At 58.3% G+C, this 56,255-nt stretch carries 53 protein-coding genes and 2 pseudogenes (2 of these 55 running past the window's edge); 35 read left to right on the forward strand and 20 right to left on the reverse strand.

Going from position 1 to position 56,255, the window contains the following annotated elements:
* Positions 1-263, forward strand: the final stretch of a protein-coding gene (locus tag RAE19_RS09350) for an aspartate/glutamate racemase family protein (RefSeq protein ID WP_313874627.1). It extends 472 nt beyond the left edge of the window; the window shows 263 of its 735 coding nt (coding positions 473-735); its start codon lies beyond the left edge, outside the window; the stop codon is at positions 261-263.
* 121 nt (positions 264-384) lie between these two features.
* Entirely contained in the window at positions 385-930 is a 546-nt protein-coding gene (locus RAE19_RS09355) for a glycine zipper domain-containing protein (RefSeq protein WP_313874628.1), read from the forward strand.
* A 3-nt stretch (positions 931-933) separates the two neighbouring features.
* Here the strand turns inward: RAE19_RS09355 and RAE19_RS09360 are convergent, their stop codons facing one another.
* Positions 934-1,824, reverse strand: a complete 891-nt coding sequence (locus RAE19_RS09360) for a dienelactone hydrolase family protein (protein WP_313874629.1) — start codon at positions 1,822-1,824, stop codon at positions 934-936.
* Between the two features lie 88 nt (positions 1,825-1,912).
* Positions 1,913-2,848 carry a recombination-associated protein RdgC gene (locus RAE19_RS09365; RefSeq protein ID WP_313874630.1) on the reverse strand — a complete coding sequence of 312 codons (936 nt, stop codon included), beginning with the start codon at positions 2,846-2,848 and terminating at the stop codon, positions 1,913-1,915.
* A gap of 150 nt (positions 2,849-2,998) precedes the next feature.
* On the opposite strand from RAE19_RS09365, the gene RAE19_RS09370 reads away from it, so the two are divergent.
* The 3 genes from RAE19_RS09370 (at position 2,999) to RAE19_RS09380 (ending at position 4,596) form a co-directional block, all read left to right on the forward strand.
* The gene (locus RAE19_RS09370) at positions 2,999-3,484 is read left to right on the forward strand and encodes a Spy/CpxP family protein refolding chaperone (RefSeq protein WP_313874631.1); all 486 of its coding nucleotides are present in this window, start codon (positions 2,999-3,001) and stop codon (positions 3,482-3,484) included.
* 84 nt (positions 3,485-3,568) lie between these two features.
* Entirely contained in the window at positions 3,569-4,381 is an 813-nt protein-coding gene (locus tag RAE19_RS09375) for a DUF2189 domain-containing protein (RefSeq protein ID WP_313874632.1), read from the forward strand.
* The gene (locus RAE19_RS09380; protein ID WP_313874633.1) at positions 4,381-4,596 is read left to right on the forward strand and encodes a DUF2788 domain-containing protein; all 216 of its coding nucleotides are present in this window, start codon (positions 4,381-4,383) and stop codon (positions 4,594-4,596) included. Before RAE19_RS09375 ends, RAE19_RS09380 begins: the two co-directional genes overlap by 1 nt.
* Before the next feature lie 7 nt (positions 4,597-4,603).
* Here RAE19_RS09380 and RAE19_RS09385 read toward each other — a convergent pair whose 3' ends face one another.
* The gene (locus RAE19_RS09385) at positions 4,604-6,163 is read right to left on the reverse strand and encodes a sensor domain-containing diguanylate cyclase (protein WP_313874634.1); all 1,560 of its coding nucleotides are present in this window, start codon (positions 6,161-6,163) and stop codon (positions 4,604-4,606) included.
* Between the two features lie 490 nt (positions 6,164-6,653).
* Between RAE19_RS09385 and minC the strand changes: the two genes are divergently transcribed.
* From minC to minE, 3 genes are read left to right on the forward strand one after another with little or no spacing between them, the layout of a single operon-like run.
* Positions 6,654-7,418, forward strand: a complete 765-nt coding sequence (gene minC, locus RAE19_RS09390) for a septum site-determining protein MinC (RefSeq protein WP_313874635.1) — start codon at positions 6,654-6,656, stop codon at positions 7,416-7,418.
* A 31-nt stretch (positions 7,419-7,449) separates the two neighbouring features.
* Positions 7,450-8,265, forward strand: coding sequence for a septum site-determining protein MinD (minD, locus tag RAE19_RS09395; protein WP_313874636.1), 816 nt, complete (start codon positions 7,450-7,452; stop codon positions 8,263-8,265).
* Positions 8,266-8,269: 4 nt separating this feature from the next.
* A complete protein-coding gene (minE, locus tag RAE19_RS09400) occupies positions 8,270-8,530 on the forward strand; it encodes a cell division topological specificity factor MinE (RefSeq protein ID WP_313874637.1) in 261 nt (86 codons plus the stop codon).
* 5 nt (positions 8,531-8,535) lie between these two features.
* On the opposite strand, the gene RAE19_RS09405 is transcribed toward minE, so the two are convergent.
* Positions 8,536-9,018, reverse strand: coding sequence for an Lrp/AsnC family transcriptional regulator (locus RAE19_RS09405; protein WP_313874638.1), 483 nt, complete (start codon positions 9,016-9,018; stop codon positions 8,536-8,538).
* A 228-nt stretch (positions 9,019-9,246) separates the two neighbouring features.
* On the opposite strand from RAE19_RS09405, the gene RAE19_RS09410 reads away from it, so the two are divergent.
* A complete protein-coding gene (locus RAE19_RS09410; RefSeq protein ID WP_313874639.1) occupies positions 9,247-9,732 on the forward strand; it encodes a HugZ family protein in 486 nt (161 codons plus the stop codon).
* On the opposite strand, the gene RAE19_RS09415 is transcribed toward RAE19_RS09410, so the two are convergent.
* The gene (locus RAE19_RS09415) at positions 9,729-10,517 is read right to left on the reverse strand and encodes a glutamine amidotransferase-related protein (RefSeq protein ID WP_313874640.1); all 789 of its coding nucleotides are present in this window, start codon (positions 10,515-10,517) and stop codon (positions 9,729-9,731) included. The genes RAE19_RS09410 and RAE19_RS09415 overlap by 4 nt on opposite strands.
* 455 nt (positions 10,518-10,972) lie before the next feature.
* On the opposite strand from RAE19_RS09415, the gene infA reads away from it, so the two are divergent.
* Positions 10,973-11,221: a translation initiation factor IF-1 gene (infA, locus tag RAE19_RS09420; protein ID WP_087495722.1), complete on the forward strand. Its 249-nt coding sequence runs from the start codon at positions 10,973-10,975 to the stop codon at positions 11,219-11,221.
* Positions 11,222-11,484: 263 nt separating this feature from the next.
* On the opposite strand, the pseudogene RAE19_RS09425 reads toward infA, so the two are convergent.
* From RAE19_RS09425 to RAE19_RS09430, 3 genes and pseudogenes are all read right to left on the reverse strand, one after another.
* Positions 11,485-12,405: pseudogene (locus RAE19_RS09425) on the reverse strand (methyl-accepting chemotaxis protein); the annotation flags it as partial.
* Positions 12,406-12,471: 66 nt separating this feature from the next.
* A pseudogene (locus tag RAE19_RS19435) lies at positions 12,472-12,882 on the reverse strand (MCP four helix bundle domain-containing protein); the annotation flags it as partial.
* A 100-nt stretch (positions 12,883-12,982) separates the two neighbouring features.
* Positions 12,983-14,707 (reverse strand): IlvD/Edd family dehydratase, encoded by a 1,725-nt coding sequence (locus RAE19_RS09430; RefSeq protein WP_313874641.1) that lies wholly within the window; start codon positions 14,705-14,707, stop codon positions 12,983-12,985.
* Positions 14,708-14,842: 135 nt separating this feature from the next.
* On the opposite strand from RAE19_RS09430, the gene RAE19_RS09435 reads away from it, so the two are divergent.
* Complete coding sequence (locus tag RAE19_RS09435; RefSeq protein WP_313874642.1) at positions 14,843-15,619, forward strand: SDR family NAD(P)-dependent oxidoreductase; 777 nt, start codon at positions 14,843-14,845, stop codon at positions 15,617-15,619.
* 12 nt (positions 15,620-15,631) lie between these two features.
* Here the strand turns inward: RAE19_RS09435 and RAE19_RS09440 are convergent, their stop codons facing one another.
* On the reverse strand, positions 15,632-16,606 hold the full coding sequence (locus RAE19_RS09440) for a LysR family transcriptional regulator (protein WP_313874643.1): 975 nt from the start codon (positions 16,604-16,606) through the stop codon (positions 15,632-15,634).
* Positions 16,607-16,800: 194 nt separating this feature from the next.
* Between RAE19_RS09440 and chvE (RAE19_RS09445) the strand changes: the two genes are divergently transcribed.
* The 10 genes from chvE (RAE19_RS09445) to cynS all read left to right on the forward strand — a co-directional run bounded on the left by chvE (RAE19_RS09445) (position 16,801) and on the right by cynS (position 27,614).
* Positions 16,801-17,829 (forward strand): multiple monosaccharide ABC transporter substrate-binding protein, encoded by a 1,029-nt coding sequence (chvE, locus tag RAE19_RS09445; protein WP_313876211.1) that lies wholly within the window; start codon positions 16,801-16,803, stop codon positions 17,827-17,829.
* 87 nt (positions 17,830-17,916) lie between these two features.
* Positions 17,917-19,449: a multiple monosaccharide ABC transporter ATP-binding protein gene (mmsA, locus tag RAE19_RS09450; RefSeq protein WP_313874644.1), complete on the forward strand. Its 1,533-nt coding sequence runs from the start codon at positions 17,917-17,919 to the stop codon at positions 19,447-19,449.
* Position 19,450: 1 nt separating this feature from the next.
* Positions 19,451-20,644, forward strand: a complete 1,194-nt coding sequence (mmsB, locus tag RAE19_RS09455) for a multiple monosaccharide ABC transporter permease (RefSeq protein ID WP_313874645.1) — start codon at positions 19,451-19,453, stop codon at positions 20,642-20,644.
* Between the two features lie 9 nt (positions 20,645-20,653).
* Positions 20,654-21,583, forward strand: coding sequence for a dihydrodipicolinate synthase family protein (locus RAE19_RS09460; protein ID WP_313874646.1), 930 nt, complete (start codon positions 20,654-20,656; stop codon positions 21,581-21,583).
* A gap of 32 nt (positions 21,584-21,615) precedes the next feature.
* Complete coding sequence (locus tag RAE19_RS09465; protein ID WP_313874647.1) at positions 21,616-22,776, forward strand: Gfo/Idh/MocA family protein; 1,161 nt, start codon at positions 21,616-21,618, stop codon at positions 22,774-22,776.
* Between the two features lie 16 nt (positions 22,777-22,792).
* Positions 22,793-24,232, forward strand: a complete 1,440-nt coding sequence (locus RAE19_RS09470; protein ID WP_313874648.1) for an aldehyde dehydrogenase family protein — start codon at positions 22,793-22,795, stop codon at positions 24,230-24,232.
* 17 nt (positions 24,233-24,249) lie between these two features.
* On the forward strand, positions 24,250-25,314 hold the full coding sequence (gene chvE, locus RAE19_RS09475; protein ID WP_313874649.1) for a multiple monosaccharide ABC transporter substrate-binding protein: 1,065 nt from the start codon (positions 24,250-24,252) through the stop codon (positions 25,312-25,314).
* A gap of 126 nt (positions 25,315-25,440) precedes the next feature.
* Positions 25,441-26,199 (forward strand): TIGR00266 family protein, encoded by a 759-nt coding sequence (locus RAE19_RS09480; protein ID WP_313874650.1) that lies wholly within the window; start codon positions 25,441-25,443, stop codon positions 26,197-26,199.
* 83 nt (positions 26,200-26,282) lie between these two features.
* On the forward strand, positions 26,283-27,080 hold the full coding sequence (locus RAE19_RS09485; protein ID WP_313874651.1) for a FliA/WhiG family RNA polymerase sigma factor: 798 nt from the start codon (positions 26,283-26,285) through the stop codon (positions 27,078-27,080).
* Positions 27,081-27,170: 90 nt separating this feature from the next.
* On the forward strand, positions 27,171-27,614 hold the full coding sequence (cynS, locus tag RAE19_RS09490) for a cyanase (protein ID WP_313874652.1): 444 nt from the start codon (positions 27,171-27,173) through the stop codon (positions 27,612-27,614).
* 6 nt (positions 27,615-27,620) lie between these two features.
* Here cynS and RAE19_RS09495 read toward each other — a convergent pair whose 3' ends face one another.
* Positions 27,621-28,715 (reverse strand): 3-deoxy-7-phosphoheptulonate synthase, encoded by a 1,095-nt coding sequence (locus RAE19_RS09495; RefSeq protein WP_313874653.1) that lies wholly within the window; start codon positions 28,713-28,715, stop codon positions 27,621-27,623.
* A gap of 160 nt (positions 28,716-28,875) precedes the next feature.
* Here RAE19_RS09495 and dcm point away from each other — a divergent pair, with 160 nt between their 5' ends.
* From dcm to RAE19_RS09510, 3 genes are all read left to right on the forward strand, one after another.
* Complete coding sequence (gene dcm, locus RAE19_RS09500; RefSeq protein ID WP_313874654.1) at positions 28,876-30,132, forward strand: DNA (cytosine-5-)-methyltransferase; 1,257 nt, start codon at positions 28,876-28,878, stop codon at positions 30,130-30,132.
* A gap of 24 nt (positions 30,133-30,156) precedes the next feature.
* A complete protein-coding gene (locus RAE19_RS09505) occupies positions 30,157-30,432 on the forward strand; it encodes a hypothetical protein (protein ID WP_313874655.1) in 276 nt (91 codons plus the stop codon).
* A gap of 114 nt (positions 30,433-30,546) precedes the next feature.
* Complete coding sequence (locus tag RAE19_RS09510) at positions 30,547-31,746, forward strand: type II restriction endonuclease (protein ID WP_313874656.1); 1,200 nt, start codon at positions 30,547-30,549, stop codon at positions 31,744-31,746.
* Positions 31,747-31,869: 123 nt separating this feature from the next.
* Here RAE19_RS09510 and RAE19_RS09515 read toward each other — a convergent pair whose 3' ends face one another.
* Positions 31,870-32,373 carry a DNA-deoxyinosine glycosylase gene (locus tag RAE19_RS09515; protein WP_313874657.1) on the reverse strand — a complete coding sequence of 168 codons (504 nt, stop codon included), beginning with the start codon at positions 32,371-32,373 and terminating at the stop codon, positions 31,870-31,872.
* A gap of 70 nt (positions 32,374-32,443) precedes the next feature.
* Between RAE19_RS09515 and RAE19_RS09520 the strand changes: the two genes are divergently transcribed.
* Positions 32,444-33,448, forward strand: coding sequence for a DUF1176 domain-containing protein (locus RAE19_RS09520; RefSeq protein WP_313874658.1), 1,005 nt, complete (start codon positions 32,444-32,446; stop codon positions 33,446-33,448).
* A gap of 24 nt (positions 33,449-33,472) precedes the next feature.
* Here RAE19_RS09520 and RAE19_RS09525 read toward each other — a convergent pair whose 3' ends face one another.
* From RAE19_RS09525 to RAE19_RS09555, 7 genes are read right to left on the reverse strand one after another with little or no spacing between them, the layout of a single operon-like run.
* Entirely contained in the window at positions 33,473-33,799 is a 327-nt protein-coding gene (locus tag RAE19_RS09525; protein WP_313874659.1) for a rhodanese-like domain-containing protein, read from the reverse strand.
* A 60-nt stretch (positions 33,800-33,859) separates the two neighbouring features.
* Positions 33,860-36,034, reverse strand: coding sequence for an alpha-galactosidase (locus RAE19_RS09530; protein WP_313874660.1), 2,175 nt, complete (start codon positions 36,032-36,034; stop codon positions 33,860-33,862).
* Positions 36,031-37,131, reverse strand: a complete 1,101-nt coding sequence (locus RAE19_RS09535; protein ID WP_313874661.1) for an ABC transporter ATP-binding protein — start codon at positions 37,129-37,131, stop codon at positions 36,031-36,033. The genes RAE19_RS09530 and RAE19_RS09535 overlap by 4 nt, the downstream gene beginning before the upstream one ends.
* 26 nt (positions 37,132-37,157) lie before the next feature.
* Positions 37,158-39,404, reverse strand: coding sequence for a glycoside hydrolase family 2 protein (locus RAE19_RS09540; RefSeq protein WP_313874662.1), 2,247 nt, complete (start codon positions 39,402-39,404; stop codon positions 37,158-37,160).
* A 10-nt stretch (positions 39,405-39,414) separates the two neighbouring features.
* Positions 39,415-40,233 (reverse strand): carbohydrate ABC transporter permease, encoded by an 819-nt coding sequence (locus RAE19_RS09545; protein ID WP_313874663.1) that lies wholly within the window; start codon positions 40,231-40,233, stop codon positions 39,415-39,417.
* A 1-nt stretch (position 40,234) separates the two neighbouring features.
* Entirely contained in the window at positions 40,235-41,131 is an 897-nt protein-coding gene (locus tag RAE19_RS09550; RefSeq protein ID WP_313874664.1) for a carbohydrate ABC transporter permease, read from the reverse strand.
* Positions 41,132-41,161: 30 nt separating this feature from the next.
* Complete coding sequence (locus RAE19_RS09555; RefSeq protein WP_313874665.1) at positions 41,162-42,448, reverse strand: ABC transporter substrate-binding protein; 1,287 nt, start codon at positions 42,446-42,448, stop codon at positions 41,162-41,164.
* 419 nt (positions 42,449-42,867) lie between these two features.
* On the opposite strand from RAE19_RS09555, the gene RAE19_RS09560 reads away from it, so the two are divergent.
* The gene (locus RAE19_RS09560) at positions 42,868-43,218 is read left to right on the forward strand and encodes a LacI family DNA-binding transcriptional regulator (RefSeq protein WP_313874666.1); all 351 of its coding nucleotides are present in this window, start codon (positions 42,868-42,870) and stop codon (positions 43,216-43,218) included.
* The gene (locus RAE19_RS09565) at positions 43,211-43,888 is read left to right on the forward strand and encodes a LacI family DNA-binding transcriptional regulator (RefSeq protein WP_313874667.1); all 678 of its coding nucleotides are present in this window, start codon (positions 43,211-43,213) and stop codon (positions 43,886-43,888) included. The genes RAE19_RS09560 and RAE19_RS09565 overlap by 8 nt, the downstream gene beginning before the upstream one ends.
* A 2-nt stretch (positions 43,889-43,890) precedes the next feature.
* On the opposite strand, the gene RAE19_RS09570 is transcribed toward RAE19_RS09565, so the two are convergent.
* A complete protein-coding gene (locus RAE19_RS09570) occupies positions 43,891-45,360 on the reverse strand; it encodes a pyridoxal phosphate-dependent decarboxylase family protein (RefSeq protein WP_313874668.1) in 1,470 nt (489 codons plus the stop codon).
* A 4-nt stretch (positions 45,361-45,364) separates the two neighbouring features.
* Positions 45,365-45,718, reverse strand: a complete 354-nt coding sequence (locus RAE19_RS09575; protein ID WP_313874669.1) for a RidA family protein — start codon at positions 45,716-45,718, stop codon at positions 45,365-45,367.
* Positions 45,719-45,860: 142 nt separating this feature from the next.
* On the opposite strand from RAE19_RS09575, the gene hsdR reads away from it, so the two are divergent.
* The 8 genes from hsdR to RAE19_RS09615 form a co-directional block, all read left to right on the forward strand.
* Positions 45,861-48,374, forward strand: coding sequence for an EcoAI/FtnUII family type I restriction enzme subunit R (hsdR, locus tag RAE19_RS09580; protein ID WP_313874670.1), 2,514 nt, complete (start codon positions 45,861-45,863; stop codon positions 48,372-48,374).
* A gap of 79 nt (positions 48,375-48,453) precedes the next feature.
* A complete protein-coding gene (locus tag RAE19_RS09585; protein WP_313874671.1) occupies positions 48,454-49,632 on the forward strand; it encodes an AAA family ATPase in 1,179 nt (392 codons plus the stop codon).
* Positions 49,633-49,839: 207 nt separating this feature from the next.
* Entirely contained in the window at positions 49,840-51,219 is a 1,380-nt protein-coding gene (locus RAE19_RS09590; protein ID WP_313874672.1) for an AAA family ATPase, read from the forward strand.
* Positions 51,216-51,674, forward strand: a complete 459-nt coding sequence (locus RAE19_RS09595; protein ID WP_313874673.1) for a hypothetical protein — start codon at positions 51,216-51,218, stop codon at positions 51,672-51,674. Before RAE19_RS09590 ends, RAE19_RS09595 begins: the two co-directional genes overlap by 4 nt.
* Before the next feature lie 204 nt (positions 51,675-51,878).
* On the forward strand, positions 51,879-53,348 hold the full coding sequence (locus tag RAE19_RS09600; protein WP_313874674.1) for a type I restriction-modification system subunit M: 1,470 nt from the start codon (positions 51,879-51,881) through the stop codon (positions 53,346-53,348).
* An 8-nt stretch (positions 53,349-53,356) separates the two neighbouring features.
* Positions 53,357-54,970, forward strand: a complete 1,614-nt coding sequence (locus tag RAE19_RS09605; RefSeq protein ID WP_313874675.1) for a restriction endonuclease subunit S — start codon at positions 53,357-53,359, stop codon at positions 54,968-54,970.
* Between the two features lie 2 nt (positions 54,971-54,972).
* Positions 54,973-55,785: a hypothetical protein gene (locus RAE19_RS09610; protein WP_313874676.1), complete on the forward strand. Its 813-nt coding sequence runs from the start codon at positions 54,973-54,975 to the stop codon at positions 55,783-55,785.
* Positions 55,786-55,838: 53 nt separating this feature from the next.
* On the forward strand, positions 55,839-56,255 hold the beginning of the coding sequence (locus tag RAE19_RS09615) for an XRE family transcriptional regulator (RefSeq protein WP_313874677.1). It continues 705 nt past the right edge of the window; 417 of the gene's 1,122 nt are visible here — the first part of the coding sequence; its start codon is at positions 55,839-55,841; its stop codon lies off the right edge, out of view.

The following is a 56,255-nucleotide window of genomic DNA, read 5'->3' on the forward strand; positions in this document are numbered from 1 at the left end:
CGGAGTCTGCAATTACGCTGCTGGCACACGCCTGCCAAGAGGCTGCCAAAGACACCTCGGTAAAAACGGTCGTGTTGGGCGGCGCGGGTCTGGCGGGCATGGCTGCGCAAGTGCAGCCCTACGTGTCGCTGCCCGTCATCGACAGTGTGATAGCGGGTACCGAATACGCACTCTTCATGCCAACGCCCTCAGCCAGTGGCAACCGGTTCGCAGTGCAATGGCGCCATGTATCCGCAGAGTTAAGCGCCCTCGGCCAGACGTAAGCAAGTGGCCGCAGGTGTAAAGACCTGTAATCGGCGTCATCCGGGCAGACATCCACACGTTGAAAGTGCATAAACCGTTACTTTTAACGGTACGGGCCTAGCCCCTTGTTGCATGTTGAACTTGTCTACCCTCCGTCGTGCCTTGACACATTCCCGTTGGATGGCGGCACCCCTGATGGCTGCTGCTTTATGCGCCGCACCACTATCGCACGCCAATGAGTGGACGCCCATTCTGGGTGGTGGTGCCGGTGCAGCGGCTGGCGCTGTGCTGGGGCAAAGCGTCGGTGGCAAAAACGGCGCAGTGATTGGTGGTGCTATCGGCGGCGCAACAGGTGCGGCCGTGACCTCGCCCGGGCGCAACCAGAGCAGCGCCATGATTGGCGGTGCGATAGGTGGTGCTGCCGGTGCAGCGGTGGGCCAATCGGTCGGCGGCAGTTCAGGCGCCGTGGTGGGGGCCGGTATTGGCGGCGCTGCGGGCACGGGTATCGCACGCGGCATGAATGATCATTCACGAGCAGACCGTTATGCACACGGTGGCCCTCGCCACCCGGGTTACCAAACCGGCTATCGTGATGATCACCATGGCTACCGCAAAGGCTTTGGCCATCACAAGCCGCACCATGGCCACCGCGGCAAAGGCCGCGGCCATGACCGGTTCCGCGACTAAGCCTTAGCTTTTCAAAGTCTGGCTGAAGAATGCCAAGGTGCGTTCCCACGCCAGCTTTGCAGCAGTCGCGTCAAAGCGGGGCGTGGTGTCGTTGTTAAAGCCGTGTTGGGTTCCGGCGTATTGGTGCGCGGTGTAACGTGCGCCAGCTGCCTTCAGGGCGGCTTCATACGCGGGCCAAGCGGCATTGATGCGCTCGTCTACCCCGGCAAAGTGAATCAACAAAGGCGCTTTGACTTTGACCGCATCCTCTGCCGCCGGGTGGTTGCCATAAAACGGCACGGCCGCTGACAGGCCAGGCAAGCGCACAGACAGCGCGTGTGCCACACCGCCGCCGTAACAAAAACCCACGGTGCCGAGCTTGCCTGTGGAGTCGGGATGGGCTTGCAGCCACTGGGCAGCGGCCACAAAATCTTCGGCTGTTTTCTTTTGGTCCAAGGTCGCAAACAGGTTGCGGGCTTTGTCTTCATCACCGGGGTAGCCACCAAGCGGTGCCAGAGCATCAGGCGCCAGTACCAAATACCCTTCTAGAGCGACGCGGCGTGCAACGTCTTCGATGTGCGGGTTCAAGCCCCGGTTTTCGTGCACCACCAATACAACTGGCAATTTGCCGGTCACGCCTGCAGGCCGCACCAGATATCCCTTGACCGTGCCGTAACCGGCGGCCGATGGCAGCTCCACCATGCTGGTCAGCAGGCGTTTGTCATCTTTCGGTACCTGCTGTGCCGCTGCAAAGTTGGGGCTGAGCGCCGCTAACAAGCCTGCTGCCGTCAAACCACCTACCGCAAATTTCTGCGCTTTTTCCAGAAAGCCCCGCCGGTCCACGATGCCATGCACATAGGCATCAAACAGAATGAGCAGTTCCTGGTCAAAGTCTTGGGCAGTTTTGCGTGACATGCGGTCTCCCGTGAAAAAGCGACAGCGTAGCCGAGCCCGGCAGTACCCGAGCTGCCGTCAGTCGGAAGCCCCTGCCTGCGTCGCGCCTTTATGGAGCAACGGGCATGCCGGGCATGGAGCCCAAGGGGACTTCGCCGCCCAGTGCTTCCATCAAATCCGGAATCAGCTGCGATAGCTCTCCGGTAGAAATCACAACGTCAGCATCAAAGTTGTCTTCTTTGCGATCACCCGCGGCTTTGGGCGAGTCTTCAAACACTGTATCCAGAAAGGTCACTTTCTTTAACTGCAGTGCCTCGGTCAACACGAAAGAGACCCGATCGTTCCATGTCATGGCCAAGCGGGTCGGCATCTTTCCGAGTGCGATGTGTTGGCTCACCTCTTCGGTATCCAATGGGTGGCGGGTGTAGCGGACCACGGCCTTGGATTCATCAGACGCTTTGAGTTCACATTCGCGGTCTACCGAAAAGTCAGAGGGAGACTCGCGGGTCGACAACCACACCGCCATCGCAGCGGCGGGTGAAACCTGGGTGTTCACCAATTGCACCGCGAAGCCGGGAATCGCCTTGATCAGCGCAGTCATGACCTCATCCGCCTTGCTCTGGCTGCCTGCATCCAAAACGAGCAAGCCGTCTTTGGGATCAATCCAGACACCCACGCTGCCCTGCTTAGTAAATGCCATAGGGAGCAAGGTCAAACGGGCTTCATCCCGCAGTTCACGCACCTCTTTTTTGCCGGGCTTGCGGCCTGTGCTTACCTCGATCTGTGCGACTTGTTCTTCTACCTTGCGCTTGACTACCGAGCCGGGGACCGACTTCACTTCCATCATGAGTTTGAGTACCCATTGGCCGCCGACCACTTCCACCAGCGGGCCATGGGCTTGTCCACGTGGCTCCACCCAGCCTACGGACTTTTCTTGACTGGCACCGCACTCGACAAAGCGGTCCGGTTGCAAAGCGTCTTCTAAATCAGCCTGGGTGACAGACCAGGGCGACGCCAAGCGGTACACGATCACGTTTTTAAACACACAACACCTATCGATTTGTTAATGGAGCATTTTCACGCATCTTTACAAAGCACCATGCTTCCTGCACATCGCAGTTACATGGCCGGACCACACTTGCTCTCAACCTGAACGCGATTCCCGCTGCCAGGTGCACCCCTAAAGGACAAACCTATGAAACCCGCATTCAAAACTTTGGTAGTTGCAGGCTTGTTGGCAACGGCTGGCTTTTCAGTGATGGCACAAAAGCACGGAAATCCTGATGAAGCCATGGGCGGTCGCCCGGGCATGCACCGGATGGATCCCGCAAAAATGGAAGAAATGCACGCCAAGCGCAGCGCTGAACTGAAAGACAAACTCAAGATCACTGCCGCCCAAGAGGCCAACTGGACCACGTTCTCCAATGCCATGAAACCTGCCGCGCGCGCGGACAAACCCAAAATGGACCGCGCTGAATTGGCCAAGTTATCGACCCCCGAACGCTTGGACAAGATGAAAGCCATGCGCACAGAGATGACCAGTGAACACAATAGCCGCATGGAACAACGCGACCAAGCCGTAAAGACCTTTTACTCCACCCTGACACCTGAGCAAAAGAAGATTTTTGACACTGAATCATCCAAGCACAAGGGCGGACACGGCGGGAAGTCCAAGCACTGATCTTCCGAAAGCCTCCGCTTTCAACCATTGAATTGATTTTCGTCAATCGATGAGGGGGAGGGGTGCCATAGACTGGTTTGCACTATGGCCCCAACCCCCATTTCTCGCATCACCATTCGCCAAGTGGGTTTCTTTCAACCCTTGGCCTGGCTTGCTATGGGATGGCGGGACCTGCACAGGGCGGGAATTGTCAGCCTGACCCATGGACTGGTACTGACGTTTATCGGAGCCGCGATTGTGGCCTTTGCCCGCCACCAATTTTGGCTTCTGGCAGGGGCACTGAGTGGGTTTCTCGTTGTTGCACCGGTTCTCGCCACCAGCTTGTACGCACTGAGTCGCGCCCTCGAGCGGGATGAGCCCGCAGATTGGGGCGTGATTTCGCAAACTTGGCTGAATTGGCAAGACCAACGGCTGAACCGTTGGGGCGAAGACTACTGGCGCATGCTGCGCTTCGGCATCTTGCTGGCCGGTGCCGCCACTACCTGGGTATTGACGTCGGCCGCACTCATTACCTTGTTTGCACCTTCGCCTGTTCACTCGCCGATCGACTTTGTTCACTTTGTCATCTTGGCCAAAAATGGCTGGCTTTTTGAAGTCTGGCTAGCCTTGGGCGCGGTGCTGGCTGCCCCGATGTTTGCATCGACAGTGGTCGCAATGCCTTTGCTGCTGGACCAACAAGTCACACTCAAAACCGCCATATTGACCAGTTGGCGGGTCGTCCTGGAAAACCCGGCAGTCATGGCGTGGTGGGCCGCCCTGATCATGGGCTTCACCTTGCTGGGATTGGCCTCCTTGCTGCTCGGCTTGATTCTGGTGATCCCCATGTTGGGCCATGCCAGTTGGCATGCCTACCGGGATTTGGTGCGGATCGAGCCCTTGTCTGACGAGGCGCCTTGATGCTGGGTTTTTCTGAAGAACAAATCGCCACTTTTGGACTCACGTTCGGAGTCGGCGCCTTTATTCTCTACATGCTGTTCATCATTGCTCAGCTGGCTTGGGAGTCAAAAGCCGGAAAGTTTGGCACCTTTGTCCTGTTCTTGGGGCTTGCCTTCGGCATGGTGGGTTTTATCGCCAAATTCCTGATTCAGTGGTTTCTTACTTCCGCACTGTGAAGCCGCCTCAGGCGCCGAGTACCCGATTTTTACCCGCTCTTTTGGCAAGGTACATCGCCTGATCCGCACGGCGTATCGCCTCAGCCGGTGTTTCACTTTCGGTCATTTGGGCGACCCCGGCACTGAAGGTGATCAACACCTTCTCGGTACCGGCCAGAAAGAACCGTTTGGTCAATTCACGCTGTAGACGGGTCATGGCCTCGATTCCCTTGTCGAGCACCGTATCGGGCAGCAAGATCACAAACTCTTCACCACCGTAGCGGGCCAGAGTGTCTTGCGGTCGCATGCATTCACGTGCGACCGTGGCCAAATGGGTGAGCGCGATATCACCTGTAGCGTGGCCCATCGTGTCGTTGAGCTTTTTGAAGTTATCAATGTCCAACAGTGCCACACTCAACACACTGGCATTCCGCTTGGTGGTTGACACCTCACGAATAAGCGCTTCGTCGAGGCCCTTCCGGTTCAAAGCCCCTGTTAACGCATCATGGCGGGCTTGCAGACTCACACGGTCCAACTCTTTGTGCAGCTTGGCCAACTCCACTTCGGTTTGCTTGGCACGCTCTTGCATGGCCCCCAGCTGTTCGCGCGACATCTGACTCTCTTGTGCCATACCGCGGGTGGTACCCACCACATCTTTCAAAACAGGCGCAATGTCTGACAAGTTCTTGGCTTGCTCAATCAAGCGTGCACTTTCTTCCAATTTGCCCTGAAAACTACCAGTGGATTGAGTCATCTGGGCCAAGCGCTCAATAAAGGTCGCCAGCATGGTGCGCATTTCGTCCTGCGCTTCTAGCATTTTGAATTTGGCATCTTTTTGCTTGAAGATCACATCGTTGAGCAAGCGCTCCAGCTCGTCGATCCGGCGCAAGCTCAAAGGTGACGTCGACACGCTGATCAAGGCATCCATCTGGCCTTTGAGCCATTGCTCATCAATGCTGAGTTCGCCGATATTGACGAACACCAAGTGCAAAAGTTTGAGCAAGCCATTGCGGATTTCCGCCTGGTCCTCGGCTGCAAAAGACAAACGATGGCTGTACGCCGACAGCAAGTTCTTGAGGGTCAACGCCTCTGCCTTGGGATCGCGCATGGCTTGCAGCAGCTGCTGTGTTTGCTCGCGGAATCGGGCATCGTCAGTGTCAAGCGCAGGTTGTGCGTATTCGATCAAACGCGCTATCTGTACAAAAAACTCGCTGGTCAGCGCTGCCGGATTGGGGGTCGCGGCTCCAGTTGCAATCTCTGCACCCGCCAGTGGAGCACTGCCTGGCGAATCTGTTGCCACCGTCGACACAAAACCGCCATAGCCCACCAAGGCTGTTTTCACACCATCCCAACTCAAGCGATCAATCGCGTAGTCCAGCAAGGCCTTTTGCTTTTGCTGTCCGGGCGTTTTGAGTGGCAAGGACTGCGACAGATCCCGAAGGAAATCCGCCGGGAACGGTTGTATGGACGGTATGCCAGCGATCTCGTTGTAGACCGACTGGTAATTCGCAGGCGTAGGTACCAGCTTTCTGGCGGTGAGTTGCTTCAGCGTTTCTCTGGCAATTTCAAAAGAACGTTTTTCGACCATGCGCAATTCTCTCTTTAGCTCACGCCTGTACCAAGCGGAGCTTCATTGTCGTTCGAATGGATGGAGAGACTTCTCTCCGCTTCGCCATTGTCACTCAGACCGCGAACCTTCGATGAGAATAACTCTGTGCATAAACTTCACAACAACTCAGAGTTATCCACAAAATTTTTGAAAAACTCAAAGTTATTCAAGCTTTGGGTACAACTCAAAAGCAGAGTCACGCACAAGAGTGAGAAGACCGTAAGTTATTGATTCATATAGTGAAAATTTACTTATCCACAGAAGGGGGCAATCCTTATCTACTACTACTATTTTGAATTTAAAGAATTAAGACAATAGCAAGGAACTTTTTTTCCACTTTTTTGAGCTCGTTTTTTTTTACGGAAAAAACTTGTGTACATCTGAAATTTCGTGACCGAATCCGCTCAAACCGCACCATCGATCAAGTAAGATTTGCGTATTCGAATCCGTTCAGTACCTACAACCCTCCATGCCAGCTACTCCTGCAGCGCAAACGCGTCAGACGTTTGAAATCAAAAGCGCTCAAATGAATCTGGTCGCTTTGCTGGTGAAGTCCGCAAACTTGGAAGCGTTGTCAGAAGAACTCGCGAAAGCTTTTGGACCTGCAGGTGAAACACCTGATTTTTTTGACAACGATGCGTTAGTCATTGATTTCTCACAGGTTCCCGACAATGAGCAGCCACGGGATCTTGTGAAATTCACTGCATTTCTCAAAAGCTGTCGTTTGACGCCTGTTGCTGTCCGTGGAGGTCACCCTGCATGGAAAGAGTTCGGCCTGAAAGCCGGTTTAGCAGAAGCTGAACAAGACGTGCAAGTGAGCAAACAAGTTACCAGACCGGTCGCAGCCAAAGAAACCGTTATTCAAGAAGTCATCCGGGAAGTACCCGGGCCTTCAACGATGGTGGTCGACAAGCCTTTGCGATCTGGACAAAAAGTCTATGCAAGAGGCTGCGATCTTGTGGTGTTGGCCATCGTCAACCAAGGCGCTGAAGTGGTCGCTGACGGTAACATTCATGTGTATGCACCCTTGCGTGGCAAAGCCATGGCAGGTGCGCGTGGAAACACCAAAGCGAGAATCTTTGCTTTGCAATTGGAACCTGAACTGGTGTCTATCGCCGGGGTGTACCGCACCAGCGAAAATCCTTTACCCAAAGACATCCACGGGAAAACCGCCCAGATTCGCTTGAGCGAAGATGGACAAGAAAAATTACTGATTGAAGCCCTCAAGGCTTAACGTTCCACACCTTTTGAAAGATTAGCTTTTCATGACCAAGATCATTGTTGTCACATCAGGTAAAGGGGGCGTTGGAAAGACAACGACCAGCGCAAGTTTTGCAACAGGTCTGGCGATGAGGGGCGCAAAAACAGCGGTTATCGACTTTGACGTGGGTTTACGGAATCTGGATCTGATCATGGGTTGCGAACGCCGCGTGGTGTACGACCTGATCAATGTGATTCAGGGAGAAGCCAACCTGAACCAGGCGCTCATCAAAGACAAGCAGTGCGACAACCTTTACATCCTGGCAGCTTCGCAAACCCGGGACAAAGATGCACTGACCCAGGAAGGCGTAGAAAAAGTCCTGAAGGATTTATCCGCTTTGGATTTCGAATTCATCGTGTGCGATTCACCCGCCGGTATTGAAACCGGTGCACTCATGGCGATGCATTTTGCCGATGAAGCCTTGGTGGTTACCAATCCTGAAGTGTCTTCTGTCCGGGATTCCGATCGTATTTTGGGAATGCTGTCGAGCAAGACCAAACGCGCCATGGAAGGCGGAACGCCCATCAAAGAGCATTTGCTGATTACCCGCTACAACCCTGCGCGAGTCGATCAAGGACAAATGTTGTCCTTGGACGATATCCAGGACATCTTGCGTATTCCTTTGATCGGCGTTATCCCCGAGAGCGAGTCTGTTTTGCAGGCATCGAACCAGGGTGTTCCTGCCGTTCACATGCAAGGCAGTGATGTGTCAGAGGCTTACAAAGACGTGATTGACCGTTTCTTGGGCACTGACAAGCCGATGCGTTTTACAGAAGCACCCAAACAAAGTCTGCTGAAACGCTTGTTTGGAGGCAAGTAAGGCCATGTCACTTCTTTCCTTTTTGCTTGGTGAAAAGAAAAAAACTGCAAGTGTTGCCAAAGAGCGTTTGCAAATTATTCTTGCCCACGAACGCAGCGGCCGCAATGCCGCCGAACCGGATTACCTGCCTGCGTTACAACGTGACTTGGTCGCCGTTATCAGCAAATACATCCATATCAATCCGGATGACATCAAAGTGCATCTGGAGCGCCAGGACAATCTTGAGGTTTTGGAAGTCAAGATCGAACTGCCTGACGCTCGTTAAGCGATTCAAGTCACCGGCAGAGCGGTTCTGTCGATGACGCGGCGCAAGACAAAACTGGAGTGCACACCGGTAACGCCGTCGATACGGGTGAGCTTGTTGAGCAGCAAGGCTTGGTAATGGTCCATGTCCTTGACGGCGACTTTGATCTGGTAATCCGCATCCTGTCCGGTGATCAACAGGCACTCCAACACTTCCGGCAGGACTGCAACACTGGCCTCGAAGTTGGCAAAACGCTCCGGTGTGTGCCGATCCATGGAAATGTGTACGAGCGCTATCAGTGATAGGCCCAGCTTTTTGGCGTCCAGCATCGCCCTGTACCCCAGAATCAAACCAGACTCTTCCAAAGCGCGGACGCGGCGCAAACACGGTGATGGAGACAAACCAATGCGGTCCGCAAGGTCTTGATTGGCAATACGGCCATCTACTTGGAGAATTTCCAAAATTTGCTGGTCATAGCGATCTATATTCATTGGATTCCAATTTTTCATTGATTATTGAAATATTGTGCCATTAGTACACGAAATCTCTGCAATTACGCTATAACCTGACTCACCCTCAGTTTTACACTTTAGCCATGGATTGAACAACGATCCTGTTGAACAAAGTGATCCGATCAAGATCGCTTTTTCGGGAAATTTGCAAACCGGATGACCCATAAAAAATCCCCTGACCTCCACCCGGAGTCAGGGCATTTTTTTTGCCGCTAGGATGTCAGCATGACTGAACAAGCTCCTTACCAGACAGTTTTGCAAAATCTACTGTTTCAGCAACGGGTTGCTGCCTTGGGGACCGTGGACGAACACGCGGGTCCACAGGTATCGATGGTGCCGTTTGCCCTGGATCGCGAAACGGGTCATTTGGTTATCCATGTAAGTACCTTGTCCACGCATACAGCCAACTTGAGAAAACAAGCATCAGCTGGCTTGATGGTCATGCAGCCAGAACAAGCCGGCACAGGCGTTCATGCGCTGCCTCGCGTCTCACTGCAAGTGGAGGCTAGTTTTGTGGACCATGATGCGGCACTCTATGGGCAAACGAAAGAAATCTATACCAACCGGTTTCCGGACATGGCATTCATGACCGATTTCACTGATTTTTCACTGGTACGTCTGGTTCCACGATCCGTACGCCTGATTTCAGGCTTTGGGGCAGCCCGAAAAATTGAACTTTCGCAATGGATGGGCGCTGTTGTCCCAGATTAGGCTTGTTCAATAAACTTGACCATCACTCTGGCAAAGTCCTGGCCTTCATGTCCGTGCTCTAAGCTCTCCATACTCTCTGCGTAATGGGCTTCGCCCAAGACGTGTTTGCGTTTATTCAGCAGATAGGCGCTGTAATCTTCCACAAACTCCGGATGCGGCTGTATGCACAGCACCTCATCCCCTTTCGCGTACGCCGCAATCGGGCAGCGGTCACTGCTGGCTAGTAGGCGAGCACCTTCCGGCAACTCCAGAACTTGATCTTGATGGCTTGCCAACAAGGCAAACTGCTCCCGGCCACTAGCTGCGAAATCTGCGTCATGCCACTGGTAGGTGTTGCGACCAGTCACCCAGCCTTGAGGAGCCCTTGCCACCTTGGCTCCAAGACAATAAGCAATTAATTGATGGCCAAAACAGATACCCAGCAATTTGGTGTCGGTTTTCAGGAGTTCGGTAAGCCGACGACGCAGCTCGACGACCCAAGCTTCATCAGAAAATGAATCGGCTTTGCTGCCAGTTAACAAGACAGCGTCGTAATCGTCAAAAGAGGCAGGGTATTGCTGGAGGGGCGTGCTGAAATGATCCATCGCCCAGTCTGTTGCGCCCGCTTGACGCAAAACCTTTTCCAGCATCGCGCCGTAGCTACGATAGGTTGGAACCAGTGCTTCGTCGATTGTGTCGTTGTCCAGAATACAAATTTTCATCATCTCGCCTGTCGCTGTTTCACTAAGAAAACCACACCCAATCGGCCGGGAATCGCCGCCGAATATCGCTTTTGAGCGCTCCATGCTACATTAGCGAGTCGCCAAAAAGCGATTGGCAGTGTGAATGCGTGATGCAAAAACACAATTCTCCCGGCTGTGGAGAGTCCAATCCGGCTCCAATAAAGCCACTTGCAGCGATAGATTCCACGAACCGGCAGCTTTTCTCCTCGTGAGCACTTTGCCTCTGCTGTGGCCAGCGTGTTTGTATTTTATTGATTCAGAACCGAAATTAGATTGACGATTTGCATCCAGTCATCACCGGCAAACACCGCATTGTTGCCCGCATCCAGTCACATTGTGTTGGAAGGCAGCTGCACAAGTACCGATCGTGAGCGTTAACGCATCAACCGATCGAATCATGCGCAATCACGACAAATTTTTCACGCTGGATGCAGCTGCAGTCGCTGCAATCGCATCAAGCAATCTTGGGGTTCTGGCCTTGTCGGTCCCCGGTAATACATAAGTTCAGAGGACGTTATATGGCTAAAGAAGATCTGATTGAAATGATGGGCGTAGTGAACGAAGTTCTGCCCGATACGCGTTTTCGCGTGACTCTGGATAACGGTCACCAGCTGATCGCTTATTCGGCGGGCAAGATGCGCAAGAACCACATCCGCATTTTGGCGGGTGACCGTGTGTCCCTGGAATTGTCTCCTTACGACTTGAGCAAGGGTCGTATCAACTTCCGCCACATCGAAGGCCGCGGCCCGATGACCCCACGTCGCTGATCAGCGCAAAAGGAACCGGCCGCAAAGCGCTTTTTGGAGCGTTCAGGCCGGTACTTCAGTTCTTTTGTGTCTCTGTCCATTTTGATTGGTGGAGGAGCGCAAAAGCATGAATTCGTATGGGCCCTCACCCATACTCGACCGGGTGCAATGCCCTGGTCTACGGATTCAAGGCTATGTTCACCGTAGAATCCCCTTTCCAATTTGCTCCTGATTTGATAGCATTTCGCGCAGATTTCATGAGAGCTAGGACCTGATTTGGCTCATAACTTGAAGGTTGCCACCACCTGTACTAGGTCATTGGCCTGACTTTTCAGGCTGCTGGCTGCGGCCGCCATTTCCTCCGCCAAAGCGGCGTTCTGTTGGGTAGCCTGGTCCATCTGGGTAACCGCTTCTCCGACTTGGGAGACACCGGCACTCTGTTCAGAGCTCGCCGCGCTGATGGCTCCCATGATGTCGGTCACCCGCCGGATGCTGCTGACGACTTCGGTTATGGTCTCGCCGGCCTTGTCCACCAGGCTGCTGCCCTGCTCTACCCGCTCCACACTGGCGTTGATCAGACTCTTGATTTCTTTGGCGGCTTCGGCGCTGCGGCCGGCGAGTAAACGGACTTCGGAAGCTACCACCGCAAAGCCTCTTCCCTGCTCACCGGCCCTGGCCGCTTCGACCGCGGCATTCAGGGCCAGAATGTTGGTCTGGAAAGCGATGCCGTCAATCACGCTGATGATGTCTGCAATTCTGCGGCTGGACTCGTTGATGCCTTTCATCGTCTCCACCACTTCTCCACCTTGAATAGCCACGGTAGGCGCATTCATGGCCAACTGATTGGCTTGGCGGGCAGAGTCGGCGTTTTGTTTGACGGTGGAGTCGAGTTCTTCCATAGAAGCTGCGGTTTCTTCCAAGGCGCTGGCTTGTTTTTCGGTGCGGGTACTCAGATCATGGTTGCCTTGGGCAATCTCAGAACTGGCGGTGGCGACGGATTCGGAGCCTGAGCGCACTTGGTAGACGACGCTGGCCAGTTTGGCTTGCATTCGCTGTAACGCAGCCAGCAGTTGACCTGTCTCGTTCATCGAATCCACGGTGATGGTCTTAGACAAATCACCGTCTGCGATGTTGTCAGCCAAATCGATCACCGTCGATATGGGCCTGGTCACCGACTTTGTGACCCACAAGGTGGCGAAAACTGCAGCGATCGCACCCACCAGCAAGGCCGTGAGCATAGAGACACGCGCGGTATGGAAGCTTTTCTCGGTTTTGCTGCTGGCCGTCGTCGCACCGGTTTGGTTGTATTCCGAGATCTTTTTGATTGTGAAAATGATCTTGTCAAACAAGACTTTGCTGTCTCCCTCCAGCAGTTCGCGGGCCGGAAACTTTTCGCGTTTGGTGGACATGTCTATCAACTGCGCATGAAGTGCCTCATACGCTTTCCAATCTGTTTCCAAATCAGCGAACAGGGCTTTTTCGTCAGGTTCGTTCACCAGCTTGCCGTATTCCTGGCGTGTGGCCTCGACGGTCGCTACTGCTTGCGAAGCCAACTTGTCGATGCGCTCTATGGCACCTTCATCGGTGTTGAGCACGTGCTGGCTTTCCCATGCCCGCAAATCCGCCAAGCCCGCTTTGACATCTCCCATCAGGCCGATAGTGGGTAGCCAATTGGTAGTGATAGCAGGGCCAAATTAGCAAGCGTCGCAACGACGAAAAAGGCCCATAACAACGGTGATTCCGTCGCTATGGGCCTTCAAGGCTTCAAACAGTAGGCAATTTTTAGTGGGAATCGCGCGGAACAGCCGCTCCACTTCCGCCCACCAAAAAGTCTAGGTCAGCACCCAAGTGCGCTTGCTGTACGGTCTCGACATAGAGCTTGTACCAACCGCGTTTCGGCTTTTCAGGCGATTTCCACAGGGCCAAGCGGCGCGCGAGTTCTTCGTCCGAAATTTCGAGATGCAGTTTGCGCTCCGGTACATTGAGTTCAATCATGTCGCCGTTTTGCACGACGGCCAACGGGCCGCCAGCTGCCGCTTCCGGAGAGGTGTGCAAAACCGTCGTGCCGTAAGCGGTACCACTCATGCGCGCATCGGAAATGCGGACCATATCGGTAATGCCCTTTTTGAGCACCTTGGGTGGCAGGGGCATATTGCCCACTTCCGCCATGCCGGGGTAACCGCGCGGGCCACAGTTCTTCAACACCATGACACTGTTTTCATCGATGTCCAAGTCCGGGTCATCAATCTTGGCGTGGAATTCTTCAATCGATTCAAACACCACGGCGGGCCCACGGTGTTGCAGCAAATGTTTGGACGCTGCAGATGGTTTGATCACGGCGCCATTAGGGGCCAAATTGCCACGGACCACCGCAATGCCGGCTGCCGGCATGAAAGGATCGTCGACGGTTTTGATCACGTCCCGGTTGTAGCAAGGGGCGTTGGCTACGTTTTCGCGGATGGTTTTTCCGTTTACTGTGAGCGCATCCCCGTGCAGCATCGGCAGAATTTCGCGCATCACGGCGGGCAAGCCGCCGGCGTAGCAAAAATCTTCCATCAGGTACTTGCCCGACGGTTGCAGGTTCAGGATGTTGTTGACTTCGGAGCCCAGCTTGTCGAAGTCCTCGAGCTTCAGATCGACGCCGATGCGTCCGGCAATTGCCAACAAGTGAATGACTGCGTTGGTGGAGCCCCCAATAGCCGCATTGGTGCGGATCGCATTCTCAAACGCCTGTCGCGTCAGGATCTGCGACATCTTGATGTCTTGCTTGACCATTTCTACGATGCGGCGGCCTGTCAATTGGGCCAGGCGTTTGCGGCGTGTATCCGCGGCAGGAATGGCTGCATTTTCAGGCAGTGCCATGCCCAGCGCTTCAACCATGCTGGCCATGGTGGACGCAGTTCCCATCGTCATGCAGGTGCCGCTAGAACGGTGCATGTCGCTCTCGCAAGACGAAAACTCCGCCATCGTCATCTCACCGGCGCGCACCATTTCCGACATTTGCCAGACACCTGTGCCGGAGCCCACATCTTTCCCACGGAACTTGCCGTTAAGCATGGGGCCGCCCGACAAACCGATGGTCGGCAGGTCACAGCTGGCTGCACCCATCATCAAAGAGGGGGTTGTCTTGTCGCAACCCATGAGCAGCACTACGCCGTCAATCGGGTTGCCACGGATACTTTCTTCAACATCCATCGATGCCAGATTGCGGAACAACATGGCCGTGGGGCGCAGTTGGGTTTCACCGAGAGACATCACTGGAAACTCGAGCGGGAAACCGCCGGCCTCATACACTCCGCGCTTGACGAATTCCGCCAACTCACGGAAGTGGCCATTGCAAGGAGTTAACTCGCTCCAGGTGTTGCAAATGCCGATGATCGGACGGCCATCCAGCAAGTCGTGGGGGTAGCCTTGGTTCTTGATCCAGCTACGGTGCACAAAACCATCGCGGTCCTGGCGGCCGAACCATGCTTGGCTGCGGCGAAATGGGGGTTTTTCGGAATCCATGGTTTGCCTCTTTATAGGTGGAGGCAGTGCCTCCGGTTCTTGACAGCAGGCATGGTAACAATGCACAGTGATAATAGAAAATGAATTTAGAGACAGTTCATATATCTATATTGCAATCAAATTTGAGAAAAAATGATGTCAGACCCCACAAAACTCGCCCGTTATCTCAGTCTGGAAGGTAAAAACGTTTTCATTACCGGTGGTGGCACCGGTATCGGCGCTGCCATCGTCGCCGCCTTTGTGGAGCAAGGTGCCCATGTGGCCTTTGTGGACGTAGCCGAGGCGGAAAGCCGCGCACTAGCGGCGAAGCTGGCAAATGGCAGCAAGGCAAAAATCTGGTGGCGCACCTGTGACGTGCGCGATGTGGCGGCGCTCCAGGCTGCAACCCACGATGCCGCCCGCGAACTGGGTGACTTTTCGGTATTGGTGAACAATGTGGCGCGTGACGATCGCCATACGTTGGAATCGGTGACCCCCGAATATTGGGATGAGCGCATGTCGGTCAATCAGCGCCCGGCATTTTTTGCGATTCAGTCTCTGGTGCCCGGTATGAAGCGGCTCGGTGGCGGCTCCATCATCAATCTCGGCTCCACCGGCTGGCAAACCAAAGGGAGCGGCTACCCCTGCTACGCGATTGCCAAATCGTCTGTGAACGGCTTGACCCGGGGTTTGGCAGATAGCCTGGGCGCTGATCGCATCCGCATCAATACCGTGTCGCCCGGCTGGGTGATGACAGAGCGCCAGATCAGCATGTGGCTCAATGCCGAAGGCGAAGCCGACATCCAGCGCAATCAGTGTTTGCCGGACAAGCTTCAACCATCTGATGTTGCGCGCATGGTCCTGTTCCTCGCGTCGGACGACGGCGCCATGTGCACCGCCCAGGAATTCAAAGTCGACGCAGGCTGGAACTAAGCCCCGCAGGGCTCAGACCGCTGCGCTGGGCTCCACGCTGAAAGCTTTGCCGTAGACCGTCATGGCAGAGGCTTTCAGCGCTCGCAAAACCACCTCGCCGGCGGGCGACAAAAGCCGGTCCCGTCGGGTGATGAACCCGAAGGGCTCCATCTCACAAGGCATAGCAACCGGCAAAATCGACATCAGTCCGTGGTTGGCGTAGTACCGGGCGACGTCTACCGCCATCACGCTCACCATGTCGCTCTGCTGCATCATTTTGCTGATGAACAGCAGCGCGCTGGTCTCTACGCTGTTCGATGGTTGCTCCAGCCCGAGCTCCTGAATCATCAGGTCAAACCGGTGGCGCAACATGCTGCCCGCCGGGGGCAAGATCCAGCCAAACTTGAAGACATCATCCAGGCTTGGTTTGATGGCGGTCAGCAAAGGGTGCCCGGGGCGGGCCACTGCACAAATGGGTTCTTCGGCCACCATTTCGTACCGCAAAGCCGCCTTGTCGTGCTCGGGTGACAAGCGGCCGACCACGATATCGAGGGTGCCACGGTTCAGTTTTTCGATCAGCACATTGCTGGGTTCGATCTGGATGGTGATCTGCAGGTTCGGGTGGGCTTGTTTGACTGCTGCCACTGTCGGTGGCAAAAGCGCCAATCCGGGTGCGGTGATGGAGCCAATGTTTACTTGCCCGAACTGTCCGTTTTTGGCGGCCTGCAATTCCTCGTGGGCCTGATTCAGGCTCGCAAGGGCAGCACGTGCGTGGCGAATCATGGTGTCGCCGTACCAGGTCGGGCGCATGCCGCGGGGCAACCGCTCAAACAGCGACACTCCCAGCACGTCCTCCAAATCTTTCAGTAATTTAGACGCAGCGGGCTGCGTCATGTTCAGCACTTGCGCCGCCCGGTGGATGTTGCCCTCCTCTGCCAATGCGACCAATAGCAAAAGCTGCCTAGTTTTGAGCCTTGCACGTAAGAACCAATGGGTGTAATTCGTCATTTAGGGTTAGCACCAATCTGCGTTTACATATCAAATAAGCCTCAAACTATATTGGAAATAAATCAATGTGGTCAGTAAGATTTGCCGCCTGAGCCGAAAAGGCGAAGACGTATCTGACAGAAGCAATCAAACACAGGAGACATTCCATGACAGCACGTAGAACCACCCTCAAGGTACTTGCAGCAAGCCTTGCAATGGGTCTGGCCTTTGGCACCACCGCAGTGCAAGCACAAGACAAAGGCCTGGTCGGCGTAGCCATGCCTACCAAGAGCTCTACCCGCTGGATCAGCGACGGCAACAGCATGGTTGCCGCTTTGGCTGCCAAAGGCTACAAGGCCGATCTGCAATACGCAGAGGACGACATCCCCAACCAGTTGGCCCAGATCGAAAACATGATTACCAAGGGTGCCAAGGTGTTGGTGATTGCCGCGATCGACGGCACCACCCTGACCAACGTGCTGCAAAAAGCCGCTGACAAGGGCATCAAGATCATTTCTTATGACCGCCTGATCGTCGGTTCTAAAAACGTCGATTACTACGCCACATTCGACAACTTCCAAGTGGGCGTGCTGCAAGCACAGTCTCTGGAAAAGGCATTGGGTCTGAAAGAGGGCAAAGGGCCTTTCAACATCGAATTGTTCGGTGGCTCTGCTGACGACAACAATGCGTTCTTCTTCTATGACGGCGCTATGTCCGTGTTGGACCCGTACATCAAGTCCGGCAAGTTGGTGGTTCGCTCCAAGCAAACCGGCATGCAAAAAGTGGCAACCCTGCGTTGGGACGGCCAAGTGGCCCAGTCCCGCATGGAAAACCTGTTGAGCGCTTTCTACGGCAAGGACAAAGTCCACGCAGTACTGTCGCCCTATGATGGCCTCTCGATCGGCATCATCTCCGCACTCAAAGGCGTCGGTTACGGCACTGCGGCCCAACCTATGCCCTTCGTGAGCGGCCAAGACGCGGAAGTACCTTCTGTGAAGTCCATCCTTCGCAAGGAACAGTACTCCACTATCTTCAAGGACACCCGCGAGTTGGCCAAGGTAACTGCCAACATGGTGGACGCAGTCATGTCCGGCAAGCAGCCTGAAATCAATGACACCAAGACCTATAACAACAAGGTCAAGGTGGTGCCTTCCTACTTGCTCAAGCCTGTGGCTGTGGACTTGTCCAACTACAAGCAAGTATTGGTAGGTAGCGGTTACATCAAAGAAGAGCAGCTGAAGTAATCTTTAGCGGCGGTAAAGAGGCCCTGTGCCCCACAGCACAGGGCTTTTTACATTCTTCTGGTTCAAGAGAACGATCGTTGAGGCACCATGGCTGAACCCATTTTAGAAATGCGTGGAATGCGCAAGACATTCCACGGCGTGACCGCCCTAAGCAATGTGAACCTCACAGTGCAAGAAGGCCAGATCCACGCCGTCGTCGGCGAAAACGGCGCCGGCAAATCCACCCTGATGAAAGTGTTGAGCGGTGTCTACCCCCACGGCGACTACGAAGGCACCATCCGCTACCAGGGCGAAGAATGCCGCTTCCGCGGCATACACGACAGTGAAGAAAAAGGCATCATCATCATTCACCAGGAGCTGGCCCTGGTGCCCCTGCTGTCGATTACGGAAAACATCTTCCTCGGCAATGAACAGGCCAAAGGTGGCGTGATTGACTGGAACGCGTCTTACGTCAAAACCCAGGCTTTGCTGAAAAAAGTCGGCTTGAAAGAGTCCCCCGACACCCTGATTACTAATTTGGGTGTAGGTAAACAGCAGCTCATCGAGATTGCCAAAGCGCTGTCCAAAGAGGTCAAACTTCTGATCCTCGATGAGCCTACCGCCAGTCTGAATGAGACCGACAGCGATGCGCTGCTGGAGCTGCTGCTCGAGCTCAAGCGCCAGGGCATTTCCTGCATCTTGATTTCGCACAAGCTCAACGAGATCTCCAAGGTCGCAGACGCCATTACGGTGCTACGAGACGGTGCAACCGTGGCTTCACTGGATTGCCGCGCGGAACCCGTCAGTGAAGACCTCATCATCCGCCACATGGTCGGGCGTGAAATGGCAGATCGCTACCCCAAGCGCACACCCCATGTGGGTGACACGGTGTTTGAAGTGCGCGACTGGGTGGTGCACCACGCGATTCACCCCGAGCGCAAAGTCATCAAGGGCGTGAACCTGCACGTGAAACGCGGCGAAATTGTCGGTATTGCCGGTCTCATGGGCGCAGGCCGTACCGAACTGGCCATGAGTATTTTCGGCCGTACCTATGGCCAGAACATCAGCGGCAAAGTGCTGCTCAATGGCAAAGAAGTCGACACCAGCACGGTGCAAAAAGCGATTGACCACGGCATCGCCTATGTCACCGAAGACCGCAAGGGCTACGGACTGGTGCTGGACGAAACCATTGCCTGGAACACCACGCTCGCCAACCTGCCCGCCGTGGCAAAGAGGACGGTGGTCGACGAAGGTCGCGAGTTCAACGTGGCCCAGGACTTCCGCAAAAAGCTCAACATCCGCAGCCCCAATGTATTTGCCCGCACGGTTAACTTGTCGGGTGGCAATCAGCAAAAAGTGGTGCTGAGCAAGTGGCTGTTTTCGGAGCCCGAAGTGCTCATCCTCGATGAGCCAACCCGCGGCATCGACGTGGGTGCCAAGTATGAGATCTACACCATCATCGCGCAGCTCGCCGCCGAGGGGAAATGCGTGCTGATGATCTCCAGCGAGATGCCCGAGTTGCTGGGCATGTGCGACCGGATCTGTGTATTGAATGAAGGCGCCTTTGTAGCGGAATTCCCGGCTGCAGAGGCAACACAAGAAAAAATTATGCGTTCCATCGTGACGTCAGGAGTGAACTGAAATGACAAGCACAACCCCGGAAACAAACGCCCCCGCTACCGGCGGCGGCATGGCTTTCCTGAAAAGCAATCTGCGTGAATACGGCCTGCTGATTTCTCTGGTCATCATCATGGTGTTCTTCCAGGTGCAGACCGATGGCACCTTGTTTCAGCCCCTGAATCTGACCAACCTGATCCTGCAAAACAGCTACATCATTGTGATGGCGCTGGGCATGCTGCTGGTCATCGTGGCCGGTCACATTGATCTGTCGGTGGGCTCAGTGTGCGGCTTCGTTGGAGCAGTGGCGGCGGTGCTGATGGTGAACTACAACTGGCACTATGTGCCTGCCACCATCGTCTGCCTGATTTTGGGTGGATTGATTGGGGCCGCTCAAGGCTATTGGGTCGCGTTTTACAAAATCCCTTCTTTCATTGTCACTCTGGCCGGCATGTTGGTTTTCAAGGGACTGGCCCTCGCAGTGCTGGAGGGCGCGTCAGTGGGCCCCTTCCCACCGGAGTTCCAATTGCTCAGCACGGGCTTCATTCCGGATCCATTTGCGGGCGAGACCTTGCGCGTTGCCACACTGGTAGTCGGCCTAGTGATCGCCTTGATGATGCTGGTGAGCAAAGTGCGTGGTCGTGCAAATCGTGCAGCGCATGGCATGGAAAACGAACCCGTTCTGTTGTTCGGAATCACCAACCTGATCTTCATCGGCATGATCGTGGCCTTCAGCTACCAGCTGGCGTCTTACAAAGGTCTGCCCAACGTGCTGGTCGTCATGCTGCTGTTGATGCTGGTGTATGACTTTGTGGCGTCCCGCACCACCATCGGTCGCCGCATTTACGCACTGGGCGGTAACGAAAAAGCCGCCAAATTGTCAGGTATCCGTACAGAGCGCCTCACGTTCTACACCTTCATCAATATGGGCGTCTTGGCCGCTCTTGCCGGACTCATCTTTGCAGCCCGTTTGAATACCGCTACGCCCAAAGCGGGTCTGGGCTTTGAGCTCGACGTGATTGCCGCCTGCTTTATCGGTGGCGCCTCCGCCTCCGGCGGCGTGGGCAAAGTGTTGGGCGCAGTGATCGGCGCTTTCATCATGGGCGTCATGAACAACGGCATGTCCATCATGGGCATCGGCATTGATTGGCAACAGGTCATCAAAGGCCTGGTCTTGTTGGCAGCCGTCTGCTTCGACGTCTACAACAAAAACAAATAAGGACTCACTATGTATTCCGCTTCAAACGCCCGCTACAAGGGTGTGTTCCCTGTCGTTCCTACGACCTTCAATGACGCCGGCGAGCTGGACCTTGAAAGCCAGAAACGTTGCGTTGACTTCATGATCGAGGCCGGCTCCACCGGCCTGTGCATCCTGGCCAACTTCTCCGAGCAGTTTGTGCTGGCCGATGCCGAGCGCGAAGTGCTCACCAAAACCATCCTCGCGCATGTGAACGGCCGGGTGCCCGTCATCGTAACCACCACCCATTTCAGCACCCAGGTCACCATTGCGCGCAGTGTGCAGGCCCAGCAGCTGGGAGCCTCCATGGTCATGGTCATGCCACCGTACCACGGTGCCACTATTCGTGTACCCGAAGGCCAGATTTACGAATACTTCGCCCGCCTGTCGGATGCGATTGATATTCCCATCATGATCCAGGACGCACCGGTAAGCGGCACGCCCCTGTCGGTGCCTTTCCTGGCCCGCATGGCGCAAGAGATCAAGCAGGTGTCGTATTTCAAGATTGAAACTGCAGGTGCTGCCTCCAAGCTGCGCGAGCTCATCCGCGTGGGCGGTGCGGCCATTGAAGGCCCGTGGGATGGTGAAGAGGCCATCACCCTCATGCCCGATCTGGACGCCGGTGCCACCGGCGCCATGACCGGCGGTGCCTACCCCGACGGCATCCGCAAGATTGTGGACGCCTATGCCGCCGGCCGTCGTGACGAGGCCGCCGCCCACTACCAGCAGTGGCTGCCACTCATCAATTTTGAAAACCGCCAGGGCGGCATACTCACTGCCAAGGCCCTGATGAAAGAAGGTGGTGTGATCTCTAGCGAAGCCGGCCGCCATCCTTTTCCCGCCATGCACCCCGACACCCGTGCCGGTCTGATGGATACGGCCAAGCGTCTGGACCCCATGGTGTTGCGCTGGGGCCGGTAAACCCGCTTACTACCATGCAAGGACCCCGCCCCATGTCAGAAAACACCGTCTTCCAACTCCTGGGTCGCCGCTTGCGGCTGGCCGTGATCGGTGGGGGCCCCGGTTCCTTCATAGGCGCCATGCACCGCCAAGCCGCGCGGCTGGATGACCGGTATGAGCTGGTGGCCGCAGCGCTGTCATCAGACCCCGAGCGATCCAAAGCCGGCGGCCAAAGCATCGGTGTTCCAGCAGACCGCTGTTACGCCGATGGCACCGCTTTGATCGAGGCCGAAGCTCGTCGCGCCGATGGTGCCGAGGTCGTGGCCATCATGACGCCCAATGACAGCCATTTCCGCTTTTCTATGCTCGCGCTGGAACACGGCATGGATGTCATTTGCGACAAGCCCATGACTAACACCCTGCAAGAAGCCGAGGCGCTCCACGCCAAAGTGCAGAGCAGCGGACGCGTGTTTTGCCTGACCCACAACTACACCGGCTACCCCATGGTGCGCCAAGCCAAGGCCATGGTGATGGACGGCTTACTGGGCGATATCCGCCTGGTGCAAGTGGAATACGTGCAGGGTGGTCGGGCCAAAGGCGGCCCTGGCCGCAAGGCCTGGAAAGAAGACCCGGCCCGTGGCGGCCCCTCGCTCGTCATGGGCGATATCGGCACCCACGCGCACAACCTGCTGCGCTTTATCACCGGGCTCGAAGTCGCCGAGGTGGCTGCCGATGTAGGCACCATCGTGCCCGACCGCATCACCCACGACTACGCCGGCGCCATGCTGCGTATGAGCAATGGTGCGCGCGGCAGCTTCTGGGTCACACAGGCTGCAGCCGGTGTGGAAAACGGCTTGCGCATCCGCGTGAGCGGCTCGCTCGGCAGTGTGGAGTGGCACCAGGAGCACCCGCAGGTGCTGCAATTCAAACCGCTGGATGCACCCGCCCAAGTGCGCACGCCCAACGGCCCCGGCACTTTGCCCCTGGCGGCCCGCGCCTCGCGCATCGTGGCGGGTCACCCAGAAGGCTTTCACGAAGCGTTTGCCAACCTATACACCAATGCGGCAGACACCATTGCCGCGCAGCGCAGTGGCAACACGCCAGACCCGCTAAACCTGTTTTTCCCGAATGCGACCGACGGCTTGCAAGGCATCCGCTTTGTGGCCGCCGCCATCGAGTCCAGCCGCCACAACGGCGCCTGGACCACCGTTTAACTAACCTCATCACACCATGACCACCCAACACAACAACCTGATCAATGGCGAATGGCTCGCCGGCACTGGCTACTCGGCCAACATCAATCCCTCCAACCTCGCTGATGTGGTGGGTGAGTACGCCCAAGCCGACGTGGCCCAACTCAACGCCGCGGTGGCCGCCGCCCAAAAGGCTTTCCCCGCCTGGTCTACCGGTGGTATTCAGGCCCGCGCTGACGCGCTGGACAAAATTGGGACCGAAATCCTCGCCCGCAAAGAAGAGCTGGGCACCCTGCTCTCCCGCGAAGAGGGCAAGACCCGCGCTGAAGGCATTGGCGAAGCGGCCCGTGCCGGCAACATCTTCAAGTTCTTTGCCGGTGAGTGCCTGCGCCTGGCCGGTGAAACATTGCCCTCGGTGCGCCCCGGTATCGGCGTGGAAGTCACCCGCGAGCCCTTGGGCGTGATCGGCCTGATCACTCCCTGGAACTTTCCCATTGCTATTCCCGCTTGGAAGATTGCACCTGCATTGGCCTATGGCAACTGCGTAGTCTTGAAGCCTGCAGACCTGGTGCCCGGCTGTGCCTGGGCGCTGGCCGACATCATCTATCGCAGCGGCATCCCCGCCGGTGTGTTCAACCTCGTCATGGGCTCGGGCCGCGTGATTGGTGATGCCTTGGTCAACCACCCCGGCATCACTGCGGTGAGCTTCACTGGCTCGGTAGGCGTGGGCCAGCGCATTGCCGCCGCCTGTGCCGGTCACATGAAAAAAGTGCAGTTGGAAATGGGTGGAAAAAACCCGCAAGTGGTGCTGGACGATGCCGACCTCAACGTGGCGGTCGAGCTCAGTGTGCAAAGCGCCTTCTACTCCACCGGCCAGCGCTGCACCGCGTCCAGCCGCCTGATCGTGACCGACAAAATTTACCCCGCTTTCATCGCAGCCATGCAAAAACGCATGGCCGCCATCAAAGTGGGCGACGCGCTTGCTGCGGGCACCGACATTGGCCCCGTGGTGTCCCAAGCCCAGTTGGAACAAGATTTGTCGTATGTGGAAATCGGCAAAGCCGAAGGAGCTACGCTGCTCGCGGGTGGAGAACGCCTCACGCGCGAGACCGAGGGCTTCTACATGGCCCCGGCCCTGCTGGTGGACAGTACCCCGTCCATGCGCATCAACCGCGAAGAAATCTTCGGCCCGGTGGCTAGCGTGATCCGCGTCAAAGACTACGAAGAGGCCTTGGCCGTAGCCAACGACACGCCTTTCGGCCTGTCTGCCGGCATTGCCACCACCAGCCTCAAATACGCCACCCACTTCAAACGCCACAGCCAGGCGGGCATGGTGATGGTCAACCTGCCCACTGCGGGTGTGGACTACCACGTGCCCTTTGGCGGGCGCAAAGGCAGCAGCTACGGCTCGCGCGAGCAGGGCAAATACGCGGCCGAATTCTTCACCACGGTGAAGACGGCTTACACACTGGCATAAGCAGCAAGGCCCCCCGCATGCGCACCCTTCGACGGATCTTTTTGAGCAGTTTGTTGTTGGTGTCCATGCCGTGGGCCCAGGCGCAGAACAGCAAGGGCGGTGTGGGCATCCTGATGCCCACCGTCACCTCCCAGCGCTGGGTGGTAGACGGCCTGGCCATGGTGCGTGCCATGGACAAGTTGGGCTACCGCCCTGACCTCAAATACGCCAACGACGATGTCGCCACCCAGATCGCCCAAACCGAGGAGATGCTTAAAAGCTCCGACATGAAGGTGCTGGTCATCGGCGCCATCGACGGCAGCAAGCTCGCCCCCGTGTTGAAGAAAGCGGCTGACCGGCAAATCAAGGTCATTGCGTATGACCGCCTGATCCGCGACACCCCCTATGTGGACTACTACGCCACCTTTGACAACTTTCAGGTGGGCGTGTTGCAGGGGAGTTACATCATTGAGCACCTTGGCGTCGACAAAGGCAAAGGCCCGTTCACCATCGAACTGTTTGGTGGTTCGTCCGACGACAACAACGCCTTCTTTTTTTATGACGGCGCCATGTCGGTGCTCAAACCGTATATCGACAAAGGTCGCCTGGTGGTGGGCTCCGGCCAAATGGGCATGGAGAAGGTGGCCACCCAGCGCTGGAGCGGCTCGGTAGCCCGTGCCCGCCTGGTGCAGATCCTGGACAAGCACTACACCAAGCAGCGCCTGGACGCGCTGCTCTCGCCCTACGACGGCATCAGCATGGAGCTGATCACCGCCATGAAAAAAGCCAACTACGGCCAAGCCGGTCAGCCCCTGCCGGTAGTCACCGGGCAGGACGCCGAGATGCCCTCGGTGCGTTCCATCATCCGGGGCGAGCAAACGTCTACGGTGTTCAAAGACAACCGCGAATTGGCCCAGGTCGTCACCACCATGGTGGACGCTATTTTTTCGGGCAAAAAACCCACGATCAACGACGAAAAAACCTACAACAACGGCCAAAAAATCGTGCCCGCGTTTCTGCTCAAGCCTGCGGTGGTCGATGTCAACAACTGGCGCGCCACGCTGGTGAACTCGGGCTACTACAAGCCCGACCAGTTCCGCTAAGCCCGCTCCTTGCCGGCCCCCGCATAGCCCCCTCGTGCAGGGGGCTTTTTTACGCGCGTGCCACGCGGTGCTGCTAAGGTTCGGCATCAGGCCCCGGTCGCGGGCCGCGCATACAGGGGAACCCACATGACCATGGACGTGATTGATTACCAAATCTTCGGCGCTGAAATGCAATACGTCGAGATCGAGCTCGACCCCGGCGAGGCCGCCATCGGCGAAGCCGGCGTGATGATGTACATGGAAAACGGCATTACCATGGACACCATCTTCGGCGATGGCTCACAGCAAGGCGGCTTTTTCGGCAAGCTCATGGGCGTGGGCAAACGCCTGCTCACCGGTGAAGGTTTGTTCACCACCGTGTTTCAAAACGACGGCAATGCCAAACAACGCGTGGCGTTTGCCGCGCCCTACCCCGGCAAAATTGTGCCTATCGACCTGCGCCAACTGGGCGGCACCCTGATCTGCCAGAAAGATTCTTTTTTGTGCGCTGCCAAGGGTGTGGCGTTGGGCATTGCCTTGCAGAGAAGGCTGGGCGCAGGCTTGTTTGGCGGAGAGGGCTTCATCATGCAAAAGCTCGAGGGCGACGGCATGGCGTTTGTCCACGCCGGCGGCACCTTGATGGAGCGCACCTTGGCCCCGGGCGAGACCTTGCGGGTCGACACCGGCTGCGTGGTGGCCTTCCAGCCCTCGGTGGACTTTGATATCCAGTTTGTCGGGAAAGTGAAGTCCGCCATCTTCGGCGGTGAAGGCTTGTTTTTCGCGACCTTGCAGGGTCCGGGCAAGGTGTGGCTGCAAAGCCTGCCGCTCTCACGCCTGGCCAACCGCATCATGCTGTCGGCCCCTGCAACCCACAGCCTGGTCGGGGGTGGCGGTAACGACGACTAAGCCCCGCGCAGTGGTGCCAAGCGGCCTGTCATCAGCGCATCAGGCCATTGGCGCACAATGTTATGCACTACCTACCGCGCCTTATGGCCACAACCCCCCGATCCAAACGCCCGCAACTCAGCGATGAGATCCGCAAACTGGTGGAAACCCACCAGCCTGTGGTGCACTCGGTGGCGCGCCACGTAGCCAAACGCCTGCCCCCCAATGTAGACCGGGCGGACCTGGTGCAAGATGGCATGCTCGGCCTGATGGAGGCGCTGCTGCGCTGGACCAAAGAGTCCTCGGGCTCGCACTTTGAGAACTACATTGCCCTGCGGGCCCAGGGCGCCATGATCGACGGCCTGCGCGCCGCTGACCCGATGAGCCGTAGCCTGCGCGAGCAGATGCGCAAGGTCGAAAAGTCCCTCCAGCTACTCAGCCACCAGCTCGGGCGTGCGCCCACTGAGGGCGAGCTGGCCGAGCACCTGGAAATGCCGCTGGCCGACTACCAACGCCTTTTGCAAGACGCACAGGGCTATGTGCTGCTCTCTTTGCAAGACCTGAGTGGCGACAACGTCGACCACTACCTGCAGCGCTGCATGGACGAGCACGAAGACCCCTTCGCAGTGCTGGAGCGCGCCAGCTTGCGCAAAGCGCTGGCCGAGTCGATTGAGTTGCTGCCCCGCAAGAGCCAGATACTGCTGACCCTGTACTACGAGCACGAGATGCGCATGCACGAGATCGCCCGGCACTTGGGCCTGTCAGAGGCGCGCATCTCGCAAATGCACACCCAGTCCATTGCCCAGCTGCGGGCCTCGCTGGCCATGCGAGACGTCCAGAGCCTGCTGACGCCCCGCAAGCGGCCGCGCAACCAGCCGGATACCGTGTTTCAGAGCGTTTAACGCTGCTGCCCTGCTGCCGGCCCGCATAGCCTGCGCAGGCATGATGCTTGCTCGGTTGCTCCTGCCATTCAACACCCGCAGGAGCACCCCATGAACCGCAACGACATCACTGAAAAAATCATCACCGTCAAAGTCAGCAAAGGCATCACCTGGGAATCGGTGGCCAAGAAAGTGGGCTTGAGCAAAGAGTGGACAACCGCCGCCTGCCTGGGCCAAATGACGTTAGACGACAAGCAAGCCAAAATCGTGGGCAAAATCTTCGGCCTGACGGTAGAAGAGCAAAAGTGGCTGCAAGTGGTGCCCTACAAAGGCTCGCTGCCCACCCCCGTGCCTACCGACCCGCTGATCTACCGCTGGTATGAAATCGTCAGCGTGTACGGTACCACCATCAAAGAACTCATCCACGAAGAGTTCGGCGACGGCATCATGAGCGCTATCGACTTCTCCATGGACATCGTGCGCCAGCCCGACCCCAAGGGCGACCGCGTGAATGTGGTGCTGTCGGGCAAGTTCCTGCCCTACAAGACTTACTGATCGGGCTCAGGCCTTCTGGCGGCGCTCGCGCACAGCGGCCGCCAATGTTTCGAGCACCGGCACGGTTTGCGCCCAGCTGATGCAAGCGTCTGTCACGCTCACGCCGTGCTGCAGTGGCTTGCCGTCCACGATGTCCTGGCGGCCCTCGTTGAGGTGGCTCTCGATCATCAGGCCGGTAATGCGCGCATCGCCTGCTGCTATTTGCGCCGCCACGTCCTGGGCCACCACGATCTGGCGGGCGTGCTGCTTGCTGCTGTTGGCGTGGCTCACGTCAATCATCACCTGCTCGCGCAAGCCGGCGGCTTTGAGCAGCGCGCAAGCCGCGTCTACATCGGCGGCGGAGTAGTTAGGCGCCTTGCCGCCGCGCAAGATCACGTGGCAATCGTTGTTGCCGCGTGTCTCGAAGATGGCGGCCTGGCCCATCTTGGTCATGCCCATGAAAGCGTGCGCGCCTTGGGCGGCCTGAATCGCGTCGGTCGCTACCTTGATGCCGCCATCGGTGCCGTTTTTGAAGCCCACGGGGCAGCTCAGGCCGCTGGCCAGCTGGCGGTGGCTCTGGCTCTCGGTGGTGCGCGCGCCAATGGCGCCCCAGCTCACCAACTCGCTGATGAACTGCGGCGAGAGCAAATCCAAAAACTCGGTGGCCGCAGGCAAGCCGGTGTCCAGCACATCCAGCAACAAGCGGCGCGCCATCTCCAGCCCTTGGTTGATGGCAAAGCTGCCGTCCAGGTGCGGGTCGTTGATATAGCCCTTCCAGCCCACGGTGGTGCGCGGCTTTTCAAAGTACACGCGCATTACCACCAGCAGGTCGGCACTCAGCGCATCGGCCTGCGCCTTGAGCAGGCGGGCGTATTCCATGGCCTGGCTGTGGTCGTGGATGGAGCAGGGCCCCACCACCACCACCAGTCGGTCGTCCTGCCCTTGCAAGATGCGCGAGATGGCCGCGCGGCTGCTCTCCACCAGCGCCTCGGCAGCGGCCGGCACCGGCAGCTTTTCTTCCAGCAGCGCGGGGGTGATGAGCGGGCGCACCGCACCGATGCGCACATCGTCAATACGGGTGGTGTCGTGGGTAGTCAGGGCGGCGATGGTGGAGGTGGTCATACTATGAAATTGATAGCTGCTCGCGCAGGTAATACGAGCGCTAGAGGGTGATTTGGCTTGTATTTTAGACGGTGCCTAGTAAGGGGCGTATGAAATAAATTACTGTATAAATCCACAAAGGGACAAAAACCGGACAAATGTCCGGTAGTATTCCCGCCGTATGACAAGCCCAATCACCACCGAAGACAACTCCGCCGCCCTCCAATACTTGCAGGCGGCGCGCAAATCCCACTCACAAGCCGACCTCGCCAAGCACCTGAAATTTGGTGAACGGCAGGTACGGCGCTGGGAAAAGGGTGAACAACCAATACCAGCCCATGTAGTCGAAGAGCTTCAGCGTCTTCTCGACTTTGGGATTGACTCCAAGCCAACCAGCGACTTCACCTTTATCGATCTCTTTGCCGGTATCGGCGGAATCAGGCTGGCCTTTGAAGCGATTGGTGGCGAATGCGTCTTCACCAGCGAGTGGGACAGCTATGCGCAGAAGACTTACGCCACCAACTTCCCCAGTTCGCATGCGATCAACGGCGACATCACCCAAATTGATGCAGAGGACATTCCTGACCATGACGTGCTGCTGGGCGGCTTCCCCTGCCAGCCTTTTTCCATCGCGGGTGTGTCGAAGAAGAATGCGCTTGGCCGCGCTCACGGCTTCGCTGATGAAACCCAAGGAACACTTTTCTTTGATGTGGCACGCATCATTGCGAAGAAGCGGCCCAAGGCGTTCATGCTCGAGAACGTCAAGAACCTGCAATCGCATGACAAAGGCCGTACCTTTGACGTGATTCACCGGACGCTTCGTGATGACCTTGGTTACAACGTTTTCTTCAAGGTTATCGATGGCGCCCACTTTGTGCCACAGCATCGCGAGCGGATCATCATTGTCGGGTTCAGGGACGAGGTGGACTTTGATTGGGACAAAGTGAAATTGCCCGGAAAAGGTAACGTCACTCTTGGCGAGATTCTTCACAAACCCAAGCTCGAAGCAGCGGCGAAAGTCGATGGCAGCAATTACTTTGACTATGAGAACAAGAAGCTGCTGAGCAAGTACACGCTGACAGACAACTTGTGGACGTACCTGCAGAACTACAAGAAGAAACACCAAGCCGCTGGCAATGGATTTGGCTTTGGGATGGTCAACGAAGGAAGCGTCACTCGCACACTGTCGGCACGCTATTACAAGGATGGCTCAGAGATTCTTGTAGATCAGGGTGATGACAAAAACCCGCGTCGCTTGACACCAAGAGAGTGCGCCCGATTGATGGGATTTCCGGACACTTTCAAGATTCCCGTGTCAGATACCCGCGCCTACAAGCAATTCGGAAATTCCGTGGTTGTCCCTGTCATGGAAGCTGTTGCTAAAGCCATGCGACCACACATTTGCAGCGCAACCTTAGAAACTAAGCCAAAGAAATAGCAGCAACTTTTTTAGGAGCCAAAAATGCAAACAACATCACGCATTCCGTCATTGCCAAACAAGTCTTTCTTTGCGATGAATCGCTGGTTCTACAAAATGCAGCAAGCAGGATTGCTATATCACCCTGACGAACGCGCCGAAGACATTGTTGACATAGAAACTGGTGCACCAACATTTGACCCAGTTGAATGCGAGCTGCTTGATGCCATGATCGACCAAATGTTTGAGGTCCATGGAGATAAGGTTTACGACGTTTGCATAAAGCACGTTCACAAGGCCATGGGCATTAAGCCGGAGTGATCGATTTTGTCGTGTCAGCTACCCGCAGTCGGATGATGGTGGGTAGTCTCCAGCCAACAACGCGGTAAAACCGGGCGGCGTAACAGCTACTCATTCATCTGAATTAGTCAACGAATGACCTCACTCAGCAAGTACTTCACGGGAACTGCCAGCAAATATCTAAGCAAGGTGGATGCAACAGCAAAGTCAAACCAGCATGAGATTGGCTCTAACAAATTCACCGCTATTCTGGGAGACCCCGGAAGCGAGAAGCGCAGATTCAACGCAACTTTTTTGTACTTCAATCCGTCGACAGAACAGCTGGATGTGTGCACTGGCGAAGTTACTTACTACGACACTCGACTGAACCAACCACACAGAGCTGCGGAATATCGCCTTTACTATCGAGACAACGCAGTTACTGAGCAAATGCAAGAGGGTGATTTTTGCCTCGTAGGCGCTAGGACCACTGGTGACTTGTTGATTGCTGTAGCTCCACCCGGCAGTGAACACGAGCGCAGATTGCGTTACCTTTTTGATGTCAAAGATGCAAAAGGGCTCTGGGCAGTAGGCGATGAAGTGAGCACAGCGGAACTGGACCTTGCCTCACGGGGTATCTTGGAAGCCCTTGGTATCGAAATTGAAGATACAGCAGATGAGTTGCTAGACCGCCTCATCGCAGCGTTTGGCATGTCCTTCCCTCCAACAAAAGAGTTCTCTGCTTTTGCCCGGAAATCATTGGGTGTCAATGTTTCAGCAGACGTAGACCCAGACCTAGCCCTCGAAGAGTGGATGAAACAAGAGGAGCGACTCTTTCGCTCGTTAGAGAAGGCGATTGTGGAGGTGCGACTTGAAAAGGGCTTCACTGAGGTTGATGAGTTTGTGAGCTTTTCTTTGTCGGTCCAAAACAGACGAAAGTCACGTGTTGGTCACGCATTGGAAAATCACTTGGAAGCAGTTTTCAAGGCGCATCTCGTGCCATACGAGAGGGGTGCCAAGACAGAAGGAAACTCGAAGCCTGACTTTCTTTTCCCGAGCTCAGCAGCTTATCGTGATCCTGCAAGCGTATCCCCGCCCTTGCAGATGTTGGCAGCAAAGTCCACTTGTAAAGATCGTTGGAGGCAAGTGCTTGCAGAAGCCGCAAAAATCCCGCGCAAACACTTGTTTACCCTTGAGACAGCGATTTCTGAGAATCAGACAGACGAAATGAATGCACATTCGATTCAACTAGTTGTTCCTCCGTCTGTGGCGAGGACATACACATCGAATCAGCAGGCCACATTGATGAATTTGCGGCAGTTTTTAGTAGTTGCGAATCCAGGCAAAAGTAAATAGATCAATACGTTGCGAGAAGACCCGAGGAAAGCGCGAGATCGACAGTTTTTCCTAGGCTGCTAGTGCTCTACTTTTGATAGCTACTCGCGCAATATTTACAAGCGCTAGAGCCCTATTCGGCTCTCAAACCAACCCATGCCGCTCCATCACCTCCCGCCAAGCCGCCAGCTTGCGCTCAAAGCTCCAGCTGGCGTTGGCGGGGCTGGTGCTGGGGAGCTGGTAGACGGGCACTCCCAGGGTGCGGGTGTGGCGGGCGTGTTTGAAGCTTTCGCCACCGTTGTGGGCGATAGCCTGTAGCTGCGGCAGGTGCAGTGCGGCGATGTCGTTGGGCACCGCGTTGCGGATGGCACTGTCCAGGCTGCCTTCGCGCTCGCAGCTGGCGTACACATCCCACACGCCCAGGCCGCGCTTCAACAGCCAGTTGCTACGAATTTCATAGCTATTCGCGCAAATTCCATGAGCGCTAGAGGGCCAAATGGCTTGCAATATCTTCCAGAACTGGTTTTGCGGGTGGCCGTAATACTCTTGCGCTTGCAGCGAGCGCACACCGGGAAAGCTGCCCAGTATCAGCACCTTGGTGGCGGGTGACACCAGCGGCGGCAGGCCGGTGAGCATGGTGGTCGTCATGGGGAGATCCTCAAGGGCATTGCTGCAGTATTCTCGTCAATCTATGGTCCGGCTTCCTCCTCATCTCACCATGCCTGTCTTGAAAACATGGGCTGCATGGTCTGCACTCGCTCTCTCTGGCGTGGCGCACGCCCAAGTCTTTGCCTTCAAAGACTGGGCAGTGGCCTGCGACAACACGCGCCACTGTGAAGCCGTCGCTTACCAAAGCGAGGAATCGGACTCCGCGCCTGTGGTGCTTTGGTTGTCGCGCGACGCGGGCCCGGATACGCCAGTGCGCGTGCAGGTGGACATGGATGAGAGCGAAGACCCCAAGCAGCTGACCCTACGCCTCGGCACGACCACCTTGAAGGGCATCTCCCGCGGGCAAGACTTGAGCCCGGCCCAGACCCGGCAGTTGCTGGCGCATGTGCTGGCCGGGCAAACACTCACGCTTGCAGATGGCGCCAAACGGTGGGAGTTGTCCTTGGCGGGCAGCCATGCGGCACTGCTCAAGATGGACGATGTGCAGGGCCGTGTGGGCACACCGGGTGCGCTGGTTCGCAAAGGCAAGAAGCCTGAGGCCACCGTGTTGCCCGCAGTATCCGCGCCAAAGGTGCAGGCCGCCACTTTGCCCAAAACCAGCAAGGCAGACGAAGCGCTGTTGCAGCCCATTCTGAAATCCATCACGCCGCGGGACTGTTGGGACGACTTGCCCGACGACAGTGGCCCTGACACCTCGCTCGTGCGTGTCTCGAGCACGCAGGTGCTGGTGATGCGCGAATGCGGGCGGGGGGCGTACCAAGGCGGGAGCGGCGTTTGGCTGGCCAACAGTAAGCCGCCCTATGCGGCCAAGCGCTTGGAGTTGCCTTTGCCACAGGGCAAGACCAGCGACTATGTGATGAACCTCAGCGTTACCGATGGCCGCTTTGCCTCGTATGAAAAAGGCCGTGGTGTGAATGACTGCGGTGCCGGTTACGACTGGGCTTGGACTGCCAAGGGTTTCGCGCTCACCGGCGCCTGGAGCGCGCCGCTGTGCCGGGGAATGCCGGGCGGCGGCTACAGCTTGCGAACCTTCACCGCAGACATCGCGCCCTGAGCAGGGCTTAGACGAAGCGCAGCCTTACTTTTTGGCCAGGGTTTTGCGGGCCTGCTCGATGCCGCCCACGTTCTCGGCCTTGCTAAAGCCCAGGCCCTTGAGCGTGTCCAGCGCGATGCTGCTGCGCCGGCCACTCTGGCAGTACAGCAGCACGGTGTCGTCTTTGCCCACACCGGCTTTGGCAATCTCTTGGGCGATGTTGCCGTGTTCGATGTTGATAGCGCCTTCCACATGCCCGGCGGCAAACTCTTGCGGGCTGCGCACATCGATGATGACGTCTTTGGCCTGGGCCGAGAGGGCCCCCAAGGACATGGTGAGGGCGAGTGTGATGTTGGCGACGAGTGTTTTCATACGGGGGCCTCAGGAGGTGGTGGGTTCCTGCGGATTGTCGCTGCCTCGCGCCAAGCCGGTCTATTGCGGGATGAACCGCAACCGGTAGATCAGCGCGCTCTCCGCGTACATCCGTGGCAGCGGCAAGCCCACTGCGGCCAGCCACGCGCCGTGGGCGGTGGGCGGAAGGGCGGCTTGGGCACCGGCGGCCAGCGCGGCATCGTTGAGCGGGCTGCTGGTCCACTCGGGCGGGGTGGGGTCCAGCCGCTCGATGGTGTAGTGCGCCGCCGGGCGCAGCATGGGCAGGCGCAAGGGCGGCGTGTTGCGGTGGGTGGTGGGCGTGGTGCGGTACACCAGCAGCAGAATTTCGCTGGCACCGGCATCGCCATGCGCTTGCCAGACCACGCCGTCGCCCACCTCGCCCAGCCACACCTGGCCGGTGTGCAGGCGGTTGCGCAGCTGCTTGTACATGCCCACCCAGCGGCCCAGGGCCATGCGGTCCTCATCGCTCATGTGGCGCACGTCGGCCTCTATGCCAAGGTGCCCGCTCAACGCCACACCGGCACGGAAGTTCAGGCTCTGGCTGCGGCCGGTGGTGTGTGCGGGCGCGGGGCCGATGTGGGCGCCCAGAATCTCGGGCGGCAAAAACTGCAGCGCGCCACGCTGGATGGCCACGCGCGAGAGTGCGTCGTTGCAGTCGCTGGTCCAGACGCGGTGGGTGTGGGCGAGCACGCCCATGTCCAGCCGGGCGCCGCCAGAGGCGCAGCTTTCAATCTCCAGCTGCGGGTGGGCGGCGCGCACCCGGTCCACTAGCGCATACAGCGCGTGCACAAACCGGCGGTAGGCGGGGCGGCCCAGCGCGTCGCCAGCGGTGGTGAGGTCGCGGTTCATGTCCCACTTGAGGTAGGCAATCGGCACGTTGCTCAAGAGCGCGTGCAGTTTGGCAAACAGGTAGTCGGCCACCTCGGGGCGGGCTACGTCCAGCACCAGCTGGTTGCGCATGGTGAGCAGAGGGCGGCTTTCCAGCTGCAGCGCCCAGTCAGGGTGGGTGAGGAAGAGCTGGCTGTCGGGGTTGACCATTTCCGGCTCGACCCACAGGCCGAACTCCATGCCCAGCTGGTTCACATGGCGGGCCAGGGGTTGCAGGCCGTCGGGGTATTTGGCGGGGTCGGGCCACCAGTCGCCCAGGGCGGCGCGGTCGCTGTGGCGGCCCTGAAACCAGCCGTCGTCCAGTACAAAGCGCTCCACGCCCACGCTGGCGGCGGCTTCGGCCAGTGCGCGGATGTCGTCGGTGCGGTGGTCAAAGTACACCGCTTCCCAGGTGTTGAGGTGCACCGGGCGCGGGCGCATGCGGCCACCGGGCCAAGGCAGGCGGCTGCGCACGCTGGCGTGAAAGTTGGCGGCCAGGCCGTTCAGGCCCTGCACCGAGCAGCTGGCAAACAGGGTGGGCGTTTGCAGGCGCTCGCCTGCGCCCAAGCGCACTTCGCCGGGGGCCAGCCACTCGCCCATTTGCCATTGGTATTGCCCGTCGTGCAGCCATTCGATGGCCTGGCGGTGGTTGCCTGACCACGCCAGGTGCGCGCCATACACCGTACCCACGTGTTCGGTGCTGCCGGGCGTGGTGACTACGGCACCGGGAAAGCTGTCGTGCGAGGTGCGGCCGCGCCGGTTCTCGCGCTGCCAGGTGCTGCGCGAGAGGGAATCCACCTGCAACTGAAATTCGTTGGCCCATTGGCCGGTGTAAGAGCGCACTGCCTGGGCGTTGCCGGGCAGCGGCACGGTGCCTGCGGTCAGCCAGTGCACGTCCAGTACATCGGGCCCGTCGTTCGCCAGGGTGCTGCTGAGCTGCAGCACATCGTGCGCGTCCAGCGCCATGTGCAGCGTGAGGCGCAGTTGCGCCACGCTATCAGTGAGGTGGATGGCAATGCGCTTGCCGGTGAGCAGGGTCTCCACCTCGCAATGGGTGAACTGTTGCGCAAACTGCTGGCCGCTACGGTGGGCCAGCAAGGCGCTTTGCATGTACCAGCCCACGCCGAAAGTGGGGGCCACGGTCAGCGGCTGGTCGAACTCCATGCTGCTGGGCGGGATGGCCCTGCCATCGCGCAGCGGAGCCAGGGGCACACAGTTGTCCGGCAGGCGTGGGCCCCAGTAGCGCCACAGCGGCGCCTCACCCGGGCGCACCTCCAGCACCACGCTGGTGTGGGTGCCATGCAGGGTGGTGAAGTTGGCAGAAGCCTCGGGTGCGTGGGTGCTCATGAGCCGTAAATGCGGGCGCCGCTCTTGTCGAACAACAAGGCCTTTGTAGCATCAAAGCGGGCTTCCATGGCCTGGCCGGAGCGCAGTTCGCGGCCGTTTTTGCTCTCGATAACCACCATCACGCCGCCGCTGGAGCGGGCGTAGGTAAAGGTCTCGCCGCCCAGGTGTTCCAGCATGTCGATGGTGACGGGCAGGACGGTATCGCCCTGCTCCTGGAAGTGCTCGGGCCGCACACCTACCGACACCTCGCTGCCTACGGCCGGCAAGGAGCCGCCCAGGGGCAGCTGGATGGTGGTGTTGTCAAAACCGTTGAGGCTGATCTGGCAGCCATTGCCGCCGTTCACGGAGGCGTGGCCGGTGACCTTGCCTTCAAAGAAGTTCATGCGCGGCGAGCCGATGAAGCCGGCCACAAAGGTGTTGGCCGGGTTGTCATACAGCTCCAGCGGCGCGCCCACTTGCTCGACCACACCGGCGCGCAACACCACGATTTTGTCGGCCAGGGTCATGGCCTCTACCTGATCGTGCGTCACGTAGATGATGGTGCTGCCGAGCTCGCGGTGCAGGCGCGCAATCTCTATGCGCATGTGTACGCGCAGCTCGGCGTCGAGGTTGGAAAGAGGCTCATCAAACAAGAACACTTGCGGGTCGCGCACGATGGCGCGGCCGATGGCCACGCGCTGGCGCTGCCCGCCCGACAGGGCCTTGGGCTTGCGGTCCATCAGCGGCTCCAGGCCCAGAATCTTGGCGGCGGCGTCCACCTTGCTCTTGACCACGTCTTTGGCCACACCAGCATGCTTGAGGGCAAAGCCCATGTTTTCGCGCACTGTCATGTGCGGGTAGAGCGCGTAGCTCTGGAACACCATGGCAATGCCGCGCTTGGACGGGTCCACATGGTTCATCACCTGGTCGCCGATGCGCAGCTCGCCGCTGGTGATGTCTTCCAGGCCCGAGATGGCGCGCAACAGCGTGGACTTGCCGCAGCCCGAGGGGCCCACGAACACCACGAATTCGCCGTGTTTGATGTCGAGGTCCACGCCCCGGATGATGTCGATCTCGCCGAATGATTTGCGGACCTGGGTGAGTTTGACGTCTGCCATGTTCTATTCCTCGTCGACTCAGTAATTTACGCGGCGTGCAGCGTCACGCGCTGCTCGCCCATGCGGCGGGTAGACACGCGCAGGGTGATGTCGCTCACCGCGCCAGTGGTTTCCAGCCAGAAGCCGGTGGTGCCGCCTTTGAGTGTGAGCAAGTCGGGGCCCAGCAGCTTGGCAGCACCGCTTACTTCGACATGCACCACGTCGTCCATAAACGGCAGCAGGCGGCCTGCCTGGTCCAGCGCGCGCACGATGACGCGGGTGGCGTCTTTCTCATGGGCGTGCAATTGCGTGTCGTCCACTTCCACTTGCAGGGTGGTGGGCACCGGGTTGCCCGAGAGCTTGACGGTAGACACGGCTTTGCCGTTGATATAGCCGGTGACGGTGGCATCGCGCCACAGCATGCCCCAGGCGCCCAGGTCGTTCATGTTGACGTGGCGGCTGTCAAAGATGACCGGCGCGTGCGGCAGGTACGGGTACAGCGCGCGGTCAGGCTCGGCGCGTTTGGGTGCAAAGTCGCCCACTTGCAGTTCCACGTAGTCGCAGTTGGTCAGCACGATCAGGGGCAGTACTTCGCAGCGGTCTTTCTCGCCACGGGCCCAATAGGTCACGGGTTGCAGCACCACTTGCTCGGCAGGGCTGCATTGGCTGGTGTAGCCCCAGGCGGCGAACTTGGGTTCGCGGAAGATGTCCATCACGCCGTGGTGGCAGATGCGGTCGCCCGCGCCGAAGTCTTTGTGGGTGTTGTAGTCAAACATGCACCAGCCGATGGCGCCGCTGATGACCGGGTTTTCATACGCCTTGTTCAGCACATCCAGATGCCGGCGCACATGCTCGGCCTGGCGGTCTTCGGGGTCGATGCGCTTGGTAGGGTACATGTGGCCGTTGAACTCGGTCACCAGGTAGGGCACCTCGTGGGCCAGGCCGGTCACCTGGCGGGGCTGGCGCAGCGGCGTGGGGGCAATGCCCTTCATCCACTCTGGGGGGGCCACGTGGCAGAAGTCGTTCACGGTGTACACGTCTTCCAGCAGCTCGCTGTTTTCGATGTAGCGCACGCCACCGGTCTGGCGGGTGGTGTCCAGGCTGCGGGCCATCGCGTTGGTGCGGGTGTAGAAGTCGTGGTTGTCCTGCGACTCGTTGATGCGCACGCCCCAGATGATGATGGAGGGGTGGTTCCAGTCGCGCTCGACCATGCGGCGCACGTTCTCCACCGACTCGTCCTGCCAGGCCTGGCCGCCGATGTGCTGCCAGCCCGGGATTTCTTCAAACACCAGCAGGCCGATTTCGTCGCAGCGGTCCAGAAAGTAGGTGGACTGCGGGTAGTGCGAGGTGCGCACCAGGTTGCACTTGAGCACGTCTTTCATGACGTCGGCGTCTTTGGCCTGGGCGCGCTGGCCCATGGCGTAGCCCACGTAGGGGTAGCTCTGGTGGCGGTTGAGGCCACGGATTTTGATCGGCTTGCCGTTGAGGAAAAAGCCCTCGGTGGTGAAGCGCGCGGTGCGGAAGCCAAAGCGGGTGCTGTGCTGGTCGCTGCCGGCGCTGGTGCTCAGCGTGACGCGGGCCATGTACAACACAGGGCTGTCCAGCTCCCACAGTGCGAGGCCGGCCAGTGATTCAAACGAAGCGCTGAACTCCGCGCCCGCCACGTCCACGGTTTGCTGGTGCAGCACGGCGCCATCCACACTGCACAGCTCCACCAGTGCGGTGCCGGTGAAGGCCGCTTGCGTGGGGTTGGCCAGAAAGCCTTTAACGGTGACGCCCTTGGCGTCGCTCAGTTCGTTGGCGGTTTCGACCTTAATGTTCGCAATCGACACTGCGTCGGTCACTTGCAGCCACACATCGCGGTAAATGCCGGCGTAGGTCAGGTAGTCGATCTGGCCGCCGAAGGGGGGAATCTCGGGGTTTTCGCTGCCGTCCACCTTCACGGTGATGAGGTTGTCGCCCTCTTTCAGCAAGCCAGTCAGGCGGGCGCTGAAAGGTGTGTAGCCATCTTTGTGCGCAGCCACTTGCTGGCCGTTGACCCAAACCACGCTGTTGGCCATGGCTCCGTCAAAGCGCAGGGCCACTTCGCGGCCGGCGAATGCAGGTTGCCAAGCCAGGGTGTACTGGTAGGCAAATTCCTTTTGAAAGCAGCGTTCGTCGAAGTAGGTCATGTCCATGTCGACGGCGTTGTGCGGCAGGCGCACAGCCTCGCCGGCAGCAGTTCCAGCGATCAGTTCAGACGAAAAAGAGGTGTGAAAGGTCCAGCCCGAGACGAGCTTGGTAACGGTACGCATGTGAAAAACCTTATTTGACGGAGCCCAGCATGCCCTGTACGAACTGCCGTTGCATTGCGAAGAAGACGACCAGGGTGGGCAAGGTGGCCAGCATGGCCGCCAGCATGATCACGCCGAAGTCAGGAAAGTAGGCCGAGCCCAGCGAGGACAACACCAAAGTAATGGTTTTGAGCTCGGGGGACTGCAGCACGATGAGTGGCCAGAGGAAGTTGTTCCACGCCGCCATGAACACGATGATGAAGGCCGCCGCGTAGGTAGAGCGCATCACCGGCACATACACAAACAGGAAGATTTGCCACTCTTTGAGGCCGTCCAGACGCGCGGCTTCGCGTAGTTCGGGCGGGAAGGCTTTGGTGCTTTGGCGGAAGTAAAAGATGATGTAAGCCGAGGCCAGCGCCGGCAGGATGACGGCGAGGTGCGTGTCCAGCAAGTCAAACTGCGCCATCAGGATGAACAGCGGAATCATCAGCGCGGCGAACGGCACCATCAGCGTGAGCAGCATGCCGTTGTACAGGCGTTCGCGGGCCTTGGAGCTGAACACTTCAAAGCCGTAGCCCGCCAGGGACGAAATGAGCAGCGTGAAGAAGCCGCCGATGATGGCGATCTTTCCGGAGTTCCAGAAGACCTGGGCCACGTCAAAACTCTTGTTGAGTTTTTCGAAGTTCTCCAGCAGCGCGCTGCCGAAAGTGAACTTGCCCTTGGTGACATCCACCGACGCGTTGGTGGAGCTGATGACCATCCAGGCAAAGGGGAACAAGGAGACAAAGGCCATGACCCCCAGAAAGAGGTAGACGCCGGCCATGCGGAATTTTTCAGCCCAGTTGGTCATGTCAGTTGCGCTCCCGGGCGGCATAAAACTGGATGGCGGCCAGTGCGGCAACCAGCAACACGATGACGTAAGACACCGTGGCGGCATAGCCGAAGTTGGGCACAAACTTGAACGACAGGTTGTAGATGTACATGGACAGCGTGAGCGTGTTGTCGGAGAACACGGTGCCCACGGTGGTGATGTTCATGGGTTCATCAAACAACTGCAGGGTGCCGATGGTGGAGGTCACCGTGGTGAACAGAATCACCGGCTTCAGATTGGGGATGGTGATGGACACAAACCGGCGGTAGGCCGAGATGCCATCAATACGGGCAGCCTCGTAGATCGACTTGTCGATGTTCTGCATGGCCGCGAGATAGAAGATCATGTTGTAGCCGGTCCAGCGCCAAGTGATGGCGATGATGATGACCACCTTGGACCAGAACGGGTCGTTGAGCCAGGGAATAGGCTCACCGATGAGGCCCAGCCACGCCAGCGCGTGGTTGACCAGGCCGTCATACGAAAACATGCTCTTGAACACCACCGAGTACGCCACCAGCGAGGTTACGCAGGGCAGAAAGACTGCCGTGCGCAACAGCCCGCGAAAGCGCAGGTTCGGCATGTTGAGGCAACTGGCCATGACCAGTGCCAGCAACAGCATGATGGGTACCTGAATCACCAGAAAGATGCAGGTGTTTTGCAGCGCCTTGAGAAAGACCGGATCACTGGCCAGGCGCACCACGTTGCCCATGCCTACGAACTCGACGACCGTCCCCTGCCCCGCGTGCAGGGACATCCACAGCGAGCGCACGATCGGGTAGGCCATGAAGACCCCGATCAGCCCGAGGGCGACGGAAACAAATAGCCAACCGTTGACGTCGTAGAAACGCCGGTAGCTGGTCGTGGGCTTGGGCGCCATGGTGCTCCTTGGGTGCAGTGTTGCCGGGTCTTACTTGATTTGCGAGGCGAGTTGGTTGTGGATGTTTTCCAAAGCCTTCTCGACAGGCATGCCTTGTGCCAGGCCTGGCAGTTGGGCTGCCACGGCAGCGTCACCTTCGGCGGTGTAGATGCCGTAGTTCACGCTAGGCACCTTGCTCATCCAGTCGCTGTATTTCTGCCATACCTTGTCGCCACCGAAGAAGGGGTCGGCTTCAGAGTAAGCCTTGCCATTGCGTGAGGCCAACAAGGAGCCCACCGCACCGCGGGATTGCAGAATGGTCTGGTAGAAGTCCACATCCTTGGCGTAGATCTGGTTCAGGAAGTCGGCAGCCGCCGCTTTTTCTTTGCCAGCGGCCAGCACATACCAGCTGGATCCGCCCAGGTTGGATGCGTTGGTGGAGCCAGGCACATTCAGGCGGGGTGTGGCAGCCACAGCCCATTTGCCGGACTGGCTGGCTTCCGCCTTCACGGAGCCGGTGATCCACACGCCGGTGATCACGGAGGCCACGTCACCCTTGTTCAGCGCGCCGACCCACTCGCCCCAGCCGGAGGTGGGCTTGTAAACGCCGGTCTTCATGAACTTGACCTGGGTTTCCAGCGCGGCCTTCAGGGCGGGGTTGTTCTTGATGTCGAGCTTGCCGTCTTTGTCAAAGTACCAGCGGCCTGCGGACTGCATCATGATGCGGATGCTGGCGATGTCTTGCGGGTCCATGGCGAACATCTTCTTGCCGGTCTTGGCTTCGACTTGCTTGCCGATTTCCAGGTAACGGTCCCAGGTGATGTTCTGCATGTCCTTGTCGGTGAAGCCCGCCTGCTTGATCAGGTCGCTGCGGTAGTACATGCCGGTGGTGCCAGTGTCAAAAGGCAGGCCGTAGACCTTGCCGCCCATGGTCATCAGGTTGACCTTGTAGTTGGCAAACGCCTTGTGGTCCACCTTGCCGGACAGGGATTCAAACGCGCCGGGGAAAGAGCGCAGGTACTTGGGGGCGTTGTAGTCTTCGACCAGCACGATGTCGGGCAGGTTCTTGGTCACGCCGGAGGCCAGAGTGGTTTGCAGTTTTTGCTCCACATCGGCTTTGGCCATGTCCACGATCTTGAAGGTCACGCCGGGGTTCTTGGCGGTGTAACGCTTGGCCGCCTCTTGCATGATGGCGATGTTGAAGTTCGGGTCCCACGCCCAGATGGTGACTTCGCCGGCATTGGCGGCGTGGCTGGTCATCAGGCCGGTGGTGCCCAGGGCCAGGCCCATCATGGCTGCTGCAGTGCTGCGGATCGTGAAGCGTTTGGCGAAATTCATAGTCTGTCTTCCTGTTGATATGGGGTCAGGCGCGTGGTGCACGGGGTGCACCGTAGCACGCGTTTCTGTTGTCTCCAGAGTCCTGAGCCTGCCTTTTGAAAGGGGCGGGCCTGGCTCTGCCTTTGTGAATGAAACCAGAGTGTGTGGCGTTTAATCCTTGTACCGGCTGGCGTCCTTTCGTAAATTTAAGCGGTTAAATTTCTGACTGAAACACATGCCGATATTCGCACCGCCACCGGTCCGGCAGGGCTTGCAGACCCGCCGGGGAGACATCCGTTAAATAGAAATTTAAGCGGTTAAATCCGACAATTTTTGTAGTATACCTATGGGTATTGCAGAAAAAACACTGGACTAGGGTATGTCCTAGGATTCAAAAAAACGTATCGAACGATGCCAATTCACATGAAAACCTTGCCTTTATGGCCACATTGAGCGAAGTCGCCCGTCTGGCCGGGGTCACCACGGCCACCGTGTCCAATGTGCTGCGCAACACCCAGAAGGTGAAGCCCGCCACGGTGCAAAAAGTGCAAGACGCAATTGCTGCGACCGGTTACCGCCCCAATCTCATGGCGCGGGCGCTGGCCGAGGGCAAGTCGTCGATGGTGGCGCTGGTGCTGCCCGATATCAACAACCCCTTCTACCCCGAGTTCGTGCGGGTGGCCGAGCGGGTGGCGCGCAACCGCAACTACTTTTTGATGGTGTGTAACACCGACGAACGGCCCGACATCGGCCGCGCCTATCTGCACCAGATCGCCGGGCACTTTGGCTGACGGCGTGCTGGTGCTGCACACCGGTATCAGTGCGGACGACATCAATGAGCTCAAAACCCGCCGCTCGCCCATCGTGCTGGCGTCGGAAGAGCATGTGGACCTGGCCGACCGTATTCCGCACGTGGTGGTGAACTTTCACCGCGCGGGTGAAATTGCCGGCCAGCACCTCCTGGCGTTGGGTCACACGCGGATTGGCGCCATTGTGGGTTGCGGCCTCGAGGGTATGCAGCTCGGGCGCCTGAATGGGTTCAAGGGCGCACTGGCTTCTGCCGGCATCACCGTGGACGATGCGCTGGTGCGCAACGTCAGCGATACCGTGGCCGGGGGCCATGAGGCTACCGACTCACTGCTGGAGCAGCACCCCGACCTGACCGCCATTTTTTGCACCAACGACCTGATGGCCTATGGCGCCAGCCAGGCGCTGGCAGACCGCAACATCCGGATTCCGCAAGACATCTCGCTGATCGGCATTACCGACATCCAACTCGCACGCGACATGCGCCCCGCCCTCACCACGGTGGCGCTGGGCATCGAGCAGGTGGCGACCATGTCCATCAACCTGTTGCTGGACCTGATTGAAAACCCGCAGCACGAACCGACCATCATGCATGTGCCCGACCCGGTGCTGGTGGTGCGCGCTTCGACCGGACCGGTACGCAGCGCGCCTTAAAGCTAAGCGCTGGCTAGTCGCTGCTGGGCTGCCGCTAGCACAGCGTCCAGCAGCATCTGCAGATCTTCCTGCCGGGTGCGGTGGTTCACCAGTGCCACGCGGATGGCGAGCACCCCACCAATGCGCGTGGTAGATGACACCGCGACGCCGGACTCCTGCACATCGGCCACGATGTCGGCGTTCAGCGCGTCCAGGTCCACCCCTGGCGCTTTCACCCGAAAACACACCACATTGAGTGTCACGGGTGCCAGCCGTTCTAACTGCGGCTCAGCGTCCACACAGCGGGCCAGGTGCTGCGCCAGGCTGCAATTGTGGGCCACCACCTGCCCCAGTTTGGCTGCGCCATAGGTTTTGAGTGTCATCCAGACTTTGAGCGCACGGAACCCGCGCGACAGGTCGGGCCCGAAGTCGGTGGGCCACGGCTGGTTGCCCGCCATCCCGCGCACGCTGCGTTGCAGATAGGCCGGTTGGCTGGCAAAGGTGGCAGCGTGCAGCGCGGCATCGCGCACCACAATGCAGCCCGCGTCGTAAGGCACTTGCGCCCATTTATGAAAATCAAAGGCCACCGAGTCCGCCTCGCTCAGGCCTTGCACCAGCGGGCGCTGCGCGGGCGAAAGCATGGCTAGCGCACCGTAGGCGGCGTCTACATGAAACCACAGGCCTTGTGTGCGCGCCAGTGCCGCCAGGGCCGACAAGTCGTCTACCGCGCCGGTATCTACCGTGCCCGCGCAGCCCACCACCATAAAGGGGTGCAGGCCGGCGGCCGTGTCTTGCGCAATGGCGGCTTGCAGGGCGTGCAGGTCGATGCGGTGCTGTGCGTCTACACCGATCAGGCGCAGTGCATCGCTGCCCAGGCCGGCCATGTCCATGGCGCGGGCCACACAGTTGTGGGCTTCGACCGAGGTGTAGGCTACCAGCCGGCGGCCCTGCAGCCCGGTCCGTCGCACGTCGGTGCCTAGCGCCCGCGTGCGCGCCACCAGCACGGCAATCAGATTGGCCATGGAGGTGCCGGTGACCAGCACACCACTGGCATCCTGCGGGAAACCCAGCATCTCAGCCGCCCAGCGGATCACTTGGCGCTCCACCTCAATCGGTGCGTGGTCGCGCCCGCCCAAGTTGGGGTTGGTAGCGGCGGCCAGTAGTTCGGCCAACATGCCCACCGGGTTGCCCCCGCCCTGCACCCAGCCCATGAAGCGGGGGTGGCTGTTGCCGCTGCCGTAGGGCTGCACCAGAGTTTGAAAGTCCTGGTACACCGCATCCAGGTCGCCGGGCTCAGTAGGTAGGGCACCGCCCCGCAGAGCTTGGCGCGCCGCTGGTGGCATGGGCTGCCACACGGGTGCTTCGCGCAGGCCGGCCAACATGTCAACCATGTCATCGAGCATCCGGTGGCCCATCTGCCGCACCGAATTCCAGTCGGTCGGGTCCAGGCTATCGGCGGAGGTTTGGAACGGGGGCTGCGTTGTCGCCGTCACGAGCTCAGACCACCGCGGCGGTGAAGGCAATTTCCAGCAGGTAATCCGGGCTGGCCATTTCGGCGCTCACGCACACACGGGCGGGTGCGCAGCCTTCGGGCAACCAGGCTTGCCACGCAGCATTAAAGGCGGCGCGGTCAGCCATGTGTTTGAGGTAAATGGTGGAAAATAGCAAGCGGCTTGTGTTGCTGCCGGCCAGCGCTAGCGTGCGCTCAGCTTGGGCAAACACCGCCTGCGATTGGCTGGTGATGTCGGTGCCGCTCTCAGGCACTTCTACAAAATACGCGGTGCCGTTGTGCACCACGGCGTCCGACCATTGGGCGGCGGGGTTGATGCGTTGGATCGGGGAGCTGTTCATGGTGTGTATCTGCGCTGGTGAAATTGGGTGCGGCGGATACTACTAGAACCCCGTCGCAACCACGCCCAATGGCAGAATGCGCCGTAGCCCCCGCAACGCAGATTGCGCGGTACCAAAAGCAAGGCAGGGAGCCCGCAAAAGCATGGATAAACACGCGCTATCCGAGAGCGACATCAGCGACAAATACGTCCGCCCCGCCATGGTGCAAGCCGGCTGGCACACACTGGACCAGATTTACGCCCAGTTCCCCCTGCGCGCAGGCCGGGTGGTGGTGCGGGGCAACAAGTCCCACCGCGACAAAGACACCGTTCTCAAAGCCGACTTCGTGCTCTTCCTCAAGCCCAACATTCCGCTGGCGGTGGTCGAAGTTAAAAAGGCACGCCTTTCGCCCCAAGCAGGCATGCAGCAAGCCCTGAACTACGCCACGCTTTTGGATGTGCCTTTCAGCTTTGCCAGCAATGGCGACAGCTTTGTCTTCCGCGACGCCACGCTGGCCACCGGCGTGCTGGAGCAAACCCTCACGCTCGACCAGTTCCCAACCCCGCATGAGCTGTGGGCGCGCTACTGCGCCTGGAAAGGCTGGAGCGCTGAAGTGCAAAGCGTGGCGGCCTACGACTACGCGCCGGACCCCAGTGGCAAAAAAGTGCCACGCTACTACCAGCTCAATGCCATCAACCGCACGGTAGAAGCCATTGCCGCCGGGCAAAACCGCGTGCTGCTCGTCATGGCCACCGGCACCGGCAAAACCTACACCGCCTTCCAAATCATCCACCGGCTGTGGAAGTCCACCTGGCGCTCTGACAAGCCCGGTGGCCAAAAGCGCATCCTGTTTCTGGCGGACCGCAACATCCTCATTGACCAGACCATGATCAACGACTTCCGCCCCTTCAAGGGCGCCATGGCCAAGCTCAGCGCTAATGCGAAGGGCGTGGAACGCGTCAACGCCCAAGGCCAGATTGAGGTGGATGACGTAGACCTCGCGGTGGACAAAACTACCAAGGCCGTCAATAAGAGCTACGAGATTTACCTCTCGCTCTACCAGGCAGTGACAGGGACCGAAGAAGAGCAAAACATCTACAAGCAATTCAGCCCCGACTTCTTCGATCTCATCGTGGTGGACGAGTGCCACCGTGGCAGCGCCAACGAAGACTCCGCGTGGCGCGACATCCTCACCTACTTTGCCAGCGCCACCCATGTGGGGCTGACTGCCACACCCAAAGAAACCAAAGACACGTCCAACACGGCCTACTTTGGCGAACCCATCTACACCTACAGCTTGAAGCAAGGCATTGAAGACGGCTTTCTGGCACCCTACAAAGTCATCCGGGTGGACCTGGACAAAGACACCTTCGGCTGGCGCCCCACCGCAGGCATGACCGACAACAAAGGCCAGCTCATCGAAGACCGCATTTACACCGGCCGCGACATGAACCGCAAACTGGTCATGGAGCCGCGCGACGCGGTGGTGGCCGAGCGCATCACCGCCTACCTGCGCGCCACCGACCGCATGGCCAAAACCATCGTGTTTTGTGAAGACATAGACCACGCCGCCCGCATGCGCCAAGCGCTCAGCAACGCCAATGCCGACATCTGCGCTACCCAGCCCAACTACGTGATGCAAATCACCGGCGACAACGCAGAGGGCAAGCGCGAGCTGGACAACTTCATCGACCCCGAGAAGCCTTACCCGGTCATTGCCACCACCTCCAAGCTCATGAGCACCGGGGTGGACGCGCAAACCTGCAAGCTCATCGTGCTGGACCAGAACATCAAGTCCATGACGCTGTTCAAGCAGATCATTGGCCGCGGCACCCGCCTGCGCGAAGACCTGGGCAAAAGCTGGTTCACCATCCTCGACTTCAAGCGCGCCACCGACAACTTTGCCGACCCCGCCTTTGACGGCGAGCCTGTGCAAATCTACGAACCCAAAGGCAGCGACCCCATCGCGCCACCAGATGCTCCACCCGAGCCGTTCGATCCCGCTAACCTTGGCCTGCCCGGAATTGAAGGCACTCTTGGCCCCCAAGACCCATTGGACCCCCTCGGCCCTTTCGGCGGCGCAGGCGGCACGCCACCCATCAAATATGTGCTCGGCAACCAAGTCACCGTCGCGGTTGCCCGCGAGCGGGTGCAGTACCTCAACGCCCAGGGCAAGCTCATCACCGAGAGCCTGCGCGACTACACCCGCATCAACCTCACCAAGCAATACGACTCGCTGGACAAGTTCCTGCAAGCCTGGAACGATGCAGACCGCAAAGCCGCACTGCTCGAAGAGTTGGAGTCTCGCGGCGTGCTGGTGGAGGCTATGCAAGAGGAACTGAGCGCCCAAGGCCACACCGGGCTCGACCCGTTTGACGCGCTCCTGCACGTGGCCTACAACATGCCACCACTCACCCGGCGCGAGCGCGCCCGCCGCGTCAAAAAGCGCAATGTCTTCACCCACTACGGCCCGGTGGCCCGTCAGGTGATCGACGCCCTGCTGGACAAATACGCCGACGAAGGCATTGCCACCATCGAGGCCGACACGGTCTTCAACGTACAACCCTTCACCGACATAGGCCGCCCTGCTGAAATCATCAAGAGCTTTGGTGGCCGTCCCCAGTACAAAACCGCCCTGCAAACGCTGGAGCGCGAGCTTTATGCGGCAAGCGAGTAAGTGGTCTCCTTCGCAGAAATATCCTTAATTATCCAAATTTAGATAAAATATCTGAACCAAGATATTTTTGGATAAACCCATGCTTTACTACCCGCGTACGCCCTTGGCATCCAGCTTGGCCGATGCTCTGCAGGGTAAAGACGTCTTTAGCGATGCGCCCAACGGGCTGTTTCTGGCAGCGCCGCGCCGCACAGGCAAATCCACCTTCTTGCAAGCCGACCTCATGCCTGAGCTGCAGCGCCGCCAGGTGGTGGTGGTGTACGTGGACCTGTGGGCGGACCAGAAGCGTGACCCCGGCAGCCTCATTGCCGAGGCGGTGGGCCAAGCTTTGCTCAAGCAGTTGGGCGTGGTGGCCAAGACTGCCAAGTTGGCGGGGCTGGACAGCATCAGCGTCGGGGGTATCAAAATCGACACCTCAAAAATCGGCAAGGTCGACGGCAGCACCCTCACCGATGCACTGCGCGCCTTGTCCGAAGCCAGTAAAGCCCCCGTCGCGCTGGTGATAGATGAGGCCCAGCACGCACTCACCAGCGAGGCGGGTGAAACCGCAATGGCTGCACTCAAGTCCGCCCGTGACCAACTCAACCGCCCCGGCGAGGTGCGGCTCATGCTGGTGATGTCAGGCTCCGATCGCGACAAGCTCCTCCGGCTGGTCAACACCAATGCTGCCCCTTTCTACGGCTCCCAAATCCACCGCATGCCCGAGCTGGGTGCCGACTTCATTGCCCACATCGCGCAACTCATAGTCCGCCAGCGTGCAGACCTTGCCCCAGTCAACGAAGCTACCTTGAGCGAAGCCTTTACGCGTTTCGGCCAGCGTCCCCAGTTCTTTATGGAGGCCCTCGGGCAGGTGCTCAGCCCTTTGGCCACCAACACCGGCAGATTTGAAGACGCCATGCTGGATAAAGCCCTGCAGAAACAAGACGCTGACGAGTCGCAGATGGAAAGCGACTTCACCGCCCTGCGTCCGCTGGAGCAAGCCGTGCTCTGGCGCATGCTGGAACTGGGCCAACGCTTTCGCCCGTATGACGCCGACGCGCTTCAGTTCTACAACGAGAAAACGGGTGAAAAAGTCACCGTGGCCAAGGCGCAAAAAGCCTTGGAAGGTTTGCGCGCCCACCAGCCCAGCCTGATCTGGAAATCCGCCCGCAGCGAATACGCGGTCGAGGACGCCGCCATGCTCCGCTGGTACACCCAGCGCGCAGCAGCGGGCTCATGGCCGCCAGCAAGTCCGCAACTTGATTGGGTAGATGAGTAAAACGCTATTTATTTCATAGCTGCTAGCGCAAATCCCACTTGGGCTAGAGCCCGATTTCATACCAAAACAAGAACAAACCATGTCCAACCTCTCCGCCACCATCAAATCCATCCAGGACGTCATGCGCCAGGACGCCGGCATGATCAGTGGAGGGATGCGACTAACATCCTCGCCAGCACCGGTCCATAGGCCCACTTAGGAGGCAACATGCTTACCTCGTTCAGTCTGAAGAATTTCAAAAGTTTCAAGGAAGATGCCGTTCTCCCCTTGGCATCGCTTACTGTGTTAATTGGTGCGAATGCGGCGGGAAAAAGTAATGCCTTGGAGGGGTTGCGCTTTCTTTCATGGTTAGCGCAGGGTAACAAGCTCAGCAGCATTCAACACGCGGTGAATCAAGCCGACAAAGTGGTGCGTGGCCGGGTTCCAGACATCTTCCAAAAAGGGACGCATAAGTTTGCGCTGGGTTGCACCATGGACAGCCTTCCCGAGGCCAACGCGTTGAACATGGAGTTGGAGCTTCGGTCTGATGACTTGCATATCGTCTCTGAGCGTATGGGGTCTGGAAGCGGTGTGCCTCTGTACGACATGGATCAGGCGTCCAAGGGGCACAGCACAGAAGCTGGTGTCGCATACAACAACTTTTCTAAAGGTGGGAACAAGCCTCATATTCCTGTTAGTGACCAGATGGCGGTATTCGCGCAGTTGGATAGTCCGGCTAGCTTCCATGCCACTCACAAAAAGGCTCAGCAAACTATTCCAAACGCTTGCAAGCTCTACCAAAGCCTGCTTTCTAATGTTTTGTTTCTGGACCCAGTGCCCGCCAAGATGCGAGATTTCAGCTTTCTGGCGGATAAGCGTTTAGGGGGTGACGGGGCGAATCTGTCTAGTGTCTTGTACCGACTTTGGTATCACGGGATGGACAAGGTTTCCTTTGAATTGTTTGGGGACCTGGAACTGAACGAGGTAGCTGGGGTGCAAGCAGCCTTTGCTCGCCAAGAAATTCTGTCCTTCATTCAAAGTCTCCCAGAGCAAGACATTCAAGGTCTTTCATTTCTTACGGGACCTCGCAGTGATGTGATGGTTCAACTGGTGGAAAGCTTTGGCGGCCAACAGCGTGAGTACGAAGCTGCATTGTTGTCTGATGGCACTCTGCGCGTCATGGCCATTGCCGCAGCAATGTTGTCGGCCCCAGAGGGCAGCCTGGTGGTGATTGAAGAAATCGACAATGGTGTGCACCCCAGCCGTGCCCGCCATTTGTTGGAGCGCATACAGACGGTGGCCGAGCGGCGTAAGCTGCGCGTGCTGCTCTCTACCCACAACCCCGCCATGTTGGATGCGCTGCCTGATAAAGCGGTGCCTGACGTGGTGTTTTGTTACCGCGACCCCGTAGAAGGCGATAGTCGTCTAGTCCGCTTGGGCAGCTTGCCAGATGCACCTGAGCTCTTGCTCCAAGACACCCTGGGCCACCTCATGACCACGGGTGCGCTAGAGCGCTTCGTTAAAACCCACCAAGGCCCCGAAGCCCGCAAAGCCAAAGCACAAGCCTGGCTGGCGACTTTGCAAGCGACGGAAGGCAGTGGCTCATGAGCAGCATCGTGCTGGTAGACACATCTATCCTTCTGAACGTGTTGAATGTGGAGGGGCGCAACGAACGGCGGGATGAAGTAATCCAAGAACTAGCTGTCCGCATTCAAGATGGCGATCACCTCTTCATTCCGCTCGCAGCAATTGTTGAAACGGGCAACCATATTGCGCATATTGACCATGGCGCGGCCCGACGTAGCGCAGCGCAACGCTTTGTGAAAACAGTTCAGGATGCATTGGACAGTGTGGCTCCCTGGAAACCATTGCACTTCCCCGACCACACCGCGTTGGCTGCATGGCTGCAAGCATTTCCTGACAGCGCATCCCGGCAGGTCGGCATAGGCGATGTTTCCATTCAGCATGAATGGAAGCAGCTTTGCACCAAGTTCCCGATGAGCAGGGTCCTAATCTGGACCGTTGACGCAGATCTGCAAGGGCATGACCGTATTCCCGCATGACGGATAAATCCCCCGGTTCACTATCCGATCTATCCGTGAATTGCGGCTAAGTGCTTGATTTCGTTGATGTCTAACGCTGTTTTGAGAACAAATTTAGACATGGGCTACATCAATTCAGCCATCCATTTGCTACTAATTTCATAGCTGCTCGCGCACATTCCATGAGCGCTATAGCCATATTTCATACCAAAACAAGAACAAACCATGTCCAACCTCTCCGCCACCATCAAATCCATCCAGGACGTCATGCGCCAGGACGCCGGCATCAACGGCGACGCCCAGCGCATCGAGCAAATGGTGTGGCTGCTGTTCCTCAAGGTGTTTGACGCGCTGGAAGAAGAGCTCGAACTCACCCGCGACAGCTACACAAGCCCCATCCCCGAGCCTCTGCGCTGGCGCAACTGGGCGGCAGACGCCGAGGGCATCACCGGCGACGGCCTGCTCAAGTTCGTCAACGACGACCTGTTTGGCACCCTCAAAAACCTGGGTGGCGACGCCCAGCGCAACCCTCGCGGCTACGTGGTGCGCAGCGTGTTTGAAGACGCCAACAACTTCATGAAAAGCGGCCACCTGCTGCGCCAGGTCATCAACAAGCTCGCCGCCATCGACTTCAACCGCCAGGCCGAGCGCCACCAGTTCAACGACCTGTACGAAAAAATCTTGCGCGACCTGCAAAGCGCCGGCAACGCGGGCGAGTTCTACACCCCCCGCGCCGTCACCCAGTTCATGGTGGACATGGTCAACCCCCAGTTGGGCGAAAAAGTGCTGGACCCCGCCACCGGCACCGGCGGCTTTTTGGTTTGCGCCATCGAGCACCTGCGCAAGCAAGCCCATACGCCCGAGCACGATGTCATGCTGCAAAACAGCATCACCGGCGTCGAGAAAAAGCAGCTTCCCCACATGCTGTGCGTCACCAACCTCATGCTCCACGGCATCGAGGTGCCCAGCCTCATCCAGCACGGCAACACCCTGGCCCGCCCGCTGCGCGAAGTCACCCAGGCCGACCGCGTGGACGTGGTGCTCACCAACCCACCCTTTGGCGGTGTGGAAGAGCCGGGCATTGAGCAAGGCTTCCCGAGCGACGTGCGCACCAAAGAAACGGCGGACTTGTTTCTGGTGCTCATTAAACACATCCTCAAAGCCAATGGCCGCGCCGCGCTGGTGCTGCCCGACGGCACCCTGTTTGGCGAAGGCGTCAAGACGCGCATCAAAGAGCAACTGCTGGCTGAGTGCAACCTGCACACCATCGTGCGCCTGCCCAACGGCGTGTTTGCGCCCTACACCGGCATCAAAACCAACCTGCTGTTCTTCACCAAAGGGACGCCCACTAAGGAGGTTTGGTACTACGAGCACCCCTACCCCACGGGCGTGAAGAACTACAACAAAACCAAGCCCATCCGCATCGAGGAGTTCGATGTTGAAAAGGCCTGGTGGGGCAGCGAGGCCGATGGCTTTGCCAGCCGCGTGGAAAACGAACGCGCCTGGAAGGTGAGCATCGAGCAGATCAAAGCCGCCAACTACAACCTCGACCAAAAGAACCCCCACGCCGCAGACGCCGTGAGCCACGACCCCGAGCAACTGCTGGCCGACTACGCCCGCCTGCAAGGCGAGGCCCAAGCCCTGCGCGATGAGCTCAAGGGAATATTGGCCAAATCACTCGCTAGCGCAGGTTGAATAAGCGCATGCTGCTATCAAATTTGAATTTATTAGCCACCGCCCCTGGCGGTGTGGCGCGCTTGCGCGAGCTGATTTTGACGCTGGCCGTGCAAGGCAAGCTAGTTGCCCAAGACCCGAGCGATGAGCCAGCGAGCGAGCTGCTGAAGAAGATTCGGGCGGAGAAAGACCGGCTGATTGCGGATAAGAAGATTCGACGCTTGAAGCCGCTAGATTCGATTGACGACAGCGAATGTGTGTTCGTCCTACCCAGCAACTGGGAGTGGGAGCGCCTGGGAAATCTCGGCGATTGGGGAGCCGGCGCGACACCATCTCGCTCGAACAGCAACTACTACGGCGGAAGTATTCCCTGGTTCAAGTCAGGTGAATTGACGGCGGACTTCATTTCCGAATCAGAAGAAACAGTCACCGACGCAGCACTGCGCGACTGTTCGCTACGACTAAATCAAGTTGGCGACGTGCTGATAGCGATGTATGGCGCGACCATTGGCAAGACCGCAATACTTTCCGTAGTCGGCACGACCAACCAAGCAGTGTGTGCGTGCACGCCATTCGTAGGTTTGTCCAATACCTATTTGCTGCTGCTTATGAAGGCGTTGAAGCCTTATTTCATTAGCATCGGCGCTGGCGGAGCGCAGCCCAACATCTCGCGCGAGAAAGTCGTCGCCACAGTCATTGGTTTGCCACCGCTCGCCGAACAATCCCGCATCGTCACCCGCGTCGAAGAACTCATGCGCTTGTGCGACGCGCTCGAAGCCAAAGGCCAGCTCGAAGCCACGCAACACGCACAGCTCGTTAGTACCCTGCTGGCCACGCTCACCGAAAGCGAAACGCCCGCGCAACTGGCCGACAACTGGCACCGCATCGCCACCCACTTCGACCTGCTGCTAGACCGACCCGAGGCCTTAGACGCCCTGGAGCAAACCATCCTCCAACTCGCAGTGCGCGGCCTGCTCGTCCCCCAAGACCCGCAAGACGAACCCGCAAGCGTTCTTCTAAAGAAAATCCGCACCGAGAAAGACAAGCTCATCGCCGAGGGCAAGAGCAAACGCGACAAACCCCTGCCGCCGATTGCGGAAGATGAACAGCCGTTTGTATTGCCGCAAGGGTGGGTGTGGGTGCGGCTGAACGACCTTATTCGTATTGGTTCCGGTGATGGCTTAACAGCCGCGCAGATGGCACCGGGAGGAACCATTCCCGTCTTTGGTGGAAATGGCGTGAACGGGCATCACGATAAAGCTAATGTGGACGAACCAACCTTGGTCATTGGGCGTGTCGGTTATTACTGTGGATCCGTGCACATTACACCGGCCAAAGCTTGGGTTACAGATAACGCGTTCATTACTCGATACCCAAAAGTTTGTTTGGATATGGAGTGGCTCTATTGGTTGCTGGTTGGTACGAACCTCAAAGAAAATGATTCAGCAACCGCTCAGCCAGTTATCTCCGGGAGAAAGCTGTATCCCATCGTGGTCGCACTCCCACCCCTCGCCGAACAATCCCGCATCGTCACCCGCGTAGCCCAGCTGCGCCGCCTGTGCGCCGACCTGCGCCAGCGCCTGTCCGACAGCCAATCCACCCAAGCCCATCTGGCCGAGGCGCTGGTGCAAGAGGTGGCCTGAGCATGTCTGTCGTGGGCGAGGTCACTGGCGTATGGGGTCTGCTCACCAAGGCGTGGGACTGGCGCCAAGAGCGCGTGGACCCGGCCTTCCGCTGCGCAAACCGCTTGATCCGCGCCTTTGATGCCCACGGCATCAAGCGCCAGCAAGTCATGCGTCTACTTGACCCACAGGCCCTGCCCGCGAAGCCCGAGTTGACGATGGCTGATTTCTCCAAGCCCGGCAAGCTCAAAGCCAAACTCTCGCCCCAGCTCCTGGACTGGGCGGCGGATTACTTGAATGTGCAGCGCGCGTGGTTTGACGACGTGGATGTGCGCCCACATGTGGTGGTGGACCACTACAAACACCCGGCGCAATACGGCGCGTGGCTGCAAGACCGCCAGACGCGTGTGCCCGATGTAAATCGCCACTTGTGCATCTGGAAAGGCAAGGGCCAGCCACTAGGGCCAGACGGCGTGGGCCAGGGGCCGCTGTGCTTGGTCTACGAAGAAACTTCAGACGGCTTGGATGGCACCGAGTTGTCGCGCTACTGGCTGTTATCTAACGAGTGGAACTTGCACCACGCTCCGTGCATAGAAAACATGGTGGCCGCCGTGGCTGTGGCTCAGTCCTTGGGCATTTTGGTCACCCGCCGCGATGTGCCGCGGACCACCTTACGGCGTTTGGAATCCGGCGATGCGTTGTTGCCCGAAGCCGCCGCTCAAGCAAGCGCTCTGTGGCATCCAGAAGATTTGATATCCCCCTTGCCCGGTAAAGACACCGCTTGGCGCCAAGCGCTATGGCAGGGTGCGCAGAGGTGGACGGCAAATAACCCTTGATGCAGCTTGATTAAACTTGATTTCAGGTGATTTGCACCGATAATCCACTGGTTATGCAAAAAGTTATCCACAGCGACAACGTCAAATTAGCCATTCAACAGTTGGGATGGACCCAAAAAGAACTGGCTGCACAGTTAGGAGTTACGGGCCAGGCTGTTACTAACTGGATGAAGGGTACAGATTTCCCTCGGCCTGACAAACTGCTGAAGCTGGCGACTACCTTAAAGCTTGGCTTTGCAGATTTAGTGCAGTTGCCCCAGGCGGCACAGCCAGTGGTCGCATTTCGCAAAAAGGCGGGTGCAAAGACCAAAGACGAACACATCTTGAAGGCTATGGCCATGGGTGCCATGTTGAAGGCATTGGTGCCTTTTCTGGCCGCCGTGCCGCAACTGCGTCGTCAAGTCCCCGAGCCATCTACAGATTACGTGGCGTTGCAAGACGTGGTGTCGCAAGTGCGTAAGAACTTGGGT

The organism is Rhodoferax potami, from assembly GCF_032193805.1.
Lineage (GTDB): Bacteria > Pseudomonadota > Gammaproteobacteria > Burkholderiales > Burkholderiaceae_C > Allorhodoferax > Allorhodoferax potami_A.

What these genes read in the sequence shown, in the direction of transcription:
- RAE19_RS09605 (WP_313874675.1), top strand. Translation starts at nt 53,357, where the DNA reads ATGCTGCTATCAAATTTGAATTTATTAGCCACCGCCCCTGGCGGTGTG.
- minC (WP_313874635.1), top strand. Translation starts at nt 6,654, where the DNA reads ATGCCAGCTACTCCTGCAGCGCAAACGCGTCAGACGTTTGAAATCAAA.
- RAE19_RS09520 (WP_313874658.1), top strand. Translation starts at nt 32,444, where the DNA reads ATGCCTGTCTTGAAAACATGGGCTGCATGGTCTGCACTCGCTCTCTCT.
- RAE19_RS09435 (WP_313874642.1), top strand. Translation starts at nt 14,843, where the DNA reads ATGTCAGACCCCACAAAACTCGCCCGTTATCTCAGTCTGGAAGGTAAA.
- cynS (WP_313874652.1), top strand. Translation starts at nt 27,171, where the DNA reads ATGAACCGCAACGACATCACTGAAAAAATCATCACCGTCAAAGTCAGC.
- infA (WP_087495722.1), top strand. Translation starts at nt 10,973, where the DNA reads ATGGCTAAAGAAGATCTGATTGAAATGATGGGCGTAGTGAACGAAGTT.
- chvE (WP_313876211.1), top strand. Translation starts at nt 16,801, where the DNA reads ATGGGTCTGGCCTTTGGCACCACCGCAGTGCAAGCACAAGACAAAGGC.
- minD (WP_313874636.1), top strand. Translation starts at nt 7,450, where the DNA reads ATGACCAAGATCATTGTTGTCACATCAGGTAAAGGGGGCGTTGGAAAG.
- RAE19_RS09375 (WP_313874632.1), top strand. Translation starts at nt 3,569, where the DNA reads ATGGCCCCAACCCCCATTTCTCGCATCACCATTCGCCAAGTGGGTTTC.
- RAE19_RS09480 (WP_313874650.1), top strand. Translation starts at nt 25,441, where the DNA reads ATGACCATGGACGTGATTGATTACCAAATCTTCGGCGCTGAAATGCAA.
- chvE (WP_313874649.1), top strand. Translation starts at nt 24,250, where the DNA reads ATGCGCACCCTTCGACGGATCTTTTTGAGCAGTTTGTTGTTGGTGTCC.
- RAE19_RS09385 (WP_313874634.1), bottom strand. Translation starts at nt 6,163, where the DNA reads ATGGTCGAAAAACGTTCTTTTGAAATTGCCAGAGAAACGCTGAAGCAA.
- RAE19_RS09560 (WP_313874666.1), top strand. Translation starts at nt 42,868, where the DNA reads ATGGCCACATTGAGCGAAGTCGCCCGTCTGGCCGGGGTCACCACGGCC.
- hsdR (WP_313874670.1), top strand. Translation starts at nt 45,861, where the DNA reads ATGGATAAACACGCGCTATCCGAGAGCGACATCAGCGACAAATACGTC.
- RAE19_RS09370 (WP_313874631.1), top strand. Translation starts at nt 2,999, where the DNA reads ATGAAACCCGCATTCAAAACTTTGGTAGTTGCAGGCTTGTTGGCAACG.
- RAE19_RS09535 (WP_313874661.1), bottom strand. Translation starts at nt 37,131, where the DNA reads ATGGCAGACGTCAAACTCACCCAGGTCCGCAAATCATTCGGCGAGATC.
- minE (WP_313874637.1), top strand. Translation starts at nt 8,270, where the DNA reads ATGTCACTTCTTTCCTTTTTGCTTGGTGAAAAGAAAAAAACTGCAAGT.
- dcm (WP_313874654.1), top strand. Translation starts at nt 28,876, where the DNA reads ATGACAAGCCCAATCACCACCGAAGACAACTCCGCCGCCCTCCAATAC.
- RAE19_RS09545 (WP_313874663.1), bottom strand. Translation starts at nt 40,233, where the DNA reads ATGACCAACTGGGCTGAAAAATTCCGCATGGCCGGCGTCTACCTCTTT.
- RAE19_RS09510 (WP_313874656.1), top strand. Translation starts at nt 30,547, where the DNA reads ATGACCTCACTCAGCAAGTACTTCACGGGAACTGCCAGCAAATATCTA.
- RAE19_RS09410 (WP_313874639.1), top strand. Translation starts at nt 9,247, where the DNA reads ATGACTGAACAAGCTCCTTACCAGACAGTTTTGCAAAATCTACTGTTT.
- RAE19_RS09600 (WP_313874674.1), top strand. Translation starts at nt 51,879, where the DNA reads ATGTCCAACCTCTCCGCCACCATCAAATCCATCCAGGACGTCATGCGC.
- RAE19_RS09585 (WP_313874671.1), top strand. Translation starts at nt 48,454, where the DNA reads ATGCTTTACTACCCGCGTACGCCCTTGGCATCCAGCTTGGCCGATGCT.
- RAE19_RS09575 (WP_313874669.1), bottom strand. Translation starts at nt 45,718, where the DNA reads ATGAACAGCTCCCCGATCCAACGCATCAACCCCGCCGCCCAATGGTCG.
- RAE19_RS09495 (WP_313874653.1), bottom strand. Translation starts at nt 28,715, where the DNA reads ATGACCACCTCCACCATCGCCGCCCTGACTACCCACGACACCACCCGT.
- RAE19_RS09595 (WP_313874673.1), top strand. Translation starts at nt 51,216, where the DNA reads ATGAGCAGCATCGTGCTGGTAGACACATCTATCCTTCTGAACGTGTTG.
- RAE19_RS09610 (WP_313874676.1), top strand. Translation starts at nt 54,973, where the DNA reads ATGTCTGTCGTGGGCGAGGTCACTGGCGTATGGGGTCTGCTCACCAAG.
- RAE19_RS09525 (WP_313874659.1), bottom strand. Translation starts at nt 33,799, where the DNA reads ATGAAAACACTCGTCGCCAACATCACACTCGCCCTCACCATGTCCTTG.
- RAE19_RS09465 (WP_313874647.1), top strand. Translation starts at nt 21,616, where the DNA reads ATGTCAGAAAACACCGTCTTCCAACTCCTGGGTCGCCGCTTGCGGCTG.
- RAE19_RS09380 (WP_313874633.1), top strand. Translation starts at nt 4,381, where the DNA reads ATGCTGGGTTTTTCTGAAGAACAAATCGCCACTTTTGGACTCACGTTC.
- RAE19_RS09555 (WP_313874665.1), bottom strand. Translation starts at nt 42,448, where the DNA reads ATGAATTTCGCCAAACGCTTCACGATCCGCAGCACTGCAGCAGCCATG.
- RAE19_RS09505 (WP_313874655.1), top strand. Translation starts at nt 30,157, where the DNA reads ATGCAAACAACATCACGCATTCCGTCATTGCCAAACAAGTCTTTCTTT.
- RAE19_RS09470 (WP_313874648.1), top strand. Translation starts at nt 22,793, where the DNA reads ATGACCACCCAACACAACAACCTGATCAATGGCGAATGGCTCGCCGGC.
- RAE19_RS09430 (WP_313874641.1), bottom strand. Translation starts at nt 14,707, where the DNA reads ATGGATTCCGAAAAACCCCCATTTCGCCGCAGCCAAGCATGGTTCGGC.
- RAE19_RS09485 (WP_313874651.1), top strand. Translation starts at nt 26,283, where the DNA reads ATGGCCACAACCCCCCGATCCAAACGCCCGCAACTCAGCGATGAGATC.
- RAE19_RS09440 (WP_313874643.1), bottom strand. Translation starts at nt 16,606, where the DNA reads ATGACGAATTACACCCATTGGTTCTTACGTGCAAGGCTCAAAACTAGG.
- RAE19_RS09515 (WP_313874657.1), bottom strand. Translation starts at nt 32,373, where the DNA reads ATGACGACCACCATGCTCACCGGCCTGCCGCCGCTGGTGTCACCCGCC.
- RAE19_RS09360 (WP_313874629.1), bottom strand. Translation starts at nt 1,824, where the DNA reads ATGTCACGCAAAACTGCCCAAGACTTTGACCAGGAACTGCTCATTCTG.
- mmsB (WP_313874645.1), top strand. Translation starts at nt 19,451, where the DNA reads ATGACAAGCACAACCCCGGAAACAAACGCCCCCGCTACCGGCGGCGGC.
- RAE19_RS09405 (WP_313874638.1), bottom strand. Translation starts at nt 9,018, where the DNA reads ATGAAAAATTGGAATCCAATGAATATAGATCGCTATGACCAGCAAATT.
- mmsA (WP_313874644.1), top strand. Translation starts at nt 17,917, where the DNA reads ATGGCTGAACCCATTTTAGAAATGCGTGGAATGCGCAAGACATTCCAC.
- RAE19_RS09460 (WP_313874646.1), top strand. Translation starts at nt 20,654, where the DNA reads ATGTATTCCGCTTCAAACGCCCGCTACAAGGGTGTGTTCCCTGTCGTT.
- RAE19_RS09550 (WP_313874664.1), bottom strand. Translation starts at nt 41,131, where the DNA reads ATGGCGCCCAAGCCCACGACCAGCTACCGGCGTTTCTACGACGTCAAC.
- RAE19_RS09540 (WP_313874662.1), bottom strand. Translation starts at nt 39,404, where the DNA reads ATGCGTACCGTTACCAAGCTCGTCTCGGGCTGGACCTTTCACACCTCT.
- RAE19_RS09415 (WP_313874640.1), bottom strand. Translation starts at nt 10,517, where the DNA reads ATGGAGCGCTCAAAAGCGATATTCGGCGGCGATTCCCGGCCGATTGGG.
- RAE19_RS09530 (WP_313874660.1), bottom strand. Translation starts at nt 36,034, where the DNA reads ATGAGCACCCACGCACCCGAGGCTTCTGCCAACTTCACCACCCTGCAT.
- RAE19_RS09590 (WP_313874672.1), top strand. Translation starts at nt 49,840, where the DNA reads ATGCTTACCTCGTTCAGTCTGAAGAATTTCAAAAGTTTCAAGGAAGAT.